Genomic DNA, 56,117 nt, shown 5'->3' on the forward strand with positions numbered 1-56,117 from the left:
GGAATTTCGCGTTTTCAAAAGCCGATTGCGCGGATTTGTTGCGGACTGGCGTTGTCGGAATATTGCAGCCCGACGTTGCATGGGCAGGTGGGATTACCGAGACACTTGAGATCCTTGATCTGGCCAATGAGGCAAAGGTTCCGGTGATCTTGCACAACACATGCGAACAGCCTTGGGCGCTTGCGCTTGCTGCCACACGTCAGGGCGGCGCGCTTGTTGAATGTGTGGATCGTGGCGAAGAGTCCCTTCTTTACGAACTTATAGGCCTGCGCCCGAAAATTACGGATGGGCATGTGCCTGTCCCCCGCAATCCGGCTGGCAATCGCCCGCCAAACTATGCACTGGAAGCCTTTGACGGCGCCGCAATTGACACCAAGAGAGGGTAAACCAATGGGATCTGTCACACTCAGAAATATTCGGAAATCGTATGGCGCGGTCGAAGTGCTGCACGGTATTGATCTCGACATTAAGGATGGTGAGTTCACCGTTCTGGTTGGCCCGTCGGGGTGCGGGAAGTCTACGCTTCTTCGCTCCATCGCAGGATTGGAAACCATCAGCGACGGTGAGATTTCGGTTGATGATACGGTTATTAACACCCTCGTGCCCAAAGAGCGCGACATCGCCATGGTGTTCCAGAACTACGCGCTTTACCCGCATATGACGGTTGCCAAGAACATGGGCTTTTCGTTGCGTCTGGCCAAGGAATCTCAGGAAGAGATCGACAAAAAGGTTAAGGCCGCAGCAGAAATTCTTGATTTGAACGCTCTGCTGGATCGTTACCCGCGCCAGCTTTCTGGTGGTCAGCGACAGCGTGTTGCGATGGGCCGAGCGATCGTACGTGACCCGAAAGTGTTTCTCTTTGATGAACCGCTTTCAAACCTTGATGCAAAGCTGCGTGTGCAAATGCGCTCGGAAATCAAAGAGCTGCACCAGCGCCTCAAGACCACCACGATTTATGTGACGCACGACCAGATCGAAGCCATGACAATGGCCGACAAAATCGTTGTGATGCGGGGCGGACATGTAGAGCAAATCGGCTCGCCAATCGAGCTTTATGACAATCCTGCCAGCGTCTTTGTGGCGGGGTTCATTGGTTCACCTGCTATGAACTTCATTGATGCTGTTGGTGATGGGAAAGCACTTAAGACAACGACACAAGAATTGCTCGGAACACCGAATGCCACGGTTGCTGCTGGTCAAAAGGTCATCGCCGGCTTCCGTCCGGAGGACATTCGTCTTGCCGAGAAGGGTATCGCCGCGAAGGTCGCCTTGATCGAGCCGACAGGCGCAGAGACCCAACTCACGCTTCGGACAGAAAATGAAGCCATCATCATGACCACACGCGACCGCATTACCCATTCGGTCGGGGATCAGGTGTTCTTCGAAGTGATCGAAGGCAAGCTGCACTGTTTTGACGCTGAAACGGAGCGGTCACTCGCTGAAGGTGGTCAGGCCCAATGAAAATCAGCGACGTAAGGGTGATCCGATTCCGCACCCATGCGGATCGGTGGGATATCGGCCATGGACGCCTCAAACCCAACGCCGAGGTGAGCCAGACTGTAACGTGTATTGATACTGATGAAGGGCTGACGGGCTATTTCTTTGGTGGCGGCAAACACGGCGACCAAGATGGAATGACGCCGGATGAGCAGCGCCTCATCGAAGGACGCGTGCGTGATCTCTTGCTTGGCGAAGACCCGTTTGATCGTGAAGCAATTTGGAAATGGATGTGGGTCGCAAACCTACCGGAAGTCGCCCAAAGCGTGATCGACTGTGCTCTGTGGGATTTAGCGGGGCGCGCAACGGGGCTTCCTGTTTACAAGTTGATGGGGGGCGCACGCGACAAGGTGCCCGCTTATGCCTCAACCTATCCAAATATTGGCAAGCCAGAGGTATATGCCGAACACGCGCTCGCGTGCAAAGCCGAAGGGTACAAAGCCTACAAAATTCATCCCCACTATTTTTGGAACCCAGACACAGGTAAGCCGACGAAGGGGCGCCCGTCCAACATCAAGGCCGATATCGAAACTCTGAACCTCGTCCGAGAAGCTGTCGGGCCGGATATGGTTTTGATGTACGACGTTTGGGGCACGTATCACACGCTCGAAGAAACGATCAAGGTCGGGCGCGAACTGGAAAAGAACGACTATTACTGGTTCGAGCATCCGATGCCGGAATATCGAGTTGAAAGCTACGTACGGCTTTGCCGCGAACTTTCAATTCCAATTCTCGCGCCGGAAATTGCGGCGGGCGGCGTGTTTACGCGCGCAGAATGGATTTTGCGCGGCGCCTCAGACATGAGCCGTATGGATATTCGTCGTGGTGGCGTAACCGGATGCCGGAAAACCGCGATTGTTTGCGAAGCCTACGGGCAGCGCTGCGAAATTCACATGGCAGGTTGGGGCAATCTACAGGTCATGGGAGCGACATCCGAAGACACCAGCGAGTGGTATGAGAAGGGGCTTCTCGCACCCGGGGTTAACTATGATGCGCCGCACCTCTATTTGGAGCGGAATTGCGACCCGATGGATGACGAAGGCTTTGTGGCACTGCCAAGCGCACCCGGCCTTGGTTATGAAATCATCTGGGATCACATCAACGATAATACGGTGGCGACATGACACTCTATCGCCGTAGCTGGAGCATGCAAATCAAAGAAGGGGCAGAGGAAGCCTACGATTCCGCTCATGCCGAAATCTGGCCCGAGATGCGGCGCCAGATGGAGGAAAGTGGCATCATCCGCTACTATCTTTTTCGCACCGGAACCACAATTTTTGCATTTCAAGAGCGGGCCGAACCGTTTCCGACCGCTGAGCAGCCGCCGTCTGAGTTGATGAACCGCTGGTGGAGCAAAATGGCGCCGCTGATGGAAACCGAATCCGGCAATCGCCCCAAACACACACCTTTGAGCGAAGTCTTCGCTTTTGAAACCACATCGGAGAGAGCTAAATGTCCGGACTGACTGGCATTGTTCCTATTTTATTAACACCGTTTGACAGCAATTTTGACGTTGATTTTGGTAGCCTACGAATTGAGGTCGATGCGACCCTCAAAACTGGGGTTTCCGGCATTGGAATCGCCATCGGTAGCGAGATTTTCAAGCTCACTCCCAAAGAGCGGCGCGAAGTCTTGCGTGCGGTCGTGGATCAAGTTGATGGTCGCGTTCCCGTTGTTATGAACACGTCCGCCCCTGGCACAGCGCCAGCGGTCCAACTCGCAGCCGAAGCAGCGGAAGCAGGGGCCTCGCGCCTTATGATCTGGCCGCCAGATTTTTTTGCTACGGGGCCAGACTCGGTCATTGAGCATCTTTCGGCGGTGGCAGAAGCAGCGCAGCTACCGATCATACTTCAGGATGTGCCACAGTCACCGATCTCGCCAGCATTGGCGTTGAAAATCGCAGAAGAAGTGCCGCTCGTGGATACCATCAAAGTCGAAACAAATCCGACGGTTGCGCAAGTTTCGGCGATGGTGAAAGCCGTCGGGGATAAGCTCACTGTGCTTGGTGGCGCAGGAGGCGGAACGCTCATCGAAGAGCACAGACGCGGCGCGCGCGGTACCATGCCGTTTGCTAGCCAGGCTGGAGTCTTTATGGCTGTCTGGCGCGCTTTGGAAGCGGGAGATGAGGGCGAAGCTGCAGCTATTTTGGAGGAGTGTATCTTACCTGTAAGCCGGTTGGGCTTTCAGGGGGCGGATATGTTCTATCACGTACACAAGACGCTTTTGTGTCAGGCTAATGTCTTCCGTAGTCCGCGTGTACGTCCGCCAACCGCAAAGATTGACGACGTCAGCCAAGCCGAGCTTGAACAGTTGCTACAACGCCTAAGCACACAGAGGGTTAGCCAAATTTAGCCTTCTGCGCCAATGGCTTCGCGCCTCATAACAATAGATAAGAAAATGAAGTGGCGGCAGAAACATGTCGCCATTTTTGGTATGCGCAAACCAGCATGCCGACTTTGGAAATTGCATTGATCAATCGGCTCATGCGCATGGTTGCGTTGAGCGATATCTTGTCTAATCAACAATTTAGAGGGAGGAAATGGCAGCCCGTAGGGGAATCGAACCCCTCTTTCCAGGTTGAAAACCTGGCGTCCTAACCGATAGACGAACGGGCCACTTACTCTGTGAGGCGGTTTCTAGGCAAAGCTTTTGCCCTGCGCAAGAGGCTTTTTAACAGAAATGCAAAAAAAATCGCAGTTCATGTATTTATTGTTTTTTTTCAATAAATTAGGCGCTTGATGCGGGGGCGGCGTCTTCGAGGCGCAGCTGGATTTTTTGCCGACCACCCCAAGTGTTGATTTCCAAGCGCCCAGCGAGGTGAAAACGCGCGCCATTGTGATTCTCGAGCGCGGGACCAAGCGGTTTGTCGAATGCCCCGAAACATATTGCTTCGATGCGTTGGCCGATGCCGTCACCAAATGTCAGCTTCAGATGGCTCTCACCAACGCGTTTGGTGAAAAAGATCTGCTGGTCTGGAAAGGCAAACCGCGGGGCAGGGGCTCCAGCACCAAAGGGACCTGCCTTTTCGATGTCTTGAACCAGTTCAACGGTAGCACCTGCGCCCATCAAGAGCCCATCTAGCCGTAGGTCAGCTGGTCCGGCGTCACCCGCGCCTTGTTTTGCGAGAAGCTCGGACAAACGCTCCATCGCTGGTTCGAGTTTGTCTTCAGCAACGGTAAGGCCCGCGGCCATTTTGTGTCCGCCGCCTTTGAGGAGGAGCCCCTCAGTCACGAGCCGATGGATAGATGCACCAAGATCAACGCCAGCAATCGACCGACCAGAGCCTTTGCCTTCACCGTCGTTCAGGCCAATCACGATTGCTGGACGGTTTGTTGCCTCTTTCAGGCGCGACGCCACGATTCCAACGACCCCTGCGTGCCACCCTTGGCCAGCCGCCCAGACGAGCGGTGCGTCTATGCCTCGGCTTTCGGCCTGTTCAAGCGCCGCTGCGCGAACGGACTCTTCGATTTCGCGGCGTTCGGTGTTTAACTCGTCCAGTTTCTGAGCAAGGGCCTCGGCCTCAGAGGGATCATTCGTTGCAAGAAGCCGTGCACCAAGGTCCGCTTTGCCGATACGGCCCCCTGCGTTTACGCGCGGCCCATAGAGAAAGCCAAGGTGATAGGAATTAGGTGCGGAATCCGCTCTGGCGGTATCTGCGAGTGCAACAAGTCCGGGCCTGCTGCGTTGGGCCATAACTTTAAGGCCTTGCTGCACCAAAGCTCGGTTCACTCCGATCAAGGGCGCAACATCCGCCACAGTTGCAAGCGCGACAAGATCGAGCATCGCGATCAAGTCAGGTCCTTTCGCCCCGGCGCTACGCAACTGCCGGTTTGCTTCAACGAGCATGAGAAACACAACCGCAGCCGCGCAAAGATGCGCAAGTTCGCCGCTCTCGTCTTGCCGGTTCGGGTTAACAACAGCTACGGCGTCTGGAAGCGTCTCCTCGCCAAGGTGGTGGTCGAGGATGACCACGTCAGCGCCAACGGCGGCCTTAACTGGACCATGAGACAAGGTTCCGCAGTCAACACAGACGATCAGGTCGTGAGAGGCCGCAAGTTTGGCCATGGCCTCGTCGTTTGGGCCATATCCTTCGTCGATCCTGTCGGGAACATATAGCGTGGCTTCTCGCCCCATCTGTCTGAGCCAGTCGATAAGAAGGGCAGCGGATGTTCCACCATCAACGTCGTAGTCCGCAAAGATTGCGATTTTCTCGTTCGACTGAACCGCTTTGAGGAAGCGGCGCGCCGCTTTTTCCATATCTAGCAATTGATGTGGGTCGGGCAGGAGGTCGCGCAGTGTGGGCTCAAGAAACTGTTTCGCTGTTTCTGGGGTAACGCTGCGCTGCGCTAATATTCGGCACAATGGTGCGGCTAAATCGGTTTGCTGTTCTAGGTGGAGTGCTGCGCGCTCTGTTTCAGCATTTGGTCCGACCCAGCGTCGTCCACTCAGGGAGTTGGAAACATTTAGAAAATCACCCATACCCCGAAACCTATGTGTAAATGCGCCTTGCTGGCAATCTGTTTGACATGAGCAAGGCGCGATTTTGCTATTTATTTAGTTGGGTTGCGGTAAATCATCCGGCGAACAGAACCGGTTTTTGACCGCATGAGGATCGTTTCTGTGGTCAGGTAGCCAACTTCGCGTTTGATGCCAGACACAACAGAGCCATCGGTAACACCGGTCGCCGCGAAAATAACATCCTCTGTCACGAGATCGTCGCGGGTATAGATGCGGTCAAAATCCTCAATGCCGATGCGCGTTGCGCGTGCGCGTTCGTCAGCGTTGCGGAATACAAGACGGCCATAAATCTGTCCGCCCATGCACTTCAGCGCGGCAGCAGCCAAAACGCCTTCGGGCGCACCACCGGATCCCATATACATGTCGATGCCGGTAATGTCGGCCTCCGCACAGTGGATCACGCCAGCAACGTCGCCATCGGTGATCAGGCGAATAGCGGCACCAGTTTCACGGAGTTCGTTCAGCATCTCAACGTGGCGCGGACGCTCTAGTACACAAACAGTGATGTCCTTGGATTTGCATCCTTTGGCTTTGGCGAGTGCATAGACGCGTTCGCTTGGGCTCATTTCGAGCGTAACTGTGTCAGGTGCAAAACCTGGACCGATCGCAAGCTTGTCCATGTAGACATCCGGCGCATGCAGCATAGAGCCACGCGGCCCCATGGCGATAACGGTGAGCGCGTTGGGCATATCCTTCGCGGTAAGCGTTGTGCCTTCGAGCGGATCGAGTGCGATATCAACCGCTGGGCCATCGCCACTGCCGACTTCCTCGCCGATATACAGCATTGGAGCCTCGTCGCGTTCACCTTCACCGATGACAACAACGCCGTTGATGTCGAGCATATTGAGTTGCTCGCGCATGGCATTGACGGCGGCTTGGTCTGCGGCTTTCTCGTCTCCGCGACCGATCAGGTCAGCAGAGGCCAATGCGGCGGCTTCGGATACGCGGGCGAGGCCCAGCGACAACATTCGGTCGTTAAAGTCGGCTTTTGCCATATATTACAGTGCTCTCTATTACTGGGGTCAAAACAGGTTATGGGCCAATATAACCTAGTTTAGACGGCTTCGATGCGAATAGCGACAGGTTCTGCCGCCAATACATTTGTTTCAGCAAACGCCGCAAGCGCCGTTTCGAGCGCATCACGTGTTGTCTTGTGGGTCACAATCAGGACGGGCGCCGCATCTGCCTCATGGCTATACTGGCGCATTCTGTCGATCGAAATGCCAGCCTGTCCGAGCGAAGCGGCAATCTTTGCCAGTGCGCCAGGCTTGTCCAAAAGCTGGAAGCGCAGATAATAGGGCGCAGAAGCGCTCGCTTTCGCCGATGTGGCCTGTTCGAGGCCTTTTGCCGGTTTCCCGAAAGTGGGTACGCGAATGCCGCGTGCAATATCAATGATATCCGACATAACAGCACTTGCAGTTGGGCCTTCGCCCGCACCTGCTCCGCGCAGAACGATTTGGCCGACCTGATCACCTTCGAGAACGACCATATTTGTGCCCCCTTCAAGCTGCCCGAGCGGCGAGCTGTCGGGAACAAGGCAAGGGGACATGCGCTGTTCGAGGCCGCGACCAGTCATTTGCGCGACACCGAGAAGCTTGATCCGATAGCCCATGTCAGCGGCTTGGTTGATGTCGTCAATGGTGATGCGCTGAATGCCTTCAAGCTCGACACCTTTGAAATCCACCTTGGTTCCAAATGCGATAGCAGAGAGCAATGCAAGCTTGTGTCCGGCGTCAATGCCGCCCACATCAAGATTTGGATCGGCTTCGAGATAGCCAAGCTGGTTTGCTTCCTCGAATACCTCGTCATAAGCAAGACCGGCGCTTTGCATGCGGGTTAGGATATAGTTGCAGGTGCCGTTCATTACGCCCATCACGCGCGTGATATCATTGCCTGCAAGCCCTTCGGTAAGGGCTTTGACCACAGGAATACCGCCTGCAACGGCGGCTTCAAAGCGGATCACTTGATCGGCGCTTTCTGCTGCCTCTGCGAGCGCTTGCCCGTGCAGCGCAAGCAGTGCTTTGTTTGCTGTTACAACGTCTTTGCCATTTGCGAGTGCCGCTTCTGTGGCTGCTTTGGCAGGGCCGTCGCTTCCGCCCATTAGCTCTACGAACACATCGATGTCGTCGCGTTTTGCGAGCGCAACGGGATCGTCTTCCCATGCATAATCAGTAAGGGGGACGCCGCGATCCTTGTCACGCGTTCTCGCGGAAATCGCGGTAATAACAATCGGTCGCCCCGTGCGATCTGCGAGCAGATTTGCTTTCTGGCGAATGATTTTGACCACACCCACGCCGACGGTGCCCAAGCCAGCGATACCAAGACGAAGAGGAGGGAGCATAGAAAGCGTTCCTTAGGGCAAGAATGTTGATTTTCTTTGCGTCTGTTATCGGGGAATCGCCAGACTTGCAACGCGTGTTGCCGTTTTCGGATGTGGCTTTGAGGCTATAGCGAGGAATGTCGCTCAACTGCCGCAGCAAGCTCTGATTTCGTTTTTGGATCAATCACAGGCCCGCTGATCTGTTTTGCTCTGTTCCTGAGGCTATCTGTTCCGCCAATTTCAGCAGGCTCCGCTGTCACATCCCCAGCGTCTTTCAACAGCGTGCCGAGCGGCTTTAGACTGGGGTACTCCGTGGCTTCCACAGCTTCAGAGAATTGCGTCTTCGGCACAGGAGGCGGGGAACATGCGCTTAGCATAGCGCAAACAATAACCCCAAGACTGATTGAATGGCGCAAAGCGGCCCCCTGACATAGCAATGAGACCGAATATAGGGCTGTATCGTGATTGGGCAAGTAGGAGAAAATGATACAAGTTGCTGTCGTGATCTCGTGGGTGCTTTTCAATGAACAGTCGTTCATTTAATGTGCCGGTATGGCACGAAAAACAGGCTCACACTCAAAGATAACCGGCCCACGCATCCGCAAGGCGGCTTTAACGCTGTTTGCTCGGCATGGGTATGCTGCGGTTTCCATGCGACAGATCGCAAAAGAGGTCGGCGTACAGGCGGGGGCGCTCTATCTTTATACGCAAGATAAGCAGTCACTGCTGTTTGACCTGATGAAATCCCACATGGATGAGCTTTTTGAGGCGCTTGAGCAGCTTCCTACTGTTGACGACCCAAGATCAGAGCTCGCCGCGTTCGCCCGATTTCACATCGCATTTCATATCGAACGCCCCGAAGCTGTTTTCGTGGCCTATATGGAGTTGCGAAATCTAGAGCCAGAGAATTTCACGAAGATCGAAGAAATGCGGCGGCGGTATGAGGCGCGTTTGGAAGATATCGTTAAGCGTGGAGTGGAAGCGGGCGCATTTACGGTTGCCGATAGTAAGCTGGCGACTATGGCGTTGATAGCAATGCTGACGGGAGTGAATACCTGGTACCGCTCGGATGGCCGCATGAGCCAGCAAGAGGTGGCTGATATCTATGCCCAGATGGCGATGAATGCAGTTGGGGCAAGCGTTTAGCCATCACCTGAAATGAAAGAGGGCGCGCGGTGCGCGCCCTCAAGTGTTATTTGATCAATGCGCCGGTCGGATGAATGTCCCGTTGCGCAACTCAGAAAAAGCCTGCTGCAATTCTTCGCGCGTGTTCATCACGATTGGGCCATGCCAAGCGACGGGCTCTTGGATCGGCGCGCCAGATACGAGCAAAAACCGCAATCCTTTCTCGCCAGCTTGAACACTGATTTCGTCGCCTGTGCCAAATCGAACAAGCGTGCGGTTTCCGGACATATCGCGGATATTTACCTCTTGACCCCGCACCTCTTTTTCAAGGAGGACGCCTGTCGGGCTAGAAGCATCGCTAAACTTTCCCTCTCCTTCGAATACATAGGCAAAGGCGCGTCTGTAGGTGTCGATTTTGAAGGTTTTACGAACGCCCGCTGGCACGAAAATATCCAGATACTGTGGGTCGGCGGCAATACCATCGACAGGCCCGCGTTTGCCCCAAAAATCGCCAATGATGATTTTGACGCGCGTGCCATCGTCATCAACGATCTCGGGTATATCGCTGCCTTTGACATCCTGATACCGCGGTGCGGTCATCTTGAGATCGCCAGGCAAGTTTGCCCACAGTTGGAACCCATGCATCTGCCCTGCGTCGTTTTCGGATGGCATTTCCTGATGCATGATGCCCGATCCGGCAGTCATCCATTGAACGTCTCCCGCGCCGAGTACGCCGGTGTTGCCAAGACTGTCACCATGCTCAACCGCGCCTGAGAGTACATAGGTTATAGTTTCGATCCCACGGTGCGGATGCCACGGGAAACCTGCTTTGAATTTTTCCGGGTCGTCGTTTCGGAAATCATCAAACAACAGGAATGGGTCAAGCATATCGGGGTTCTGAAAGCCGAAAGCCCTGTGAAGGTGAACGCCAGCGCCCTCAATTGTCGGGACGGCTTGGGTTGTATCAAGAATAGGTCGAAGAGACATAACAGTACTCCTTTGTCATCTGAGCATAACATAGTGTTCACCGCTCTGTGGAAAACTGCACTTTCTGCACAGGGTTTGTGGTTTTTCGCGCAGAACTCCTCGGCGCGACATGCTTCTCTCTGTTCTTCTTCGCGGAACCAAGCTAGAGCATGCGTCGTGAGATAAACGAATTCAGACGAGAAGAAGGATTTCGGCATGAACGATCCGCTTAACCTTGAGCAGGTTGACGCAAATGAAACGCTTGCGGTTATCCAAGCATCTGTTGCGCGGCGGTATTTCGGCCTTGGTGTTCTTTATTCCTTTGGAGCAATACTTCTCTATATCGCGGCAGCGACACCGCCCTCTGATATCAAATGGCTGGCATTTCTAATACTCGTTGCAGTTGGCGATCTTGTTGTTGCCGAGATGTTTCGCCGTGCAACACTTTGTTCCATCCGGCTTACCAAAGAGGGGATGTATTGTTCCGACGGGAAGTTGATGGTCGCGATTGATAACATCAAATCGGTAGAGCGAGGCGTATTCGCGTTCAAACCTTCGAACGGCTTTATGGTTACCACCAAAGAACGCCAATCGCGTGTGTGGGCTCCGGGGCTGTGGTGGCGTGTTGGAAAACGCGTAGGGGTTGGCGGTGTGCTTCATGCGAGCCAGACAAAAAACATGGCCGAAATGCTCGTCGCTTTATCGACGCGGCACCAAACTGAAAATTAATTTTGGTTGAAGCCCTGCAACTTAAGAGTTGCAGCTTTCCCAGCATAGACGCGGCACAAATCGCGACCGAGTGACCGCGATCTCGTTCATCTCCAGAACGGGCAGACCAACGTTAAAAGTTGGCTGATAGGACATATTCGTCTCGATCATCAATACGTAGTCGTCTTCTGGCATAACAGGAATAGCGCCGTCGAATGACATCAACGTTTCCTGAGTGAGGGCAGGGGTTGAGCCTGTTGCATATGACCACTCATTGCTCAGGACGCGCGGGTTTTCGTCGCCGATGTCGCAATCGGACACGCACCGAATTGACGTGACGCGTAGCCAAGTTTCTTCGTCAGCGGAGTCAGCGAGAGAATTGAAGAGTTTTAGCAGTCCGTCAATGTAATCAGCGTCCACGGTGTTAAGTTCGCGACTGATCATGTCGGCAACAGTAAAGGTTGCCTTCAGATTTACGCTGCGGGCCTGAAAGGCATCAAAAAACGCAAAAGTTGCGACATAGGCCCACGTCAGAAGCGGAAACATAAGGATCGCTTCAACAGACATTGATCCTTCGTCTCGTTTGGCGAAGCGTCGGAGCGACTTGGGTGTGAATTTTTTGAGGGTACTCATGCCATTCATCCCGTTCTAGTTCGGTTCGTTCACAAAAGCAGAGGTGGATACAATCGCATAGCCACCGTCTTGATCGTGCTTTGGTAGGTCCAGACCATAGGCCGACGATTGAAAGAACGGATCGACGATTACACAGACCCGAACCAACATCATTTCGTTTTGGTCGCCACCTTCAAACTGCGTGACCGGTTGCACCTCTTCGGCGCGGTCAACACAGGTTGTTGCTTCTCCGAGTGGCTCCCAAGTCAATGTGCTGACCGGACGAAGCTCGATCAGCATCACGTCTTCACAATCTGGAATAACGCGGGTCTCAGAACAAATGCGCTCTTTTAGTTCGTTATGTGTTGGCGGATTCCACGTTCCAAGGCGCAGGTCACGAACCGCAAGGTCCACAGCGCGCTCTAGCATCACTTGCCGTGTCTTAATCACGCCCACCTCAATGGACCCAAGCAAAAGCGACATGAACATCGGGAACAGGATCACGAATTCAATCGTAACGTTCCCTGTTTCGCTTTTGCGGAACCGGCGGAATGCCTTGGTAATGTAGTGCCCTAAACGTATCATTGTGTCAGTCGCAACCTGTTGATCTGGCTAGCAATTGTCGCAAAGGTCGAGGAGATCTCGGTGCCGTCAATATCGAAGAAGTGGTTTGGTGTACTTGCACACGTGCGCATCACGTCAAGGTAATCTGAGTGTACCTCAAAACCGATGGTAAAGATGAGCATGCCTTCGGCCTTGGCAGCGTTACAGGAATTATAAAGGTTTGTATCCTGTGTAGAAGGCTGCACAGTAAAGTGTGCATTCTGCCGACCAAGTGCACCGTAGTTCTTAGCCCACTTTGTACCTTTTATCATCCAAACTTCGGGCCAGCTGAGCTGCTTGGTGTTGTTAAGGTCGCCATTTTCGTCTTGAAGCTTTGGCTTGTCTGTCCGATAGCCGCAATCCTTGTATTTTCTGCCACCAGACCAGTAGCTCCAGCAATCCCATTCGTAAGTACCGGGTGCAAAATCCAGCCATACGTTTTTGTCGTTGCCATAGCCGTCTTCCACGAAGGAATACCATTCGTCATATTGAGAATTATAAATTCCAAGGAAGCCTTCGGTTTTGTCCTGCCATACAACTGAGGGGCCGCTTTTCTTGCTGCTGCGCAGTTGTCCGCGGCCCTCATGTTTACCGTCTGTCATCAGCACGATAACCTTCGACGCGTTACGCTCTCCATATGCAAATGGGCGCTGGGCGTACTCTGAATCAATCGGGGCACCGTCGCCGGAGGTGAGGGCGGAAATTGCGGGTTGTGCTGCTGGATCTAGTAGCGCAACGCCCCATTTCATCCCCATGTCAATCGAGGTCGAGCCGGTTGCGTAAAGATCGTCAATAAAGTCATCTACATCGTTGTAGTCGGACAGCAATGGCTGAATCGCTCGCTGCCCGTTGTCCCAGACATCGTCGCAAACGCGTGAGCTACTACTGCTTAGATTTGTACTGTATCGATTGATGTGACCCGCTCGGTCAAGCTCCGCTGAGGGGCTTACAGCGGTCTGGCTGAATTCGTCAGAGGTGAAGTCGACACAGTTATTATAATCGTGATCTGCGCGAAGATTGAACTGCGAGGCAAGATCCGAACCGATATCAACTTGTTCTTCGTAAGGGATAATAGAAAGCGAAACGCGACCATTCTCTACGGTACAAGACTGCTCTCTGTTAGGGTCTGTTGGGTTACACAGCATCGCGTAACCGAATTCTTTCGCCGCCTGCTGAAGTTCGTAAAGCTTTGTGTTGCCGGTTGCGGAATTGTACCCCATAGAGCCGGATACGTCGACGACCAGCGAAATTTCAACGTCTGTGATGCCCTCTTCCGCAGTTGAGGCCGATGGAGCGGAAAGGGTTTCGATGCCAACAAGGCCCATAAAGCTGGTGTCAATGGAAACGCCAGTTTCGAGCGACACGCGGCGATAGTTGCGCTGGCCGCCAGAGCTGATTGTTTCGTGGTCGATCACAAGATCGATATTTCCAAGACCGCTGGTCTCAAAATAGTTGCGAACAACGAGTTCTGGATCAAGGTCTTGCTCAAGGCTGGCCGCTGCTAGGATCGCGCGGTCGGCAGCGTATTGAACACGGGTCCGCTGGGTCTCGAGATGCATGACATCCACAGCCATGCCCGACACGAGCAACATGATAACGAACATGAACATTGAGAAGAGAGTCAGAGATCCGTCGTTGTTTCTCCGGAATTGAGTCGCCGATCGAAGCGCTCTCGCGAAAGGCGCTTTGATAACATTGGTGGTCACATTGCTAGCGGCTTTCCCGCGTGTCGTGTGATTTTCCATATTTCTAACCCCGCAGATGGTCCCAGCGAACTCTAAAACTCATTCAAATGTCACAATTTAATATCAGCGCCACGAAGGGCATGCGGCAGCCGATTTTGGGAATGCCACCGTTCGTTAATAATCAATTGATGTGGCAAGAATGGGGCAAAGTTGGGGGATTAGGGCGTGAGCGCTGCCGGATTCATGACCAAACGTCAAATAATTGGTTAACCGTTTCTGAATGCGGAACAATTTCGAGGTTTTCTGTTGAATTGAGACAAGTTTTGAAACTGAGTAAAAAATGTGCAAAGCTTGGTTTTTGTTTGCGTTAACAGGGTTTCATCCGGTCCAAATAAGCCTAGTCTGATCCCCTTATTACAGTCTTAATTCGAATCCTATTTCAGGAGCTCTGCATGTCAGTCCCAAACGAACCAACCTTCCGCCAGTCTGTCGATTTGATGTTCAATCGCGCTGTTGCGCTGATGGATCTCCCTCCGGGACTGGAGCAGAAGATCAGGGTCTGTAACGCGACCTATACTGTCCGATTCGGTGTGCGTTTGCGTGGCCAAATTCAGACATTTACTGGCTACCGTTCGGTTCATTCCGAGCACATGGAGCCCGTGAAAGGCGGCATTCGTTATGCCATCAGTGTTAACCAAGATGAGGTCGAGGCGCTTGCAGCATTGATGACCTATAAATGCGCCCTCGTTGAAGCCCCTTTCGGCGGTTCAAAAGGGGGACTTTGCATCAACCCCCGAGAGTACGAACCGCATGAATTGGAATTGATCACACGTCGATTTGCCTATGAACTTGCCAAACGGGACTTGATCAACCCGAGCCAAAACGTTCCCGCACCGGATATGGGCACCGGTGAGCGCGAGATGGCATGGATAGCTGACCAATACGCGCGCATGAACACCACGGATATCAATGCTCGTGCTTGCGTGACGGGTAAGCCATTGAACGCCGGTGGTATTTCAGGCCGCGTAGAGGCGACGGGACGAGGCGTACAATATGCGCTTCAGGAGTTCTTCCGCTATGAAGAAGACAAAACGAAAGCTGGCCTCGAAGGTAAACTCGACGGTAAGCGCATTATCGTTCAGGGGCTTGGGAACGTTGGATACCATGCGGCCAAATTCCTGAGTGAAGAGGATGGTGCGATCATCACTGGCGTTATCGAGCATGACGGCGGTCTCTTTAACGAAAGTGGACTTGATGTTGATGCTGTCCGGACATGGATCGTCAACCATGGCGGTGTCAAAGGCTATCCGAATGCCACTTTCGTAACCGAAGGCGCGAAACTGCTTGAGCAGGAGTGCGATGTGCTTATTCCTGCGGCGCTAGAAGGGGTAATTAATCTGACAAACGCGGACAGGGTGAAGGCGCCATTGATAATCGAGGCTGCGAATGGTCCGATTACCGCGGGTGCGGATGAGATTTTGCGCAAGAAAGGGTGCGTTATCATTCCTGATATGTATGCCAACGCGGGTGGTGTGACGGTGTCGTATTTCGAATGGGTCAAGAACCTGAGCCATATCCGTTTTGGCCGTATGCAACGCCGCCAAGAAGAGGCGCGGCACCAGTTGGTCATAGACGAGTTGGAGCGACTTGATCGCTATCTCGGCGATGCTTGGTCTATGACACCGGAGTTTAAAACCAAGTACTTGCGTGGCGCGGATGAACTGGAGCTCGTTCGCTCTGGTTTGGACGACACGATGCGTATTGCCTATCAGTCTATGCGAGAAGTTTGGCATGCGCGGGATGATATCGAGGATTTGCGAACCGCTGCCTATCTGGTTTCAATCAACAAAGTTGCCGCCAGTTATCAGGCCAAAGGGCTCTAAAGCGCGAGTAACGCTTAGACTTTTCATAGAAGTGCATCGGCCTATTCGGGCCGGTGCGCCGTATGTTCAATTCGCCTAGACTCTGTCAGCTTGGTTATGGATACTGCTCGCATGAGTCTGCCCCCTGGATTTCTTGATGAACTTCGGACCCGAACATCGCTTGTGCAGGTGGTCGGTCGCAAAGTCATGTGGGATCCTCGAAAGTCCAATCAGGGCAAGGGCGACATGTGGGCGCCTTGCCCCTTTCATCAGGAAAAAACGGCGTCTTTTCATGTGGATGACCGCAAAGGGTTTTATCACTGCTTTGGGTGTCACGCGAGCGGGGACGCCATCAGTTTTGTGCGCGAAACCGAAAACGTAGACTTCATAGAGGCCGTTGAAATTCTCGCTCAGGAAGCGGGGATGCAAATGCCTGCGCGTGATCCGAAAGCACAGGAAAAGCAGGACCATAGAACCGAAATCGCCAAGGTGATGGAGCAGGCGGTGCAGTTTTTCCGCCTTCAACTCAAGACCGGTGCCGCTGAAGGCGCGCGTGGCTACCTTGAGCGGCGCGGGCTTTCTCTTCAGGCACAGGAGCGTTGGGATATCGGGTATTCGCCGGATAATCGGCAAGCTCTGTTCCAACATCTCACGGGAAAGGGTGTTGCGCCAGAGTTGATTGTCGATGCTGGCCTTTGTGCCAAACCAGATGACGGCGGCGCACCATATGACAGATTCCGTGGCCGTATCATCTTCCCGATCAGAGATCCGCGCGGCCGCGCGATTGCCCTTGGCGGGCGAGCGCTCGACCCGAATGCGCGCGCTAAATACTTGAATTCGCCTGAAACACTTCTCTTTGATAAGGGGCGAAGCCTCTACAATCACGGGCCTGCGCGTGAGGCCGCTGGCAAGGGTAAACCGCTTATCGTTGCCGAAGGGTATATGGACGTGATCGCGCTCTCCGAGGCAGGGTTTGGCGCAACGGTTGCTCCGCTTGGCACTGCGGTTACCGAGGACCAGCTTCGCCTTTTGTGGCGTGTCGCACCAGAACCGATTATCGCGCTTGATGGAGATACCGCGGGGCTTCGCGCTGCTATGCGTGTTATTGATTTGGCGTTGCCGATGCTCGAAGCAGGGCAAAGCCTTAGGTTTGCGATTATGCCCGAGGGAAAAGATCCTGACGACGTGCTGAAGAGCGACGGGCCAGATGCTATGCAGCGGCTGCTTGATGGCGCAATGCCGATGGTCAATCTACTGTGGCAACGTGAAACTGAGGGCAAGAATTTCGACAGCCCCGAACGAAAAGCCGCGCTCGACAAGTCTTTGCGCGAGACAGTTAAAAAGATCCGCGACCCGTCTATTCGTCGTCACTACGCTGATGATCTAAACCGTATGCGCCACGCGTTGTTCGGACCGGTTCCCGCTGGTGCGCCTGCACCTTCCGAAAGCTTTGATCGGAAGCCGCCCTTTGGTGGTGGTAAGTGGCAAGGGGGGCGCAAGAACTGGCGCAATACGGGCCCGTCGGTACAGCCAACAACAAAAACGTCGCTTCTTGCTACGGGAAGCGATGAGGCAACGATCTACCTCCGGGAATGTGTGGTTCTGGCAACTTTGCTACGTAATCCTGGTTTGATCGAGAGGTTTGAAACACCTCTTGAGCGGTATGATTTCTCGACCGAAACTCACAACCTTATCCGTGATGTTTTATTGCGCGTTGATCCAGCTTCGGACGTAGAAAGCGCACTGCTTGACGCAATCGGACCTGAAGCACTTGAAAACCTCACTGCGCCGCGCCATGTGCAACTTGCCCCTGGGGTGAGGAGCCCCTCGCAAAGTGAGCTGGCAGAGCTCTGTGTCGAGGAGGAAATGCGCAAACTCATGGCGTCATACGGAGCCGAGCGCGAAATTTCGGAGGCCATGAGGGATATGGAAGGCGCGGTTGATGAGGGCATGACTTGGCGTCTCAGTCAGGCCGCAGAGGCCCGCAACAAAGCGAGCCGCAGTGAGGGTGAGGACAAAGCCGCATACGACATCGCCGAAAACGGCACGAAAATGAACCGCGAGGAACGGTCTGCGTTCGACGGACTTCTCGCAAAAATCCAAGGTTCCCGCCAAAAAGCGAAGCGTTAGACGCGTTTGGTGAGGAATCGGTAAAGAAAACCAGCTAAACGGGTTGCGAATCATCGGGTCGCATTGTTGATTCGAACAACTGATTCGCTTACAGCCCGCTTTTGTAGGAGCACTGAATGGCCGCCAAAGATACAGACGACCGCAAGCAAGACGATCAAGACGCAGAAGCAGGCATGGACATGAGCCAAGCTGCGGTCAAGAAAATGATCGCTGAAGCGCGCGAGCGTGGCTACATCACTTACGATCAGCTTAATCAAGTCCTTCCCCCAGATCAGGTCTCGACCGATCAGATCGAAGATGTGATGTCGATGTTGTCCGAAATGGGCATCAACATCATCGAAGATGAGGAAGAAGAAGAGAAAGCCTCCACAGAAGTCGCAACAACTTCCGAGAACCGTGAAGTCACCGTTGCCACAACGACGACCGAAGTTCTTGACCGTACCGATGATCCGGTGCGGATGTACCTGCGCGAGATGGGCTCGGTTGAGCTGTTGTCCCGCGAGGGCGAGATCGCGATTGCCAAGCGGATCGAAGCGGGCCGTAATACGATGATTGCCGGGCTTTGCGAAAGCCCACTGACATTTCAAGCGATCACCATCTGGCGTGACGAGCTTCTTTCTGAAGACATTTTGTTGCGCGATGTGATCGACCTTGAGACGACATTCGGCAACACGATGGAAGACGACGAGGACGAGCAAGAGCCGGTAACGGCTAATCTTGACGTGTCTTCTACTTCCAGCGCTGAAAAGAAAGAAGAGAAGCAAGAGCTTGACGCAGACGGCAACCCGATTGCCAACGACGACGATGACGATGAGGACGAGCAGGCCAACATGTCGCTCGCCGCAATGGAAGCCGCCCTCAAGCCTCGCGTTCTTGAAACTCTGGACCAAATTGCGCGTGACTACGAAAAGCTTTCGGAGATGCAGGACTTGCGGATTTCCGCGACCCTGAACGAAGACGAAAGCTTCTCCAAATCCGCTGAAGGCACCTATCAGGAGTTGCGGTCGGAGATCGTGGTTTTGGTGAACGAGCTTCACCTCCATAACAACCGGATCGACGCGCTGATTGACCAGCTTTACGGTATCAACCGCCGCATCATGTCGATCGACAGCAACGTCGTGAAACTCGCTGACCAAGCCCGCATCAACCGACGCGAGTTTGTCGAGGCTTACCGTGGTCGCGAACTTGATCCGACATGGCTTGAAGATATGGCAGAAAAGCCTGGCCGTGGTTGGCAGAGCTTTATTGAGCGTTCGAGCGACAAAGTTACCGAGTTGCGCTCCGAAATGGCGCAGGTTGGCCAGTATGTTGGGCTGGATATTTCCGAATTCCGCCGCATCGTGCAGCAGGTACAAAAAGGTGAAAAAGAGGCCCGCCAAGCCAAGAAGGAAATGGTTGAGGCCAACCTTCGCTTGGTAATCTCGATTGCCAAGAAATACACCAACCGTGGCTTGCAATTCCTTGATCTTATTCAGGAAGGCAACATCGGCCTGATGAAAGCGGTTGATAAGTTCGAATACCGTCGCGGCTATAAATTCTCGACTTATGCGACGTGGTGGATCCGTCAGGCGATCACACGCTCTATCGCAGATCAGGCCCGCACAATCCGTATTCCGGTTCATATGATCGAAACGATCAACAAACTTGTGCGTACTGGCCGCCAGATGCTGCACGAAATTGGTCGCGAGCCAACGCCGGAAGAGTTGGCCGCTAAACTCCAGATGCCACTTGAGAAGGTGCGCAAGGTGATGAAGATCGCCAAGGAGCCGATCTCGCTCGAAACCCCGATCGGGGACGAAGAGGATAGCCAACTCGGTGATTTCATCGAGGATAAGAACGCCGTTCTTCCTCTGGATAGCGCGATTCAGGAGAACCTCAAAGAGACCACAACGCGGGTTCTTGCCAGCCTCACACCACGCGAAGAGCGCGTGTTGCGGATGCGGTTCGGCATCGGGATGAACACCGACCATACCCTCGAAGAGGTGGGCCAACAGTTCAGCGTGACCCGCGAGCGTATCCGGCAAATCGAAGCCAAGGCGCTCCGCAAGCTCAAGCATCCAAGTCGGAGCCGAAAGCTGCGCAGCTTCCTTGACCAATAAAGAGCAAGGCGCCCAACGCGGCGCCTTTTTCTATGTTTCATCATGATACTGCCCGTCCTGAATATTGGATCTGCCTTTACTTTGGGGCGGTTTCTCTTTTGGCGTTTCTGTGGATGGGTTTGGATAAGCTCTATGCCGCGCTAGGTTGGCGCCGCATCCCCGAGCGTCGGCTTCTGTTTTTTGGGCTGATCGGCGGTGGCGCTGGAACCAAACTCGGGCAAGTGTTCTTTCGCCATAAAACGCGCAAAGAGCCAAAGCGAAGCCAAATCCAACGCCGTCTGGTCTGGAGCGTTGTTTTGTTTCTCGTGTTTGTGATCCCGCAAAGCCGCGAGGCGCTCATCGAGATGATGACCTCTGCCACCAATGGGCTCGCACAGTTAGGCTAACCGGCTCTCATGAAAAGAGCCGGTTGCCGTTTTTTGCATCTTAGGTCAGGTGCTCATTGAAGAACGCAATCGTGCGTTCCCACGCCAACTCTGCGGCCGCTTCGTCGTAGCGCGGCGTTGAGTCATTGTGAAAACCGTGGTTAACGCCTTCATAGATGTGAGCCGTGTAGGTTTTGCCATGTTCCTTGAGCGCGGCTTCATATGCTGGCCAGCCCTCGTTTACGCGTTCATCAAGTTCCGCATATTGCAGCAAAAGCGGCGCTTGAATTTTTGGAACATCCTCGGCGCTGGCTTGTCGGCCATAAAATGGTACCGATGCTGACAACTCTGGATAGGCCACAGCAAGCGCGTTGCACACGCCGCCGCCATAACAGAACCCAACGCAGCCGGTTTTTCCTGTGGAAAGTTCGTGCCCCATAAGGAATTCCGCACCGGCAAAGAAGTCGTTCATGAGTTTGGTGGAATCTACGGTGCGTTGCAGGTCTCGGCCATCTGCGTCATTTCCGGGATAGCCGCCCACCGATGTTAGCCCATCGGGTGCCAGCGCCATAAAGCCAGCCTTTGCAACACGTCTGGCGACATCTTCGATATATGGATTTAGGCCACGGTTTTCGTGAATAACAAGAACCGTCGGGAAGGGGCCTTCGGAAGTTGTTGGCTTAACAAGATAGCCGCGGACATCGCCGTGGCCATTAGGGGACGGATACGTGATGTATTCAGGATCAATATCCGGATCCGTAAATTTCACTTGTTCCGCCAAGGCGTAATTAGGGCTTAGCATTGAAAGGATTGCGGAGGCTGTCAAAGTCCCGACAGCAAATTTTCCTGCTTTATCAAGAAATTCTCGCTTGGTAATTAATCCGTGGGCGTAAAAATCGTAAAGGTCGAGCAGTTCTTGATCAAAGTCTTTTGCGGTCATTCGAGTCATAATATGCTCCTGTAGGTGCAGAATGAAACACTAGTATACCACGCTCTAGAGGCTCTGTGTTTGACGATAATTTGAAGAGGCCACATACAAATGAACTTTGAACTGAACATCGATACGCACGGCGCTGGCCTTTATGAGTTCACACATTCTGTGCAATCCAAGCTCCGCGAAGCTGATGTGCAAGGCGGGTTGCTCACGCTGTTTGTTCGGCACACATCTTGTTCGCTGCTTATTCAGGAGAATGCGGACCCTGAGGTGCAGACCGATCTGCAAAACTTCTTTCACAGATTGGTTCCGCCTACCACGGATCCTTCGATGTCTTACCTAACACATATATACGAAGGGCCAGATGATATGCCCGCGCATATCAAGGCAGCGATGATGCCGGTTAGTATTTCCATTCCTATTGTTAGCGGAGCTTTGGCGCTTGGAACTTGGCAGGGCATCTATCTTTTTGAGCATCGCAACGCATCGCACAGGCGTAGAGTTGCCGCACACGTTGGGGGATAACGAGATGCTCAAGCAGTTTTCTCGATAGTATCAGGAGTTGTGAGTTCTACGACATGGACCTGCTTCGTATTCCATTATACGTTAACCTCAATTTCAATCGTCTGTAGAAGGATGTAAATTATGCCTTTTGTTAAGAATTTCCTAATGGCTGCCACAGCCTGCGGTGCGCTTGCCGCTTGTAATGCAGGGACTGTTTCCGTTGGTGCTGGTGGTAGTGGTGGCGGGGTTGCTGTTTCTGGCAACGTCGGATCACCGGCAGCGAGTGTCAGTCGCTATGTTGCCAGTAACTCAATGGTTGTACTCGGAGCTGGCTACGGCCATTTCGAGGTTCAGCAACGCGCTGGCAAAGGCGGCTCGGATTACTGGTGTGCAGCGGGCGAATATGTCATCGAAGCACTTGGCCAGCGCCCCGGAACGCGGATCTATCTTGAAAAGCCTTTTGGCCCAAGCAATCTGACGAGCGCCAAATCTATCGGCTTCACGTTTGCGCCGGATGCCTCGTTCAAAGCTATGGCTGATGGTGTGAACAGCGGCCTGACAATGTCGATGAAGACCGTCGGCTCGAACTGGTCTGCGGAGCATAGCCGCTCGCAATGTAGCAATCTTATCTACAACGGCTTCTTCTAGAAGGTCGTTGCTAGATTGCACAGAATGGAAGAGGGGAGCATTTTTGCTCCCCTTTTTCGTGCGGGGCTGATTCATCAGGGCAACAGTTGTGAGAATGGATGTAGTAGCAAATTTTCCCCACTACCCAAGACTTCGCGTCTGCCCTATAGTTTCTGTAGATAGATCGAAACAAAACCCAAGGGAGTGGGAATGCGCTGCCCATTTTGCGGAAACGTCGACACCCAAGTTAAAGATTCACGTCCAGCTGAGGATCATGTCGCCATTCGAAGACGACGGTTCTGTCCAGCTTGTGGAGGACGTTTCACGACATATGAGCGCGTTCAGCTGCGCGACCTTGTCGTGATTAAGACAAACGGTAAGCGCGAAGAGTTCGATCGCGATAAGCTTGAGCGTTCGGTGCGCATTTCGCTGCAAAAGCGCCCTATCGAGCGGGAGCGGACGGAGCAGATGATCTCCGGTATAGTACGCCGATTGGAAAGTATGGGTGAAACCGATATTCCATCGGGTACCATTGGCGAGATAGTAATGGAAGCCTTGGCGCGGATTGATACGGTTGCCTATGTGCGCTTTGCCAGCGTGTACAAAAACTTTCAGGCGGCCGATGATTTTGACAAGTTTGTCAGCGAATTACGCCCACCAACACAGACGGACGAGTGACCAGCCTAGAAATCGATCAGCGGTTTATGCGCGTTGCTCTTGGCCTCGCGAGGTCTGGGCTTGGGCAGGTTTGGCCCAACCCTTCGGTGGGCTGTGTTCTCGTTAAGGACGGCCAAATTATCGCCGAAGGCCGAACGCAAGTGGGGGGGCGCCCCCACGCCGAGGTTGTCGCTTTGCAAGGCGCGGGTGACGCAGCAAAGGGTGCAACGGCCTACGTTACGCTAGAACCCTGTACGCACCACGGTAAATCACCGCCTTGTTGCGACGCTCTGATCGCGGCCGGTGTTTCGCGCGTTGTCTATGCGGTTGATGACGTTGATCCTCGGGTGGCTGGCAAAGCCGCAACCATTCTCGAACGTGCTGGGATTAAGGTTACTTCTGGTGTCCTCAATGCCGAAGCGCGCGCACAGAACGCGGGTTTTTTCAAAATGGTACAAGAAGGCCTTCCGCTCGTTACTCTAAAGCTCGCTATGAGCTTGGATGGACGGATCGCGACCGCGACAGGCGAAAGCAAATGGATAACTGGCCCAGACGCGCGGCGCCATGTCCACCGTAATCGCGCTGAACATGATGCTGTCATGGTCGGAGGCGGAACGGCTAGACACGATGACCCATCCCTGACGGCGCGTGATGTCGGGGCCGTATCGCAACCTGCACGCGTTGTCGTCTCTGCGCAGCTTGATTTGCCGCTGTCTGGCAAGCTTGCCGCCACAGCAAAAGACATACCTCTATTTATAGTTCATGCCGTTTCGGCTCCAAAGGAGATCACGCGAGCGTGGGAGGGAGTTGGCGCAAGGCTCTTGCCAGTTTCATGTGGACGCGATCTACGCCTTTCTCCGCGGGAGGTCCTCAGCGCTTTGGCTGAGCAGGGGCTGACGCGTGTGTATTGCGAAGGCGGAGGGCAGCTCGCGGCGTCATTGTTGGAGGCGGGGCTCGTTGATGAGCTTCACGTTTATACTGCTGGCATAACAATAGGTACGGACGGATTAGCCGGCGTTGGGCTTATGAACCTTGCTAAGCTTGCGGATACGCCTTCGTTTGAACTCGTCACAGCCCGACCGCTTGGTAAAGATCTGTTCCAGCATTGGCGTAAATCCTAGCGCCGCCACAAAGCAGCAAAGTCAGAAAAAGCATCTTGAAGGCGAGACAGGATGCGCAAGGGCGCTGGAGTCGGAAGATCGATGTTTGGATCAGACAAACGCTCGATCCAGACTTCGGGTGGGCAGATACGATTTGTGATCGGATCATAATAGCGCGGTGCGTCGATGAGAGCGGCGTGTGCCAATGAGATACGGTCAGGCCTTGCCACGCGCCGCGCCGGAACTTCGCCGAGATCCGTGGTTAATCCCCAACCAGCGTAAAACGGGGTGCCAAGGCAGGTAACAGGAATTCCACGAATAAGCGCCTCAAACCCGAGGAGTGACGTCATGGTCCAAACTTCATTAACATCGCTCAACAGTGAAACAGGATCCGTTTCCGTCGCGATGTGGTCAGCATAATCAAGAACCGCTTCATCCGCTAAATCGCCGACCCTTAAGCCGCGCTCAACATCGGGGTGCGGTTTGTAGATCAGAATGGCACTTGGATTGCGTGCGCGGGTTTCTTGCAGCAGAGCAAGATTGGTTCGGACCTGCTGGCATCCCTTTTGGATGGATGCATCATCCTCAACCTGTCCAACAACAAGAATCCGGTGACCTTTCTTGAAGTCCAACTGAGTGGAAGCTGAAACGTTGTATTTGCTTAGTCCGGCATTAGTAATGGCGCGGATGAGGCGCTCGGCGCGATGTCGGCTTGCTTCATCAAGCCCGTCCGACGCGTTGATGAGCTTCTCAAGCCGACTTTCCCTTCGCGGGTCATAGTATACACCGAGGTCATCTACGATGAGCGATGAGGCGGGCGCGAGCGCAGCGCCCAGCCCTCTGGACCGGATAAAGCCGTCTTCAACCTGAAGTACTCGAACGCCTGCCGCATTTGCATCGGTTAGGAACGCGTCAGTTGCCTTGCTGGCCCAAGCAAGAATAGGATGATTGCTCGATTTGGCTTTTTCGATTGCTGCCTTCGATGTGCTGACAAAACTTAGTTTTGCGTAGGCCCCAAAGATCTTGCGAAAGCTGTTTCGTTTCCAAGCGCGCGTTCCAAACACAACGTAACCGGCATGGTCGTTTCGCCAAGCAGCAGCCTCGGCTCCGAGCGTTTCGATAACATCTTCAAGCTCGCATAACCGATCCGAGAATGGATCATACCATTTTGGGTAAAGGATCATTGCGGCGGCAAAGAGCTGCGCGCGCGAGAGTTGTCTGGTTCTGCGCGCAACGGGGTATTCGTCTTGGGTTAGGCCCCAGCCTGCATAAAAAGGCTGTCCAAAAACGCGGGGTTTATGCCCAGCAAATATCGCTTCAAAGCCAAGTTGCGATGATACTGTGTAAACAGCAATTGCCCCTTCCAAAAGCTCCTGCGGCGATACCGCCGAGCTCAAGATTTGAACACGGTCGCTCTCGTCGTCTTCGTTATAATAGCCTCCGCGCGCGCCGCCGATCGTTTCGGGGTGGGACTTTATGATAATCCGCGCGCCTGGATGTTCAGTTTGGGCGAACACCAACATTTCCTTGAACCGTACTTCATCGGCATCGCTCGCCAAGACCGCAGCGTCGTTGCGGGTTTGGTCGATTACCAACACATATCCGGGTTCTGGCAAGGGAGTATCGGGCAAGAAATTGTTGTACTTGGAAAGGCGAAGCGCATTGATCCGCGAAATGGCATCGCGTGCGCGATCTAGTAGTGCGGTATCATCCAGTGGTTCGGTCGCGAGTAGTGTTTCCAGATCAGAGGGGTGGGCAGGATCGAAATGGACGCCCTGTTTGTCGATCAGGAGACCGAGAGCTGGCGCCCCGCCCAAGCGCGCAGGCAAAACAGACCGCAGGAACGGGTCTTCAACGCGGAGGATTGGCGTGTCTGTTGCGTTGGAAACTGCTTCACCGCGGTTGCTTGTCGGGCTTTGGCCCCAGACACCAACCCAATCCCCTTTTTCGGGCTTGCCTAGATTTACAGAATAGCCGGCAAGCGCAAGGATGCGTCTGACACGCTGTTGAGTAAGAAAACCGCCGTTGTAGACAAACAGTTTTGTAGCCGGATCATTCTCGCGTTGTGGCGCGTCGCCCGATTGCGGAATGTGGTTGGCCATTTGCCTTACTGCAATCCGTTGGCCAGTGTTGTTACGTTTGCCGCAGGTGCGATGATTGAGGATAGCGTTTTTTGGAAACGAGTGTAGGGCGCCTCGGTGACGTAAATGGTGTCTTGCTCGCGGATTGCGAAATCACGCGCTTCGAAAATACCATTCGGCTTTGTCAGGTCGAGAACATAGATCACACGCTGGTCGCCCTTAAGGTCGGTGCGCCCCATGACTTTGTTTGCAATATCAGCAGGCTCATCACGGAACACGAAAATACCGGTTGGGTCGGCAAGGTTTGAATTCAATCCTCCAACGAGTGCGAGTGCCTCGATAGCTGAAATTGTTTGCGTTTCAAAGTTCACGCGCTGCTGGCCGCCCGTGGCTCCCATTGCGGTAAAGGCGCGCTTGTCTCTTTCCACGAGAATCTGGTCGCCGCCCCGAAGAGGGATGTCCATTTCAGGGTTTGCATAAAGATCATCAAGCCAAATGGTGCCCTTGCGGTTGCCTCGGGTAACAGTGATTTGTGCTTGTTCTGGTTCGATTGAAACACCGCCAGCGCGCGCAAGCATTGCGCCGAGCGTACGGGTCGGGCGCTCGATTGCGTAAACGCCTTGGCCGGTTACAGCGCCCATAAGCGCAACGGTCGATCCATCACCCGCCAGACGACGCACGGTCACTTGGGGGTCTGGCGTTTGCTGGTCGAGCTTTCGAGTGATCATGTTGCGCAAGGCTTCCGGAGTGTTGCCGGATGCGCGAATGCGGCCCGCATAGGGGACGAAAATGAAGCCTTCGCCGTCGACTTGTATCTCTTCGAGAACGGTTGCCGTTTGCGGGACGCCGAGGATTGGAACATCCGTATTTTCCCAAACGGACACGCCAAGCCGATCACCGGGGCGGATGACGTCGGAGCCCAAAACGCCAGCATTCCTGAATTCTGCCGAGAACCCCAGCGCGGGCGGAACAGATGTCGCGCGCGTAACATGATCGTTGACCTCGACAACAAATGAATTGCCGTCTTCTAGAATAGAGCTTGTGAAAATCTCGTTCCGGCTTGGGCCTGAACGGGGCAGGGTGCATGCGGAAACTGCTGCCACAAACACAAGAAGGGCGACCGCACGGACGCCTTTGGAAGCCTGTAATGTCACTGTCGAAGCTCCTCGATTATTCTGCTGCCTCGTTTTTTCGATTAGATTACTGGAACTGCTATGTTTTGCATAGGTTCGGGCGGCGTGATCGAGCGGAACCCCCACGGACTGTTGCTCTCTGGCCGCGATGAACATTCATAGTGCGGAATAGGGGTCTGACTCGGCGAGCATTTTCTCAACCACCTGTCTTAGAAGCTGGCTGCGCCCACGACGTGAATAAAACCCACCGGCAACTTGCGATGTTTCAAGCAGAAAGTGCCTATAATCAAGATACGAGCTATGGTCGGGGTAAACGGGATCAGCAAAGAAATCCGGAAGGTCTTGAGCGGAAACAAATTCCGGTTTGTTGTATACGGCTTCGCCAAAAATTTTAAGCGGAAGGCCGCGCCAAAGGGCTTGCTGTGCCGCTGTAGAGTTGATGGTGGTTACGGTTTTAGCGCCATCCATCAACGTTGCCAGCTTTCCGCCTTTTACAAAATGCACGCGGTCCAAAACCCCGTTTTTGCGCGCACATTCGCGAATGTGGCGGCGGAGGGGAAGCTGGCCATTTTCAAGCGGGTGAGCCTTAAAAACAAGAATGTGGTGAGGCGCGGCACCTTCGGCAAAGCCCTTGATTACAATCTCGATAAAGCTCGCCATTGTTGGAAGCGGGCTGTGCGCCTGAAAGCTGCTGTCATGCTCCAGCTGCAACAGGGCGAGATGGAAAGGTGCTCCAGATGATTTAATGCGTCGGGTCGCGAGGATACGGTCGAGCCAGTGGAATGGCATGAGGATTAGTCGCTTGAAATACAACCAAAACTCCTGACTGACGGGCAGCGCCCTATGCCTTTTGAAGTTTTGGTAGCGCCAATTCGTAAACATCACAAACCAATGGTACAGAGCGCCATAAAACACGTGTTGTTTCAGGTCGCCCCAATGCGCGGGCGCTTCGGCATGGTCTGCTTTTGTCTTGCCGATTTTGCACTGGATCTTGGATAGCGGCGTGTCGATGAGCGCGGAATAACCGTTAGAGCCATCACGTTCATATGTAACCCAGTATGGGCGCAAATATCCCTCTTCAAAAATGTGTATCGTAAGGCCGGACTGCCGAGCGATTTCTATCGCTTTTGCGTGTATCGGCCGAGTGTCGCCGTAGAGTACTATGTCGGTGATGCCCTTGTCGGCGACGATCTTTTTGTATGCTTCGGGCCATGTTTCTTGGGGAGCATTGAAGCGGATATAGGTTGAACCCTGAGGCCAGAAAAATCCATCGCCTTGGTTGAATCCAACCCGCCAACACGTCGCTCCAGTCTTTTGCAAGAGCTTGCCCAACTGATAGAAAAACGGTCCGTGCGGTCCTTGAAGGAATAGGAAGCGTCGCTGGGGCGCGGGTGGTTTTGGCATTACCAAGATATCTCGTTGGTCTTGTAGAATTCCGTGAGCATAGCAGCTATTTTCCTAATTGCAGGTCAACAAATTACGATGGCTGATATTTGTAGGTCATTCGGCAAAGAAGTGGGCGAAATCGATTACTATTCTTTCGCGACACAGCGTCGGTCTTGCGTGTCTTGGCCGTAAGGGCTACGTGAGAAGTGAAATTGCAATTTGGATGTTGCGGAGAGCCATATGTTTACCGGAATTATCACTGATATCGGCACGGTCCTTGAAGCGGAACAACGCGGCGATCTGCGCGCGCGGATCGGCACGAATTATGATGTAAAAGGCATCGATATCGGCGCATCGATTGCGTGCAACGGGGTATGTCTGACCGTGATCGATCTGGGTGTTGAGCCACAGAATTGGTTCGATGTGGAAATCTCTGCTGAAAGCATCGCAAAAACCAACATCGGCACGCAGGGTCACGCATGGCGCGAGGGCAGCAAAATCAATTTAGAGCGTGCTTTGAAAATCGGTGACGAACTTGGTGGACATATCGTGTCCGGCCACGTTGACGGTGTTGCTGAAATCATTGCGCTTGAAGACGAGGGCGACAGCACGCGTTTTACCTTCCGCGCACCAGAGGCGCTTGCCAAGTTTATCGCGCCCAAGGGCTCCGTTACATTGAATGGGACTTCGCTTACCGTGAATGACGTTGTTGGCTGTAATTTCGGGGTAAACATCATCCCGCATACGAAAGAGGTCACAACGTGGGGCGCGGCCAAGCAAGGCGATATCGTCAACATCGAGATTGATACAATGGCACGTTATGTTGCGCGGCTTCAGGAATTCTCTTCGTGAGCATGATCGGACATAATGGCGGGCCAGTCACAGGGACTGGCTGGAACAAGCATTGCTGGTCCAAAGCGCGAAAAGACTTGCTTCCGCTATTGCCGATTGAGGTGATCCGCACGCGGTTGCGACGCGCAAAAGAATTGGGCCTAGATTACAAGTCCTATGCGTCCGTGCGATCAAAAACCGGCCACGACATTGTTGCGCTTCTGTTTTCCTCGAATGCTCTGCGGGTGTTTAAGGATGGCCAGCCGGTTGCTGAAACAAAACTCCAGAAGCTTGCGGCGCTGAAGCACTGCGACCGTTTGATCGCGGCGGCCAAACCCGTTGTGCCGAAAACCTTGGCCAATCAGCTTGAGGATGGCGGCGTTCAGGTTTTGACAGCCTTCGAGGCACCGACCCTCGCACACGGAATTCGCGAAACAAGAGAAGCATTTAAAGCTGCGCTTTCACCTTCAAAGCTGCCTGGCGATAAGGTTTTAATTGTGGGGGACACGATGCTCGAAGCTGAATGGGCCGACATTGCCCGATTGGGCGCATATTTACCCGCCGAAACGTATTTTGCCGGCCAGAATTGCCAGAGTTAGGACAACGCATGACAGATTCCGCACAACACTACACAGATGCGATTTCCTCCGTTGAAGAGATTATCGAAGATGCCCGCAATGGCCGTATGTTCATTCTGGTGGACCACGAAGACCGCGAGAACGAAGGCGATCTTGTTATTCCGGCCCAGATGGCAACGCCAGATGCGATCAACTTCATGGCGACCCATGGCCGTGGACTGATATGTCTTTCTTTGACTGGTGAGCGCCTTGACCAGCTTGGGCTTCCGCTCATGAGCACCAAGAACAGCTCGCGCCATGAAACCGCCTTCACCACCTCTATTGAGGCACGCGAAGGTGTTACAACCGGCATCTCTGCGCATGACCGCGCGCTAACAGTTGCCGTTGCGATTGACGCAAGCAAAGGTGCGGCTGACATCGCGACCCCTGGTCACGTTTTCCCCCTCCGTGCGCGTGAGGGCGGGGTGCTTGTTCGCGCAGGGCATACAGAAGCCGCCGTCGACATTAGCCGTCTTGCAGGTCTGAACCCCGCTGGCGTGATCTGTGAGATTATGAACGAAGACGGCACCATGAGCCGCCTGCCTGACCTCGTCGCGTTTGCACAGAAGCATAACTTGAAAATTGGCACCATTAGCGATCTGATCGCTTATCGCCGTCGTCACGACAATCTTGTTCGGGTGCGTACGCAAGAATCTATCGAATCCGAATTCGGCGGCAATTGGGATATGCGCATCTATACTGACGAAACGCAGGGTGCGGAGCATATCGCGCTTGTTAAGGGCGATATCTCGACGGATGAGCCGGTTTTGGTGCGGATGCATGCACTTGACCCAATGCACGATGTGATCGGCGCAGGCGGGAAGGGCCGTGCGAACGAGTTTGGTGACGCAATGAACATCATCGCAAAAGAGGGGCGTGGTGTTCTTGTTTTGCTAAGAGATTTGCACATGAAACTTGCTGCCAGTGCCGAAACCTCGCCGCAAACCCTTCGCCAATACGGCTTGGGCGCACAAATCCTTTCATCGCTGGGCTTGTCCCAACTTGAGTTGCTTACAAATTCTCCGTCGCCCAAGGTCGTGGGCCTTGAAGCCTATGGCCTCGAAATTGTCGGAACCCGCAAGATATCAGGAGCAGAATAATGGCCGGACACGAGCAACACTACATCCTGCCACGCGCTGAGTTTTCGAAACCCGTCAAGCTGCTTATCGTTGTGTCGCCTTACTACAAAGACATTGCTGACAATATGGTCAAAGGTGCAGTTGCCGAAATCGAAGCTGTTGGCGGCACTTATGAAATCGCCGAAGTGCCGGGCGCGCTCGAAATCCCGACCTGTATCGGCATAGCTGATCGGCAATCGAATTTTGACGGATATGTCGCGCTGGGCTGTGTTATTCGTGGTGAGACTACGCATTATGATACGGTATGCAATGACAGTTCACGCGCCATCCAGTTGCTCGGTCTGCAAGGGCTATGCATCGGAAACGGCATCTTGACCGTCGAAAATCGCAAGCAGGCCGAAGTGCGCGCCGATCCAGAAGATCAAAACAAAGGTGGCGGAGCAGCAGCTGCGGCCTTGCATCTCATCGCGCTTTCGCGCAAATGGGGCCGCCAAGGCAAAGAGGTCGGTTTCCGACCTGCCACAGACGAGATTCAGATCGCCAGCGCTGGCGGCAAGGATGATGGAACAAACGCATGACCAACGACGCCGCCAAACCACCGAAACGCAAGACGGACAATCGCCAAAGAAAATCCGCCTCTCGGCTCTATGCCGTTCAGGCGCTGTTTCAGATGGAAGCCTCAGGCCAGACAATCGACTCTGTCATTGCTGAATTTGCTGAGCATCGCTTTGGTGAAACCTATGAGGGCGATGAAATGGCGGATGGTCATCCGACATTGTTCCGCACATTGGTTGACGGCGCGGTGAACCATCAGGCAAAAATTGACCAGATGACAGATCGGGCTCTTGTGGCAAAGTGGCCCATTGCTCGGATTGACCCAACTCTACGTGCGCTGTTCCGTGCCGCTGGTGCAGAACTTGTTGAAACAGAGACGCCACCGCGCGTTGTCATCTCTGAATTCGTCGACATCGCCAGCGCGTTCCATCCAGAGGGGCGCGAACCGCAGTTTGTGAACGCGGTTCTTGATCATATGGCACGCGAAGCCCGCCCCGAGGCGTTCTCGGGCTAACAACCTGACAATTGGTGGAGAAGGCGGCGAAACCGCTGCGACCGTACAGGCACTGATTCCCGGGGACCTGTATATACAGGTGGGCACCAGATAATCGAACCAGGGTCCGAACAGAGCCAGCTCCCGTGGAATTGCTTAAGGCCACTGGAATGCTTGCCTATGCGTACGTGAAGAGCAGAAACGCCAGAACCTCACATAGGCTTCTGCTGGATGTTCGACAAGGGGTAATCGGGAATATTGAGTTTTGCTGCGAATAATCCAGTACGATTGAAGGCCACGCGGCTGCGCAAATTTCGGCACCACTTGACTTTTTGTTTACGTTTTGTTCATGTTTTGGGATGCAGCCCACTGTTCCAGCCCCGCAAGACACCGCATTGCAACCCGGCCAGCTTCTGGCGCGGGGCGTTGCGCGGCATTTACGGCATCATGATTTTGTTGTCATCGAGGAATTCGTGCCAGAGCGAGGATTGCGCGTTGACGTGATCGCCCTTGGTCCGAAAGGCGAGATATGGGTGATCGAATGTAAATCGAGTCGTGCGGACTATTTGTCGGACAGCAAATGGCAGGGGTACTTGGAGTGGTGCGATCGATATTTCTGGGCGGTGGATAGCGAGTTCCCGTCAGAAATCCTACCTGACGAAACCGGCCTCATAATCGCAGATTCCTATGACGCCGAAATTATTCGGATGGGGCCAGAAGCCAAGCTGGCCCCCGCGCGTCGCAAAAAAATGACTCAAAAATTCGCGCGTGACGCCGCAAGGCGGTTGCAAGGATACCGAGATCCGGGTGTCACGGCAATTTTTGGGCCTTAATCCTATTTGTCGTTTGTAACAGTCAGTGCAGCGGCCTTGATCTCTTCGGCAATTTCCAGTGCCTCTTCAGGCGTGAAGTCCATTGGAATTTCTGCACCGTCGGCTTCGACATAAATTCGAATCATGCCAAGCGATGTTGGTCCGATTTGCAGGTTCGCAGATACGTCGCTCTCTTTGTTGATACTCATGATCAATCTCCTTATTCGATCAAACGAACTATCCTCTGGCGATGTAATTCGCAAGTAGACTTGGAAAATTGCTCGCTCGCGCGGCGCAAAACATAGGCTTTACGCCATGGAGGGGCCAAATTTGCGCGTGGAATAGAAGGGGGCGAAATTTTTCAAGAATCCTGAAGACAACAGCCCGCGCCCCCTTGCATTCACCGCTTTCCGGCGCTAAATCACCCCATAGTGCCGCCATAGCTCAGCTGGTTAGAGCGCTTGATTGTGGATCAAGAGGTCCCCCGTTCGAACCGGGGTGGTGGTACCATCTTCCTTCTTTAGGAAATTGGCTTTTTCGCTTCGAGTCATGTTCGATTGTTTCGAGCATAGATTTGGTGAGCGTACGCCCGTTTAGTATCCTCATTTTGATATTTTTCAATTGTTTGCGGTATATTTATTGCTAGTAACAATTATTGCTGTATTGTGAATGTGATAATGCGTGGGGGTGCGTATGAATAAACGCGATATCGCTGCGGCGGTGCTTCTGGAAAATATACTGCGGTCAACTTACCCAAGTCGTGAGCCAGGGGCGATTCAGCCTCTTCAATGGTCCATTTTGCGATTCATCGCTCGCGTACCCGAAGAACAGCGCACAGCCAATATGATATCGAATTATCTTGGTGTTACCGCTGCGCCGCTCAGTCGTGCGATCCAAACCTTGGTGAAGCGGGGCTACATCGTTCAAAAGAAAAACGCCAAGGATGCGCGTAGTTTTCTTCTTTTTTTGACGGATGAAGCGGTAGAGGCCTTGAAAAGTGATCCGCTTTTGCGATTAGCTGGCTCCGTGTCTCAGCTACCTGAAGATCAAAGGGATGCATTTAATAAAGCGTTGGAACAAATCGTAAAAGATATGCAGTAGCGATCGGGGTTAGCCTTGGCCAAAATTCTTATCGTAGATGACGAGCCAAACATGAGAGAAATGATGGAGGTCATGCTGAAACAAGCAGGGCACCATCCAATCTCATGTGCGAATGCTACGGAAGCGCTCACATGTCAGAGCGAGGAGGGCGTGATTGATGCGGCTATTCTCGATATATGGCTTGGTTCAGAGAGCGGGCTAGATCTTTGCGATGCCCTGCGAGGAAATGCGCCAGATCTGCCGGTCATATTTGTTTCTGGTGGGGGGGGAGCGATGTCGATGGAGATAACGACAGCGCTCGCCGATCTAAAAGGGCGCAATCATTTCCTTTATAAGCCCTTCAAAAAAGAAGATCTTCTCGAAGCGCTTGACGCCAGTTTCTAAATAATACCCCTCATTTTAACGAGACAGAAGCACCTCACGCTTCAAAGTCGCGACGTAGCGTCACTTCTATTTGACGCATTTATTTGCTATTAGCATCTTTACAGGAATGGGGGTCTTGATTACCTAAGACTTACTGAAGACCAAGACGAGACCGTGATGACAGGCCGCGCTAGTAGCAAGTCAACATTCTAATTGGCTGATGCGGCAGCAAAGTTTGGATTTCGCGGTTGATAACCGAGTTGAAGCAATGGGCAATAGAGCGATGAGCATGACTGTTGATGCGCACTACAGCGCCGCTGATGCCATTGTTGCGTTGTTTCAATACGGCTGTTTAACACCGTCGGCGTCGGTTCTGCTTTTTGCAGAGCCTATGGCGGCCGTTAACAGCAACGATGAGGGCTTCAGTCAAAACAACACTTGGAACGACCCGGAGACGGGCGCGGCCAGCCAAAATAAGGCACGTCTCAAAGGCACGTTTCATACAGGCAAATTCGGGTTTTCATCTGAGGGAAATTGCAACGAACGCGACATTCAGGCTTGGATGCTCGAAGTTCTTTGTGACCTCGAGGGTGGCCCAGATAAAGAACTCACTCGCGGAAACTGCTGAAGTTTCTGTTTTGCGCCTCGGAAATTTTTGCCAACGCGCAAAGCAAACAGGAACTTCAGCAGACGCAAATTTAATCACCTTAAGCTCGGCGCTGGTTAAAGGTAGCAATACACCTTTTCTGCGCGAAATCGCTTTATTTCGTTGCTTTCCCAAGCTCGACTGCTTATGTCCCCCCTTTCTGCCGATAAATGTCGGCATCCTTTCCGAAAGAAGAATCCGTGTCTCACTTCGATGGTATACTGCCGCCCCTTGCCCGCGCCCTCACCAATAAGGGCTACTCTGATCTGACTCCGGTTCAGAAAGACGTTTCCAACCCTGAATTGGTGTCGTCAGATTTGCTGGTCTCTGCTCAGACTGGTTCGGGCAAGACAGTTGCTTTTGGTATCGCGATTGCTCCTACGCTGCTTGATGATCAAGAAGCCTTTGGACGTGCCGAAGCTCCTGTTGCGTTGGTTGTTGCGCCAACCCGCGAACTTGCGTTGCAGGTACGGCGCGAGTTTGAATGGCTTTATGCCGAAACTGGTGCACGAATTGCGTCCTGTGTTGGTGGCATGGATATGCGTACGGAACGACGCGCGCTTGAGAAGGGTGCTCACATCGTTGTTGGAACACCCGGCCGCCTGCGCGACCACATCGAGCGCGGCTCGCTTGATATGGACCAGATGAAAGCCATTGTTCTTGACGAGGCTGACGAGATGCTCGACCTCGGCTTCCGTGAGGACCTCGAATTTATTCTTGGCTCTGCTCCGGAAGACCGCCGGTCGCTGATGTTCTCTGCGACTGTACCGCGCCAGATTGCTGAGCTTGCCAAGAACTTTCAAAAAGACGCTGTGCGTGTTGCCACTGTTTCCGAAGCCAAGCAACACGTCGACATTGATTACCAAGCACTCGTCTGTGCAGGGCCTGATCGTGAAAACGCGATCATCAATCTTCTGCGTTATCACGAGCCGGAAACCTCGATCGTGTTTTGCGCGACCCGTGCCACTGTGAACCACATGACCGCACGTTTTACCAATCGCGGGTTCCGTGTTGTGGCGCTTTCAGGTGAGCTGTCGCAATCTGAACGGACGCACGCGCTTCAAGCCATGCGTGATGGGCGCGCGCAGGTCTGTATTGCAACTGACGTTGCCGCACGCGGGATCGACCTTCCGGGTCTTGAGCTTGTTGTGCACGCCGATCTGCCACAGAACCAAGAGGCTCTCTTGCACCGCTCAGGGCGAACAGGCCGTGCCGGACAAAAGGGTATCTCTGCGCTCATCGTGCCAAAAAACCAACGCGGCAAGGCTGAACGCCTCCTGAAATGGGCGAAAGTAACGGCCAATTGGGGGCTTCCTCCCAATGCTGATGATGTTCGCGACAAAGACAATGAACGCCTGATCGAAGGTTTTGCCAATGTTTCGACCGAGGGCGAAGAGGCTGTGATCGCCAAACTCCTCGATGGTCGGACGCCAGAGGAAATTGCCGCGGCCTATATCGCTCAATATCGCGCGTTGCGCTCCGCGCCAGAAGAACTTCGCGAAGTCGGTGCGGGCGAAGATCGCCGTCGCTCGGATTTCGAGAATTCGGTTTGGGTTACGCTGTCAGTAGGGCGCGAACAAAAGGCTGAGCCGCGCTGGCTCATTCCTCTTTTGTGCCGTAGCGGTGGGATTACCAAACGCGAGATCGGTGCAATTCGTATGGTTCCGCAAGAAACCTTTGTTGAACTGAATGCCGAAGCTGCAGACGGTTTCTTCTCTGTTGTTGGCAAGGGTGGCGAGTTGGAAGACGGCGTTGTCGTCAAGAAACTCGACAAGGCGCCAGACCTTGGACCCGCGAAATTCGGCAAGGGCCCCGCACGGAAACCGGGAAAACCCGGTGGCCATCGTGGACAAGCAGGTCAGAAACCGCGCGGTAAGAAACGTGACTTTGGCGATAAGCCAGAGCCGCGCGAATTTAAAAAGCCCCATGGCGATGTAAACTCATATAAGAAACGTTCGGAAAAGCCCGCGCGTTCGGAAAAGCCGGCAAAGTTTGAAAAGCCTGCAAAATCGGATGGAGCTGCTGCAAAGCGCGAAAAGCCGAAGAAGGCGCGTTTTGACAAGGCGCCAAGTTCTGATTTCAAACCAAAGCTCGGTGGCAATGCTGATGCGGTGCCAAAGCGGAACAAGTCTAAAACGGCGCCTAAATCCAAACCACCTGCAGGATTCGATGCCCGCGACCCATCCAAGAAGCTGCGTCACAAAGTGAGCGGCAAAGGGAAATTTGCGAAGGGCGGCAAAGGCGCGAAGAAAAAATAGCGCCTTTTACTTGGCCGTGATTTGAATCGTCTGCCGCAAGTCGCCGCTTTCCGTATCGAATATCAGAATCTGATCTTGCTCCGTGACAACGGCATACCAATCGCTGCCTTTGGTGAAGGCGGTCGCTTTGGTGCCTGCGGGTAACTCAATTTCGGAGATACTGGAAAGGCTTGGCCCCGTGCTCTTGGGGAAACGGGTGACAAGCAGCGCAATCACAATTACAAGCCCTGCAATCATTGTTGCGGTTAAAATCGTAACCAAAATTCGCAGGAACTTCAGGTTGGGCGGCAGCTCCGGTTCCGTTTCAGGAGAATGATCCATGACTATGTCCTCTGTTGTTCGCGTGGAGATCCAGCCTGATCCGCCCAAGCGCCTTGATAAAGCGCTTTCGCGTGACGTTCCAGTGGAAGCGTCGCTTAGCCGCTCACGGATCGCGAAATTGCTGGAACAGGGCATGGTCCAGCAAAATGGATCAGTGCAAACAGATCCTCGCGCAGCTGTTGCCGAAGGGGATGTCTTTGAGATTACTGTCCCTGTTTCTGCTGAAAGCCATATGCTCCCAGAAGACATCCCGCTTGATGTTGTCTTTGAAGACGACGACTTGATTGTGATCAACAAGCCTGCTGGCATGGTTGTGCATCCGGCGCCCGGTTCGCCATCTGGAACGCTGGTCAATGCTTTGCTTCATCACTGTGGCGAGAGCCTGTCTGGTGTTGGCGGCGAGAAGCGCCCAGGTATTGTTCATCGGATCGACAAAGAAACGAGCGGCCTTCTTGTCGTGGCGAAATCCGACGCGGCGCATCATGGCCTTGCCAAACAGTTCGAGAAACACACAGTCGAGCGGCATTATCATGCGGTTGTATATGGTGTTCCTGATGCGAATGACCCGCGATTGCGTGGCGTAAAAGGCGTGAATTTCGAGCCGGGCAACATCATGAAGATTACAACACATCTGGCGCGACACAAAACAGACCGTCAAAAACAAGCAGTGCTGTTCCACGGCGGACGTCACGCTGTAACGCGTAGCCGAATTGTCATGCCGCTCGGAACTCCTGCTGTTGCCAGCCTGATCGAATGTTGGCTTGAAACAGGGCGAACGCATCAAATTCGCGTTCATATGGCACACGCAGGTCACGGCCTGATAGGAGACCCAACCTACGGCGGACGTCGTAAGTTGAACGTTAAAGCGATTGGCGAGGATGGCGTTGAAGCAGCGCGCGTCTTCCCACGTCAGGCGCTTCATGCTGCAACTCTGGGTTTCGTTCATCCGGTTACGGAAGAAACGCTTCGGTTTGCTGCACCGTTGCCTGATGATATGTCCGAGCTTATCCGTGCTCTCGGCGGTGATCCGCAGCAGATATCAAATACCTAGCTTACAATCCAACACAGTGCTGTGAGGCGCTGACACAGTTGGGGAATAAGGTTTATTTTCGCGTTTTGGTAAGCTAAACACACAATCCGAATTCAGAATTTGAGATTAGCCTCTTGAAAACGGCAAGCGAGAACTTAACTCAATGTTAATCGCTTAAACATAAGGCGGGTCGCATGGACTATAGGGGGTACAGATTATGAGCAATTTTAAGAATTTACCGGCCGCAACACCAGAACAGGGGTTGAGCCAATACCTGCGCGAAATCCGCAAATTTCCTATGCTTGAGCCGGAAGAAGAGTACATGCTCGCCAAGCGTTGGGCAGAGGATCAGGACAGCGAAGCTGCGCATAAGCTCGTAACGAGCCACCTCCGGCTCGCTGCCAAAATCGCCATGGGCTATCGGGGCTACGGTCTGCCGCAGGCCGAAGTCGTTTCGGAAGCGAACGTCGGCTTGATGCAGGCAGTTAAGCGGTTTGACCCAGAGAAAGGGTTCCGCCTCGCGACCTATGCGATGTGGTGGATTCGCGCCAGCATCCAGGAATATGTGCTGCGGAGTTGGTCTCTTGTTAAGCTAGGCACGACAAGCGCTCAGAAGAAGCTTTTCTTCAACTTGCGTAAAGCAAAGGCCCGTATCGGCGCTCTAGAAGATGGTGATTTGCATCCGGATCAGGTCGCGAAAATCGCGCACGACCTAAGTGTAAGCGAGGACGAAGTCGTTTCAATGAACCGACGTATGTCCGGTGGTGATGCATCGCTGAATGCTATGGTTGGCAGTGACGGCGATACAGCAACGCAATGGCAGGATTGGCTCGAAGATACCGACGCCGACCAAGCGGGAGATTACGAACGTAAAGACGAGCTTGATATGCGTCGTGGGCTTTTGATCGAGGCGATGGACGTATTGAACGACCGCGAAAAAGACATCCTCACTCAGCGTCGTCTTCAGGACAAACCAGTGACTCTCGAAGAGTTGTCTTCGCAATATAACGTCAGCCGCGAGCGTATTCGTCAGATCGAAGTGCGTGCGTTTGAGAAGTTACAAAAGCGCATGCGAGAGCTTGCAAAAGAAAACGGTATGCTCGCAAACGCTTAGGCGTTGCACCTGTTTGAAATCTTGATAGCCTCTCGCAAACCATTTCGGGAGGCTATCTTATGACAAAACCTATTCGTTTCGGCGTTCTTGGCGCCGCGAATTTCGCACTCAACCACATGGCTCCGGCGATCCACCGCGCAAAAGGCGCAGAGTTTGCCGCGCTCGCCACGTCTTCAGAAGCTAAAGCGGTTCCGTTTCAGGAGTTCTGCCCGAATCTGGCGGTTTATACCGATTATCAGGAGCTTCTTGACGCGCCTGATATCGACGCGGTTTATATTCCTTTGCCAAACAATCTCCACGTGGAGTGGTCAAAGAAGGCCCTCAAAGCAGGAAAACACGTGTTGTGCGAAAAGCCTCTTGCGCTTGAGGCCGGCGAGTTTGACGATCTTATTGCCCTGCGCGATGAGAGAGGGCTGCTTGCCGCTGAAGCCTTTATGATCACCCATCATCCACAGTGGATTGAGGCGCGCAAACAGATTGCAAATGGCGCGATCGGGGAGCTTCGCCACGTCAGCGCAAACTTCTGCTATAACAACGAAACCGACGTTAAAAACATCCGCAACCTGCCTGAATATGGCGGCGGCGCCTTGCGAGATATCGGAGTTTACATTCTTGGATCAACTCTCTTTGCGACAGAAGCAAAGACGGCAGAAGTTCTGGATGTAAGAATGCGTAAAGAGAACGACGTCGATGTCTTTACGAATATTTTTGCCCGTATGGACGGGTTCACATACTCTGGAATGGTTTCAATGCGTTTGACGTCTCATCAGGAGGTCGTTTTCTTTGGCGACCGAGGAAAGCTCATTGTGAAAACACCTTTCAACGCAAATGTTTACGCCGAAGCACAGCTTCACATTACAAATGACTCTGGTGAGCAAGTGATCCGCTATCCGGGTGTTGAGCAATATGCATTGCAGGTTGAAAACTTCTGTAAATCGGTAATGACCGGCGCGGATTATCCGTGGTCGCTAGAAGACGCAAAGAAAACACAGCTGCTCATGGATGACGTGTTTCAAAAAAGCACTGACGTCTAGGCCGCTACTATAGGGTATTCGCGGGCGGTGTTCCTTGCCGCCCGCGTTTCGTTTTGGATTAGTCTTCCATCGCTTCAAGCTCGTCGATCATACCTGATATCATCGACAGCCCCTTATCCCAGAATTTAGGATCCGAGGCATCAAGACCGAAGGGCGCAAGAAGCTCTGAGTGATGTTTCGATCCGCCCGCGCGCAGCATGTCGAAATACTTTTCTTGGAAGCCCTCGCCACCTTCGGCATAAACAGCATAGAGCGCATTCACGAGGCCATCGCCAAAAGCATAGGCGTAGACGTAGAAGGGCGAGTGCACGAAATGCGGGACATAGGCCCAAAACGTTTCGTAGCCCTTCTCAAAGTTGAAGACGGGGCCAAGGCTTTCGGCCTGCACTGACATCCATAGAGTGTTAATGTCCTCTGGCGTGAGTTCGCCATTGCGACGCGCTTCGTGGAGTTTGCACTCAAAGTCATAGAACGCGATCTGGCGGACCACCGTGTTGATCATGTCTTCGACCTTGCCAGCGAGCAGGATCTTGCGCTCTTCCTTGGTTTTGGCCTCGGATAGCATCTGCTGGAAAGTCAGCATTTCACCGAAAACAGAGGCTGTCTCTGCCAGCGTCAGCGGGGTTGAGGCGAGCAACTCGCCTTGTTCCGCGGCCAATACTTGATGTACGCCGTGGCCAAGCTCATGCGCAAGGGTCATCACATCACGCGGTTTGCCGAGATAGTTGAGCATCACATAGGGGTGCACATTTGTGACCGTCGGGTGCGCAAAAGCGCCCGGTGCTTTACCCGGTTTTACAGCAGCGTCGATCCAGCCTTTGTTAAAGAACGGTTCGGCCAATTCGCCCATACGCGGGTCAAACCCGTTGTATGCCTGCATAACGATGTCTTTGGCATCATCCCATGCAACGGTTTTTTCGTCTTTCTTGGGAAGCGGGGCGTTGCGATCCCATGTTTCCATTTGTTCGAGGCCAAGCCATTTGGCTTTGAGCGCGTAATAACGGTGCGACAGCTTAGGATAAGCGGCTACAACCGCGTTGCGCAGCGCTTCGACCACTTCGGGCTCAACATGGTTAGAAAGGTGGCGGCCCGTTTGAGCCGTTGGCATTTTGCGCCAGCGATCTTCAATTTCTTTTTCCTTCGCAAGCGTGTTGTGAACGCGGGAAAAGATCTTGATGTTCTCTTCAAAGACTTTTGCGAGTGCATGGCTCGCTGTTTCGCGCTTGGCGCGGTCCTGATCTGTGAGCATGTTCAGAACAGCTTCAAGTGGCAGTTCCTCGCCGTCGATATCGAAGGTAAGTCCGGCAATCGTCTCATCAAACAGGCGATTCCATGCGGCAGCGCCGACGGTTGATTGGTCGTGTAGGAAACGCTCAAGCTCATCAGAAAGCTGATAGGGTTTCATCGCGCGTTGGCGGTCAAATATCGGCTTGTAGCGCGCAAGATCAGCATTCTCAGCGAACATTTCCGCGAGCTTGTCGTCATCGATCCGGTTGATCTCGAGGCTGTAGAAAACAAGCGGCGTGGTGAATACGGTTACTTTTTCCTGACAGTCCGACATGAATTTAGCGCGGCCAGCGTCGGTGGTAATCTGGTAATACCGCAGACCCGCAAACGACATGATGCGCCCCGCGATCAGATCAATCGCCTCGTAATCTTGTACACATTTCAACATGCCTTCGGCGTCGAGATCGGCGAGTTTACTTTCGTAGGTGCTGGCAAAGTCGGCGCAGGCCTTTTCCAGCCATTCCATATCGCGGATAAGTTCTGGCGCGTCCTCTGCTGTATAGAGATCGTTCAAATCCCATTCGGGCAGATTGCCAAGCCCTTCGCCCTCCGGAGACGCGCCGGAATTGGCGTTGGCATCAAAAATGGGGCGGGGGAGTTCAAACTGCATGGAAACCTCTCGAAAATTGTTCGCTTAGACATAGGCAGAGCGCGTGGCCATATTCAAGAGATGTGCCGGAATTTGTTCCTAATCTTCGCTGAAACTGTCAAAGAACTCGATGACACGCTCAAAGGCCTGATCGGCGATTTCTGGCACTTCCATCAAGACTTCATGCTCGGCGGCGTCAAATTGATGGGTCTTACTGTTTGGCCACCGCGCAACCCTTTTTAAAACAGGGGCCATATCCACGATCCGTTCTCGTCCGCCCAGAAGGATAAGTGCAGGTATGTTTGGAGTGGGAATCTTGGTGAGTATTGTGCTTTCGTGCTGGCTTGCACGCAGCCACCCAAGCGAGGGGCCACCGACCTCAAGCTCGGGATGTTTTCTGAGCGTTCTGGCGATGGAGGCAAAGACCTCTGCGTTCGTCGTGAGCTTGTTGTCTTCAAAAGGCGCGCTTAGCGTGTAATGCCGCGTTGATGTCCCAGGAAGCCGAAACATGGTTTTGCCAATCAGTTCGGCAATCGTTCCCACCAGCCAAACGAGTGGGCGCAGCAAGGTCGCGACCTTGACCTTCCACATCGGCGCGGAAAAGCAGATGGCACGAGGCTTGAAGCCGTTATGAAGCGACCGAAGCGCGATCATACCGCCCATTGAATGCGCCAGAACAAAAAATGGTTTCGGGAGCTCCTGAGCCTCAGTGTACTGAAGCAGCGCGTTCACATCATTTTGATAGGACGCATAGCTATCGATATGGCCGAGCACCGACCCTTTTGGCGTGCTCCTGTCCGATAGGCCCTGGCCGCGCCAATCAAGCGACGCAACGGCATAGCCTGCTTTGGCTAAACGATGCGCAACGGGGACATATTTTTCGATGAATTCTGCCCGTCCGGGCAACACCAATATCGTGCCTTTGGGTGCGTCGCTGTTCCAGTGACACACCCGCAGGCGGATATTGTCTTCAGTTGTTACCCAACTGGCCGTTCCGGCTTCGCTCTCGTCGATTACTTCGTCAAAAAGCGGAGCATTATTCATGGGTTAGCCGAGAGCAGCGCCGAGCTTGATCGCTTGGCCCATGTCGCCGTCAACTTTGAGTTTGCCCATCATAAACGCCGTCGTGGGGTTCTGGCTTCCGTCAAGGATACCTTTGAATACTTCGGCACTTGCAGAGAGTGTTACATCAGCGTCTTCATCGCCCGCGCGCACGCCGCCGCCGTCGATCATGATCGAACCTTCGTCTTCAACAATGAATTTTGCCGATCCGTCAAAGCTCGGGATTTTTTCGTTCAGGGCCTCAACGGCTTTTGTGATGATATCGCTCATTATCTTATCTCCAAGAAACGTGAAGGTGACGGGGGTCGCATTTCCCCACCTTTGGGTTACACTTGCATGTGTTATGAGAGTGTTAAACCCCTTTCTCAATCGTTTCGTTACGGTAACTTTTTCTGCGATATTTTTCGCGGCCGTCTCTGGTGTGCCTTTAACTGCGCAAGAGGGCACAAGAGAAGAGCAACTTGACCGTTTGTTCGAGGAGTTAGCAGACCCCCAAAACCTCGAGTGGCGCGAAACCGAAGAAGAAATCCAGAAGTTGTTTTTTGATTCCGGCTCGGACGCAATGAACATGCTGTTGATGCGGGGTATGACGGCATTAAGAGAAGGCGACCTGAACTCGGCGATTGGCCATTTCACAGCCGTGATCGACCATGCGCCATCGTTTGCCGAAGGTTGGAACGGCCGGGCGACGGCTTATTTCCATGCAGGGCTCTACGGTCCTTCGATGTTTGATATCGGCCAGACCCTAACGCTACAGCCGCGCCATTACGGGGCCATGCTTGGCCTTGGCCGTATCCTTGAAGAAACCGGAAAGCCGGAACAAGCTCTTGAGGTCTTTCGCCAAGTGTCCATATTGCATCCGAACCTGTTTGGCGTTAGCGATGCGATCGCGCGTCTGGAAAAGGCAGTCAGTGGCAGTTCTCTATAAAGCGGCTGTCCGGCTGTGATGAGTTGAAGGCGGATTGATATGGCGAATTCGCCTCGGATCAAAGCGATCTTGGGCCCGACCAATACGGGCAAAACCCACTATGCAATCGAGCGTATGTTGGCGCATCGCACAGGTATTATTGGCCTGCCGTTGCGGCTTTTGGCGCGCGAGGTCTATGACAAGATCGTTGCTCTTCGCGGGCCTTCGGTGGTGGCGTTGGTTACGGGCGAAGAGCGCATCGTTCCGCCGCGCGCGCAATATTGGGTGTGTACGGTCGAGGCCATGCCGCCAGGAATGGGGTGTGATTTTCTGGCTGTTGACGAAATACAGCTATGTGCAGACCCAGAGCGCGGGCATGTCTTTACCGATAGATTGCTGAACGCACGTGGCCTGCACGAAACACTCTTCATGGGTGCGGATACAATGCGGGGTGTGATTGCTGATTTGCTCAATCCGGTTGAGTTTATTCGCCGCGAACGGCTTTCAGAGCTTACATATGCAGGCAGCAAGAAGATAAGCCGGATGCCCGCGCGCTCTGCGATCGTTGGCTTTTCGGTGGATAATCTCTATGCGATTGCCGAGCTTTTGCGCCGACAGAAGGGCGGTGCAGCGGTTGTGATGGGCGCACTTAGCCCGCGTACCCGCAACGCGCAGGTCGAGATGTATCAGAACGGGGATGTGGATTTCCTTGTGGCGACTGACGCGATCGGCATGGGGCTAAACCTTGATGTGAACCATGTGGCCTTTTCTGCCACCGAGAAATTCGATGGCCGTCGGATGCGTCCGCTCATGCCGAACGAGTTGGCCCAAATTGCGGGCAGGGCAGGGCGCCACATGAGCCATGGCAGCTTTGGCGTGACGGGTGAGGCCGCGCCGCTGGATGAAGGGCTGGCCAATGCGATCATGAATCACCAGTTCGCCCCGATCAAAAAGCTCAACTGGCGCAATGACCGCCTTGAGTTCGGTACCGCTGAAGCCTTGATCCGAAGCCTTGAAGCCGCACCAACGGATGAGCGATTGATAAAGGCAAGAGAGGCCGATGACCTCGGTGTGCTGAAAACGCTTACCGCGTTACCGCATGTACGCGACCAAATTCGCAATGCAAATGACGTGCGTAGGCTTTGGGATGTGTGCCGAATACCGGATTTCCGTGGTATCAGCCATGGCGAGCATAGCGGGCTGCTGGAAAAGATCTTCGGTTTCCTTCAGGACGTGAACCGCGTGCCAGATGATTGGCTTGCACGGCAGGTTAAGAGAATTGACCGAACGGATGGCGACATTGACACTTTGTCAAAAAGATTGGCCTATATCCGCACTTGGACTTATGTTGCTCAGCGAAAAGGCTGGCTGGATGACGAAAGCCATTGGCGCGGGGTGACGCGCGCTGTAGAAGACCGACTATCAGATGCGCTTCACGGAGCGCTTACGCAAAGATTTGTTGACCGGCGTACAAGTGTATTGTTGCGGCGGTTGAAGCAGAAGGAGGGCCTTGTGGCCGAAGTGAACGACAAGGGTGAAGTGCTCGTTGAGGGGCAATTTGTAGGAAAGCTCGAGGGCTTTCGATTCAGTCAGGACAAGAGCTCTACACCGGACGAGGCGAAAACGCTGCGTGCCGCAAGCTTGCAAGCCCTTGCGCCGGAATTCCATCTGCGCGCTGACCGCTTTTATAACGCACCCGACACAGAGATCGACTTCACCGAGCAAGGCGGCTTGATGTGGGGTGAGCATGCGCTTGGCAAGCTAGTTGCCGGTTCTGACCCGCTCAAACCACAGGTCGAGGCTTTTGTTGACGAAGAGGCTGGCCCGGACGTAGCTCAAAAAGTAACGCGCCGTCTTCAGCATTTCATCGACCGTAAAGTTGCAACGCTGTATGAACCGCTGCTCGCTATGAGCAAGGATGAAACGCTCACGGGGCTTGCGCGCGGATTTGCGTTCCGCCTTGTAGAGAACCTTGGCATCATTCCACGCGAGCAGATCGCTGGCGAAGTTAAAGACCTCGATCAAGATGCCCGCGGCGCATTGCGTAAACATGGGGTACGTTTTGGTCAGTTTACTATCTTTATGCCTTTGCTCCTTAAGCCCGCGCCAACGCGGCTGCGTCTGGTGCTTTGGTCCCTTTCTAAAGGTCTGGGCGAGTTCCCAGAAAGCCCGCCCCCCGGTTTGGTGACAATTCCGGTCGACACATCTGCCCCTGAAGGGACGGATTCGATGTCTGGTTACCGCAACGCCGGAGAGCGCGCGATCCGTATTGATATGCTCGAACGCCTTGCCGATCTGCTTCGCACAGAAGATAGCCGCGGCGGGTTTGAGGCAACGCCTGATATGCTCTCTATTACGGGTATGACGCTGGAACAATTCGCGGCTCTTTTGACTGGTCTTGGATATAAGGCTGAAAAAGGAGAGCGGGAAAAGGTTAAGGCCGCGCCGCAAGTTGCTGAGCCGAAAGCCGAAGATGCGCCAGCCGCTGAAGAGGCAAAAGCGGAAGAAGCTGCGCCGGAAGGCGACGCTGCTGCAGATGTACCAGCGAATGCCGAAGCTCAAAAAGATACGGCTTCTGAAGAGGCGGAGCTTGAGGTTTTCTATACATTTACCTGGGCCCCTAAGGCACGCAACAACCGTCGTCCTCAGCGCGATGGTGATAAGCCGCGCGGCAAGCCAAGTGGAAAACGTGGCAAACCCGGTGGTAAGAAAGGTGGCAAACCACAAGGAGCCAAGAGCTTCCAGGCTCGCCCCCCCAAGAAAGAAAAAGCCATTGATCCGGATAACCCCTTTGCTGCGGCTCTCATGGGGCTAAAGGATCAGAAGTAACCATATGAATGATGCGCCGCCCAAACTTCGCATCGACAAGTGGCTTTGGCACGCGCGGTTTTTCAAAACCCGCAGCCTCGCTACCAAAGTTGTGACGGGCGGCCATCTTCGCGTGGATGGCCAGAAAATTTCGAAAGCTTCCCATGCCGTTAGCGTGGGAGACACATTAACCTTCCCTCAGGCTAAACGTATTCGGGTTGTTCGCATCGCCGCACTTTCGGAGCGGCGCGGCCCTGCGCCAGAAGCACAGGCTCTGTACGAAGATTTAACACCTGTTCAGGAAAAATCCCCTGCCCATAGCGAGAAAACTGTTCCAGCCGCGCCAAAATTTGAAGGAAAAGGGCGACCAACCAAAAAGGAACGTCGCAAAAGCATCCTTTCCCGCCGCCAAATGCTTGAAAGATCACGCGCACTGGAATAGCAAAGGGCCGAAACAAGAAAACGAGTGTTCGCATGACCTATATCGTCAATGACGCCTGCATCGCCTGCAAATATACTGACTGTGTCGAAGTCTGCCCTGTAGATTGCTTCTATGAGGGAGAGAATATGCTCGTCATCCATCCGGATGAGTGTATTGATTGTGGTGTGTGCGAGCCGGAATGCCCTGCGGACGCCATTCGCCCTGATACCGAGCCTGACACCGAGCAATGGGTTGAGTTCAACCGTAAATACGCGGAACTCTGGCCAGTTATCATTGCCAAGAAAGATCAGCTTCCTGAAGCCGAAGAGCGTGACGGCGAAGAGGGTAAGCTTGAGAAATACTTCTCCGAGAAGCCGGGCGAAGGCAGTTAAGCCTGATTCGACTTTGGGCGTGACATTCGGAGAAGGCGACTTGCGTTGCTGCGGGTAGCGCGTTGTTATTCAATGGTTTTCATTGAATGCTCCGGTATGAATCGGGCCACTTTTCTGCACCTGCATTTTCTGGTATAATAGTAGGGTATATATTGATGGTGTCCCGAAGTCGCCCGCCCAGCACGCAAGTGTTCGGGCCTTTTTCTTCTTAGAGATACGAGGTTCAGCGGAGTGCTTGCTCCGGTGGAATTTTTTGTCGCTGAGATATCGGGTTGGATGCCCAAACGCCAAGTAAGGAAGTTCGCTGCATGAGCAAATCGAAGAAACTTGACTTTCGCCCTAACGAATATGTTGTCTACCCTGCCCACGGTGTCGGGCAGATTGTCAACATCGAAGAACAAGAAATTGCCGGAATCCAGCTTGAGCTTTTTGTGATCTCATTTGAGAAAGACAAAATGACATTGCGCGTTCCAACGCATAAGGCAACCGAAGTCGGTATGCGGGCGCTTAGTTCGCCGGATATCGTTTCTCGCGCCATGACGACCCTAAAGGGCAAGGCCAAAGTTAAACGCGCCATGTGGTCTCGTCGTGCGCAGGAGTATGAGCAAAAAATCAACTCCGGTGACCTGATTGCGATTGCAGAGGTTGTTCGTGACCTTCACCGCACAGACGATCAGCGCGAGCAGAGCTATTCCGAGCGTCAGCTTTATGAAGCCGCTCTTGAGCGTTTGACACGCGAAGTTGCTGCTGTTGCTGGTGATGGAGAAGAGAGCGCGCAAAAAGAGATCGGCGATTATCTGATGTCGCGCGCGGCCTAAGACAGCTTTCTACTGAACTGGAACGCGCCCCTTATATCGTGGGCGCGTTTTTTTGTGCCTAAACGGCAAATGCGGTGACGCAGGTTGCAAGTAGGATGACCTCGGATATCTGCTGAGAAGCGCCTAGGATATCTCCGGTTTGCCCGCCAATCTTCTGCTGTGCGACATAGGCCAGAACTGCGGAAGCGCAGGTTATGAGCACAACACCATGAAGCATAGCGAGCGGTCCGGAAAATAGGAATGAAATCGAAATGCCTGCGATTATTGCAAGCAGAGCAGTTTCGGTTTGCGGCCGACCAACGTTTCTTGAAATGCCATCGCGGCGTGCATTTGGAATGGCAGACATGATCATGACCATCGGTGCGCGGCTAAGTGCAGCGGCGCCAACAATCGCGAGTGCGGCGCCGCTTGAAACAAGCGCATGGATCAAGGCAAACTTGGTAATTAGCGACAGCCCGAGCGCCAGAACCCCATACGTGCCAACGCGGCTGTCTTTCATTATCAAAAGGCGGTTCTCTGCGTCATAAGCCCCCCACAGCCCGTCGAACGTATCGGCAAGCCCATCTTCGTGAAGTGCGCCAGATAACATCATCAGCGTTGCGAGGATCACAGCAGAAACCGCATATTCCGGAAGTGCGAGCAATCCAGCCAGAGCGCCAGCAAGGACAGCAATAAACCCGATCACGGCACCAGCAACGGGATAGGCCCAAGCTGCCGCAGCGCCGCGTTCTTGTGCGGCTTCTGTGTTTACCTGAACGGGGAGGCGGCTTAAGAACCCTAGAGCAAACAGGATATCGTTGCCTTGTATGATGTGCTTGTCGCCGAGAGACATTGATCTGTCCTTTCTGTCGCATTCCATCTTTTGGGCAAAGCGTAAACACTGTGAAGACCGCCTGCAATAATAGGATAAAAAATGACCGCTGCTTTCTCTTCGATCTCCGAGTTTAAATCACTACTCCAAAATGCGGCAGGACCGGATGAGGCGGCAATTGCAGGTGCGGAAGAGCGTAACGCGCAGTTGACGAAGCCGCAGGGCGCATTGGGTCGGCTTGAAGATTTGGCGATTTGGTACGCGGGTTGGCGCGGAACGCCAAAGCCCGAAATTACCAACCCGCAAGTTATCATTTTTGCGGGAAATCACGGCGTTGCCGCGCGTGGTGTTTCTGCCTTTCCACCGGAAGTAACTGTGCAAATGGTTGCGAACTTTGAACATGGTGGCGCGGCAATCAATCAGCTTTCAAAGGCGTTCGGAGCTTCTATGGATGTTTGCGCGCTGGAGCTTGATCGCCCAACCGAAGACTTCACCAAAGCGCCCGCAATGAGCGAGGCAGAATTGATCGAGGCATTGGTTGCAGGCTGGGATGCGGTAAACTCGGAAGCGGACTTGCTTGTGACTGGCGAGATGGGAATTGGTAACACGACATCTGCTTCGGCGATCGCCGCTGCGCTGTTTGGCGGAGAGGCTGCTGATTGGACAGGTCGCGGCACTGGTGTTGATGATGCGGCTCTAACTGCAAAAACAGAGGTCGTTGCAGAGGGGCTGCAACGACATCCAAAGGCAGCTCAGGACTCGCTTGAGGCTCTTCGGTGTCTAGGCGGGAGAGAGCTTGCGGGAATGGCAGGCGCGATCGCACGGGCGCGTGTGGAGGGGATTCCTGTTATTCTAGACGGGTTCATCTGTTGTGCAGCGGCAGCGACGCTTGAGCATGCAGTATCAGGCGCATTGGATCATGCCGTCGCGGGGCATTTGTCTGCGGAGGGTGCTCATGGTCAGGTTCTTAAGAATCTCGGTAAGCAGCCCCTGATCTCGGTTGGAATGCGCCTCGGCGAAGGATCAGGTGCCGCTCTGGCAATAGGCGTTCTTAAAGGCGCTGTGGCGTGTCACAGCGGGATGATGACCTTTGCGGAAGCTGGCGTGGCTGCGGGTTAGGACCCGCCCTTTTCACGGGATGCTAGAAGTTCTGCCTCGAAGTCTTTGGCGAGCTCTTTGGAGCGCTCGATATAGGGCTTGTTCTCAGAGGATGGAATATTGGGATCAAATAGGGCGGCAAGCTCGCGGATGCTTGTGCGGTCGTATTTGTAGAAGGCTTGCTCTGCCTCGGCCGCTTCGTATTCGGTAAATCCGATATTCTCCAATACATATCGGCCAGCGCGCAGGCTGCTGTCAAAGACTTCCCGAACAATGTCATTCGCGCCAGCCGCATAAAGCCGATAGACTTCGCCGCGGTCATAAGCGCGGGCGATGATATGAAGGTCAGGCCGCTGCTTGCGCGCAAATTTCACCAGCTGAAGTGCCGCGTCTCGATCATCAAGTGCCACAACAAGAACCCGAGCCGTATCGAGCCCTGCCGCATGCAGGATTTCCGGACGCGTTGGATCGCCGAAAAAACCTTTGAAGCCGAACTTCCGCATCACTTCTACGGTCGAAAGATTGTGGTCAAGGACTGTGGTTTTGTACCCGGCGGATTGAACGAGGCGCGTGACCACCTGCCCGAAGCGGCCAATACCAGCGATAATAATCGGGTGTTGCTCGTCGATTTCGTCCGCTTCCTGCTGTGCGGCGGGTGAATCTTTGTGTCGTTTGGAGATCGCCTCATAGAGGAGGAACAAAAGCGGTGTCGCGAGCATCGACAGAGCAATCACGAGCAAAAGTTGCTCTGTTAGGTCCGTCGGCAAAACATTACGCTGGATTGCAAAGCTCGCTATTACAAACCCGAATTCACCGGCTTGGGCCAAGCCGAGCGTGAAGAGCCAAAGATCACGCCCACGCAGGCGGAAGATGTATCCGATTACAAAGAGAATGCTGCCTTTGATCAGAATAATTGCGAGGGTGAATGAGAGGATTTGCAGCGGCGCACCGAACAATACGCCAAAGTTGATCCCAGCCCCAACCGTGATGAAAAACAGGCCTAGCAAAAGCCCTTTAAACGGTTCGATATCGCTCTCGAGTTGGTGGCGGAATTCTGAGTTGGCCAGAACCACGCCTGCAAGGAAAGCGCCAAGCGCTGGCGAAAGACCAACTACAAGCATAATGCAGGCAATGGCGATCACAATCAGCAGTGAAAGTGCCGTGTACATCTCTGGTAGATGCGAGCCATGAATATAGCGGAATAGTGGTCGTGTTAAGTAAATCCCACCAAGGATAATCAAGACAACTGCGAGTATTGTAAGCGAGGTTGTCGCGAGCGGGGGAAGAGCTTGAAACCAGTTCAGTACTTGCGCGAACGGGCCAGCGTCTTGGGCCTCTGCGCCGTGGCCACCTGCAGTTTCGTTGTGAATGCCGCTGAGCGCCAGTAGGGGCAGGAATGCCAGAATAGGGATGACGGCGATATCTTGCGTGAGTAGAACCGAAAAGCTACTTCGTCCACCGCTAGATGACATGAGCCTCTTTTCATTCAGTGTTTGCAACACAATGGCCGTTGAGGAAAGCGACATCGTTAAACCAACCGCGAGCGCAATCGGCCAGTCAAACCCAAGCGCATAAGTCGCGCCGGTAACGGCGGCGGCGGTCAGTGTGATTTGTAATCCACCGAGGCCAATCAACCTGTGCCGCATCTCCCAGAGCTTGCGGGGCTCAAGTTCAAGGCCAATCAGGAACAGCATCATCACAACGCCGAATTCAGCGAAGTGCTGAAGGCTTTGCGTTTCCGATCCGACCAGTCCGAGCAGTGGCCCGATCACAATCCCTGCAAACAAATACCCAAGAACAGACCCAAGCCCGAGTCGCATGGCAACGGGTACGGCTATGACGGCCGCACCAAGATAGATCGTGGCTTGAAATAGAAAGCTGCTCATAAGTATTCGCTGTTCTTTAAAAACTATATTGTTTCAGGTTGTTCGCTGACAGGGAAGGGGGATTTTCGTTGCTGCCGAATTTGTGAAACGTGAGTTTGGCTTCTCGGGGCGTTAAAGAGGAAGCGGCGCGTCCGTCTTGAACTGATCCATTACAATCTGGCTTTGAACTCGCGCGATTGATGGGTGTGGAAGCAGTACGTCCTGAATGAGCCTGTTTAGAGCAGCGAGATCTTCACAATAACAACGTAGCATATAGTCGGCGGCACCAGTCATCGTCCACGCAGATGTTACCTCTGGTCGTGTTCCAATAAGCCGCATAAATTCCGATGCGTTTTGGGCCCCGTGATTGGCCATTGTGACCTCAACAAAGGCCTGCACGGTCAAACCAAGCGCATTCGGGTTAAGCCGCGCGCTGTAGTGGTCGATGATCCCTTCGTTTTCAAGCCGCTGGCGACGTCGGCCGACCTGACTGCTGCTAAGCCCGAGTTTTTCACCCAGTTCCTGTGCAGTCAGTCGCGCGTCGTGCTGAAGTGCGGCGAGGAGATCACGGTCAATTCTGTCGAGTTCGGGGCGCGATTTTTGCATAAGAATAATCTTATGTGCAAGTATTGTGCATTTCAACGGTGTTTAGCCTCAAATACGCGTACAGCACGCATCTTTGGCGCGATATAAATAGTCAACGCGAACAGGAGATACCAAACATGGGACCATTCCCCCACAATTCCCCACGCCAAGGCATTACCGAAGAAAACCCAGCAGGTACGGACGGATTCGAATTCGTTGAGTTCGCTCACGAGAACCCGCAAGAGCTTCGAGATCTTTTTAAGCGCATGGGCTACGAACACACCGCGACCCACAAAGAAAAAGCAATCGAACTTTGGCAACAGGGCGATATCACCTACATCATCAACGCCGAGCCCGGAAGCATGGCGATGGAGTTTGTCAAAGAGCATGGCCCCTGTGCGGCCTCAATGGGATGGCGCGTTGTCGATGCGGACAAAGCGTTCGCGCATGCCGTTTCAAAGGGTGCGACGCCGTTTGATGGTCCAACAAAGGCGCTGGATGTGCCTGCGATTGTCGGAATCGGCGGTTCCCTGATCTATTTCATTGATGCATATGGCCCATATGGCTCGGCTTATGAGGAGTTTGATTTCCACAAGACCGAACCTGTTGAAGGCGTCGGTTTCTATTATCTCGATCACCTGACTCACAATGTCCACAAGGGCAATATGGATGTCTGGTTTGACTTCTACGGTAACATTTTCGGGTTCAAGCAGATCCGGTTCTTTGACATTGAAGGGAAATATACAGGTCTCTTGAGCCGTGCGCTGACCTCGCCATGTGGCCGCATCCGTATTCCAATCAACGAAGATCGCGGAGAGACCGGCCAGATTGTCGCTTACCTCAAGCGCTACAACGGCGAAGGCATTCAGCATATCGCGGTAGGGAGCGAGGATATCTATGCCGCGACTGATCAGATTGCTGAAAACGGCCTAAAATTCATGCCGGGCCCGCCAGATACCTATTATAAGCTCTCCAAAGAGCGTGTAGTTGGCCACGATGAACCGATCGAACGGATGAAAAAACACGGCATCCTGATTGATGGCGAGGGCGTCGTGGACGGCGGAGAAACCAAGATCTTGCTGCAGATTTTCTCGAAAACCGTTATCGGCCCGATCTTCTTTGAATTTATTCAGCGTAAAGGGGATGATGGTTTCGGCGAAGGAAACTTCAAAGCGCTGTTTGAATCCATCGAACAAGAGCAGATTGATAACGGCGAGTTGGGAGGGGATGTGGCCGCCGAATAGGCCACATCAATAAGCCGGCAACGGCAGCCGTCGCGCGAGAGGCATCGTGTTTATCCGCGCGGCGGCATTCTAAGAATAATATTACGTCCGCCTTTAACATAACGTAGTTCGTCCGCGCCGATTGCGGCAACCTTGCCGCCATCCACGCGATCCCCGATCTCTACATTCACGTATTTTCCTGTCGGAAGGCGCACTAGAGCAGTGCGTTTGCTCGTGGTTCCAAAGACCCCGATAAGCGCAACTTTACGCGTATTGATCGCCTTTTTCTGGGTTGCTGCTTTGGCTACGTTCGCGCGTGTCGGAATGACAGGAGCGCTCTGCGTTTGAACGGCAACCCGCTGTTGTTGTGCGATATTTTCAGGGTCCGCTTTGGCTTTCTCGACCAATGCCGCAAAATCTTTCGGACGACTAAGTGGAGCGGGTGAGGTTGCCACAGCGAGTGGTGAAGTAGATACCGCTGTGGATGCGCTGGCTATTGCTGCTGCGATTTGCTCTGACTCAGGGCGTGCAACAGGCTTTAGCGCCGCCAGTTGGCTCAATGTTCGGCCACCGTATTGTGATTTTTCAAACAGTTCCGCCAAATCGCTTGGACGCGAGGGAGGGCGGCGTCTTGGCAAATCAGGTTGCGCAGTTTCCGCGACAACCGATTGAGGCGCATCCGCAGGGCGTAACGCGGCGCGTTTGCTTGGAGGGCCCGAGATGACCAAAATTCCGTCTGGGTTGATTGTGCCTTCGCTGCTTGGTGTGACTAATCCGTTTTCGTCCAGCACAAAAGTCGTCCCTGCTGGGGCCGGACTTGGCAGTGGCGGTAGCGGAAGATCGTCTGTCTCTAGCGGGGAAGGAAGGGCCACGGCATCCAGAGCGGTAAACTCTGGATCCAGAGAGGGCTCGTAAAAACTGTCAAAGGAGTTATTCGCCGGAAGCTGAATATCGTTTACGGCGCGTTGCCAAATCCCGCTCGACGCATAGGCTTCTTGCGCTTCGCTTAGTGAGAGAGGTTGGGCGAGTGTCGGCTCTTCGGTCGCAACTTCAATATCGGCAACAGAGGTGCTCTCTGTTTGAGG

At 53.6% G+C, this 56,117-nt stretch carries 56 protein-coding genes, 2 tRNA genes and 1 other RNA gene (2 of these 59 cut by a window edge); 36 read left to right on the forward strand and 23 right to left on the reverse strand.

Going from position 1 to position 56,117, the window contains the following annotated elements; all coding sequences use genetic code 11:
- The 5 genes in view from OU789_RS03620 to OU789_RS03640 are tightly spaced (at most 4 nt apart) and all read left to right on the forward strand, a layout consistent with a single transcriptional unit that may run on beyond the window.
- A protein-coding gene (locus OU789_RS03620) for a mandelate racemase/muconate lactonizing enzyme family protein (RefSeq protein WP_274653400.1) crosses the window boundary here: on the forward strand, positions 1–386 show its final stretch. 769 nt of this gene lie to the left of the window's left edge; the window shows 386 of its 1,155 coding nt (coding positions 770–1,155); its start codon lies off the left edge, out of view; it ends in the stop codon at positions 384–386.
- A 4-nt stretch (positions 387–390) separates the two neighbouring features.
- The gene (locus OU789_RS03625) at positions 391–1,461 is read left to right on the forward strand and encodes an ABC transporter ATP-binding protein (RefSeq protein WP_274653402.1); all 1,071 of its coding nucleotides are present in this window, start codon (positions 391–393) and stop codon (positions 1,459–1,461) included.
- Positions 1,458–2,621 carry an enolase C-terminal domain-like protein gene (locus OU789_RS03630; protein ID WP_274653404.1) on the forward strand — a complete coding sequence of 388 codons (1,164 nt, stop codon included), beginning with the start codon at positions 1,458–1,460 and terminating at the stop codon, positions 2,619–2,621. The genes OU789_RS03625 and OU789_RS03630 overlap by 4 nt, the downstream gene beginning before the upstream one ends.
- Complete coding sequence (locus OU789_RS03635; RefSeq protein ID WP_274653406.1) at positions 2,618–2,962, forward strand: L-rhamnose mutarotase; 345 nt, start codon at positions 2,618–2,620, stop codon at positions 2,960–2,962. Before OU789_RS03630 ends, OU789_RS03635 begins: the two co-directional genes overlap by 4 nt.
- Positions 2,950–3,849, forward strand: coding sequence for a dihydrodipicolinate synthase family protein (locus OU789_RS03640; RefSeq protein ID WP_274653408.1), 900 nt, complete (start codon positions 2,950–2,952; stop codon positions 3,847–3,849). The genes OU789_RS03635 and OU789_RS03640 overlap by 13 nt, the downstream gene beginning before the upstream one ends.
- Positions 3,850–4,037: 188 nt before the next feature.
- Here OU789_RS03640 and OU789_RS03645 read toward each other — a convergent pair.
- The 5 genes from OU789_RS03645 to OU789_RS03665 form a co-directional block, all read right to left on the reverse strand.
- Positions 4,038–4,112: transfer RNA gene (locus OU789_RS03645), tRNA-Glu, on the reverse strand.
- A gap of 112 nt (positions 4,113–4,224) precedes the next feature.
- Positions 4,225–5,976 carry a single-stranded-DNA-specific exonuclease RecJ gene (gene recJ, locus OU789_RS03650; RefSeq protein WP_274653410.1) on the reverse strand — a complete coding sequence of 584 codons (1,752 nt, stop codon included), beginning with the start codon at positions 5,974–5,976 and terminating at the stop codon, positions 4,225–4,227.
- 71 nt (positions 5,977–6,047) lie between these two features.
- Positions 6,048–7,010 carry a class II fructose-bisphosphatase gene (glpX, locus tag OU789_RS03655; RefSeq protein WP_263953801.1) on the reverse strand — a complete coding sequence of 321 codons (963 nt, stop codon included), beginning with the start codon at positions 7,008–7,010 and terminating at the stop codon, positions 6,048–6,050.
- 59 nt (positions 7,011–7,069) lie between these two features.
- Positions 7,070–8,356, reverse strand: coding sequence for a homoserine dehydrogenase (locus OU789_RS03660; protein WP_274653412.1), 1,287 nt, complete (start codon positions 8,354–8,356; stop codon positions 7,070–7,072).
- A 104-nt stretch (positions 8,357–8,460) separates the two neighbouring features.
- Entirely contained in the window at positions 8,461–8,751 is a 291-nt protein-coding gene (locus tag OU789_RS03665) for a hypothetical protein (RefSeq protein ID WP_263953799.1), read from the reverse strand.
- 136 nt (positions 8,752–8,887) lie between these two features.
- On the opposite strand from OU789_RS03665, the gene OU789_RS03670 reads away from it, so the two are divergent.
- Positions 8,888–9,481: a TetR/AcrR family transcriptional regulator gene (locus OU789_RS03670; protein WP_274653414.1), complete on the forward strand. Its 594-nt coding sequence runs from the start codon at positions 8,888–8,890 to the stop codon at positions 9,479–9,481.
- Between the two features lie 54 nt (positions 9,482–9,535).
- Here OU789_RS03670 and OU789_RS03675 read toward each other — a convergent pair whose 3' ends face one another.
- Positions 9,536–10,447 carry a pirin family protein gene (locus OU789_RS03675; RefSeq protein ID WP_274653417.1) on the reverse strand — a complete coding sequence of 304 codons (912 nt, stop codon included), beginning with the start codon at positions 10,445–10,447 and terminating at the stop codon, positions 9,536–9,538.
- Between the two features lie 195 nt (positions 10,448–10,642).
- On the opposite strand from OU789_RS03675, the gene OU789_RS03680 reads away from it, so the two are divergent.
- Positions 10,643–11,155, forward strand: coding sequence for a hypothetical protein (locus tag OU789_RS03680; RefSeq protein ID WP_274653419.1), 513 nt, complete (start codon positions 10,643–10,645; stop codon positions 11,153–11,155).
- 21 nt (positions 11,156–11,176) lie between these two features.
- Here the strand turns inward: OU789_RS03680 and OU789_RS03685 are convergent, their stop codons facing one another.
- Genes OU789_RS03685 through OU789_RS03695 form a run of 3 tightly spaced genes read right to left on the reverse strand, consistent with a single transcriptional unit; the run spans position 11,177 to position 14,094 of the window.
- A complete protein-coding gene (locus OU789_RS03685) occupies positions 11,177–11,767 on the reverse strand; it encodes a TadE/TadG family type IV pilus assembly protein (protein ID WP_274653421.1) in 591 nt (196 codons plus the stop codon).
- A gap of 15 nt (positions 11,768–11,782) precedes the next feature.
- On the reverse strand, positions 11,783–12,331 hold the full coding sequence (locus OU789_RS03690; protein WP_274653423.1) for a TadE/TadG family type IV pilus assembly protein: 549 nt from the start codon (positions 12,329–12,331) through the stop codon (positions 11,783–11,785).
- Positions 12,328–14,094, reverse strand: coding sequence for a TadE/TadG family type IV pilus assembly protein (locus OU789_RS03695; protein ID WP_274653424.1), 1,767 nt, complete (start codon positions 14,092–14,094; stop codon positions 12,328–12,330). The genes OU789_RS03690 and OU789_RS03695 overlap by 4 nt, the downstream gene beginning before the upstream one ends.
- 392 nt (positions 14,095–14,486) lie before the next feature.
- On the opposite strand from OU789_RS03695, the gene OU789_RS03700 reads away from it, so the two are divergent.
- The 4 genes from OU789_RS03700 to OU789_RS03715 all read left to right on the forward strand — a co-directional run bounded on the left by OU789_RS03700 (position 14,487) and on the right by OU789_RS03715 (position 20,511).
- The gene (locus OU789_RS03700) at positions 14,487–15,917 is read left to right on the forward strand and encodes a Glu/Leu/Phe/Val family dehydrogenase (RefSeq protein WP_274653425.1); all 1,431 of its coding nucleotides are present in this window, start codon (positions 14,487–14,489) and stop codon (positions 15,915–15,917) included.
- 111 nt (positions 15,918–16,028) lie between these two features.
- Positions 16,029–18,026, forward strand: a complete 1,998-nt coding sequence (gene dnaG, locus OU789_RS03705) for a DNA primase (protein ID WP_274653427.1) — start codon at positions 16,029–16,031, stop codon at positions 18,024–18,026.
- Between the two features lie 116 nt (positions 18,027–18,142).
- A complete protein-coding gene (rpoD, locus tag OU789_RS03710; RefSeq protein WP_274653429.1) occupies positions 18,143–20,125 on the forward strand; it encodes an RNA polymerase sigma factor RpoD in 1,983 nt (660 codons plus the stop codon).
- Positions 20,126–20,157: 32 nt separating this feature from the next.
- On the forward strand, positions 20,158–20,511 hold the full coding sequence (locus tag OU789_RS03715) for a DUF1294 domain-containing protein (RefSeq protein ID WP_274653431.1): 354 nt from the start codon (positions 20,158–20,160) through the stop codon (positions 20,509–20,511).
- Positions 20,512–20,551: 40 nt separating this feature from the next.
- Here OU789_RS03715 and yghX read toward each other — a convergent pair whose 3' ends face one another.
- A complete protein-coding gene (gene yghX / locus OU789_RS03720) occupies positions 20,552–21,439 on the reverse strand; it encodes a YghX family hydrolase (RefSeq protein ID WP_263953786.1) in 888 nt (295 codons plus the stop codon).
- A gap of 90 nt (positions 21,440–21,529) precedes the next feature.
- Here yghX and OU789_RS03725 point away from each other — a divergent pair, with 90 nt between their 5' ends.
- The 4 genes from OU789_RS03725 to ribD all read left to right on the forward strand — a co-directional run bounded on the left by OU789_RS03725 (position 21,530) and on the right by ribD (position 24,333).
- Entirely contained in the window at positions 21,530–21,949 is a 420-nt protein-coding gene (locus OU789_RS03725; RefSeq protein ID WP_274653433.1) for a secondary thiamine-phosphate synthase enzyme YjbQ, read from the forward strand.
- Positions 21,950–22,093: 144 nt separating this feature from the next.
- Positions 22,094–22,576, forward strand: a complete 483-nt coding sequence (locus OU789_RS03730) for a hypothetical protein (RefSeq protein ID WP_274653435.1) — start codon at positions 22,094–22,096, stop codon at positions 22,574–22,576.
- A 189-nt stretch (positions 22,577–22,765) separates the two neighbouring features.
- A complete protein-coding gene (gene nrdR / locus OU789_RS03735; protein ID WP_263953783.1) occupies positions 22,766–23,233 on the forward strand; it encodes a transcriptional regulator NrdR in 468 nt (155 codons plus the stop codon).
- Complete coding sequence (gene ribD, locus OU789_RS03740; protein WP_274653438.1) at positions 23,230–24,333, forward strand: bifunctional diaminohydroxyphosphoribosylaminopyrimidine deaminase/5-amino-6-(5-phosphoribosylamino)uracil reductase RibD; 1,104 nt, start codon at positions 23,230–23,232, stop codon at positions 24,331–24,333. Before nrdR ends, ribD begins: the two co-directional genes overlap by 4 nt.
- Here ribD and OU789_RS03745 read toward each other — a convergent pair.
- The 3 genes from OU789_RS03745 to OU789_RS03755 all read right to left on the reverse strand — a co-directional run bounded on the left by OU789_RS03745 (position 24,330) and on the right by OU789_RS03755 (position 28,930).
- Positions 24,330–26,414, reverse strand: a complete 2,085-nt coding sequence (locus tag OU789_RS03745) for a capsular polysaccharide biosynthesis protein (protein WP_274653440.1) — start codon at positions 26,412–26,414, stop codon at positions 24,330–24,332. The genes ribD and OU789_RS03745 overlap by 4 nt on opposite strands.
- A 5-nt stretch (positions 26,415–26,419) precedes the next feature.
- On the reverse strand, positions 26,420–27,547 hold the full coding sequence (locus tag OU789_RS03750; protein ID WP_274653442.1) for a polysaccharide biosynthesis/export family protein: 1,128 nt from the start codon (positions 27,545–27,547) through the stop codon (positions 26,420–26,422).
- 135 nt (positions 27,548–27,682) lie between these two features.
- Positions 27,683–28,930: a capsule biosynthesis protein gene (locus tag OU789_RS03755; protein ID WP_274653444.1), complete on the reverse strand. Its 1,248-nt coding sequence runs from the start codon at positions 28,928–28,930 to the stop codon at positions 27,683–27,685.
- Between the two features lie 222 nt (positions 28,931–29,152).
- Here OU789_RS03755 and OU789_RS03760 point away from each other — a divergent pair, with 222 nt between their 5' ends.
- From OU789_RS03760 to nusB, 5 genes are read left to right on the forward strand one after another with little or no spacing between them, the layout of a single operon-like run.
- Positions 29,153–29,764, forward strand: coding sequence for a riboflavin synthase (locus OU789_RS03760; RefSeq protein ID WP_274653446.1), 612 nt, complete (start codon positions 29,153–29,155; stop codon positions 29,762–29,764).
- Between the two features lie 2 nt (positions 29,765–29,766).
- A complete protein-coding gene (locus tag OU789_RS03765) occupies positions 29,767–30,342 on the forward strand; it encodes a hypothetical protein (RefSeq protein WP_274654504.1) in 576 nt (191 codons plus the stop codon).
- A gap of 8 nt (positions 30,343–30,350) precedes the next feature.
- Positions 30,351–31,460, forward strand: coding sequence for a 3,4-dihydroxy-2-butanone-4-phosphate synthase (ribB, locus tag OU789_RS03770; protein ID WP_274653448.1), 1,110 nt, complete (start codon positions 30,351–30,353; stop codon positions 31,458–31,460).
- Positions 31,460–32,017 (forward strand): 6,7-dimethyl-8-ribityllumazine synthase, encoded by a 558-nt coding sequence (locus tag OU789_RS03775; protein WP_263953776.1) that lies wholly within the window; start codon positions 31,460–31,462, stop codon positions 32,015–32,017. The genes ribB and OU789_RS03775 overlap by 1 nt, the downstream gene beginning before the upstream one ends.
- Entirely contained in the window at positions 32,014–32,508 is a 495-nt protein-coding gene (nusB, locus tag OU789_RS03780; RefSeq protein WP_263953775.1) for a transcription antitermination factor NusB, read from the forward strand. The genes OU789_RS03775 and nusB overlap by 4 nt, the downstream gene beginning before the upstream one ends.
- Before the next feature lie 25 nt (positions 32,509–32,533).
- On the opposite strand, the gene ssrS is transcribed toward nusB, so the two are convergent.
- Positions 32,534–32,692: non-coding RNA, 6S RNA (ssrS, locus tag OU789_RS16960), on the reverse strand.
- A gap of 154 nt (positions 32,693–32,846) precedes the next feature.
- Between ssrS and OU789_RS03785 the strand changes: the two genes are divergently transcribed.
- Complete coding sequence (locus tag OU789_RS03785) at positions 32,847–33,320, forward strand: MmcB family DNA repair protein (protein ID WP_274653450.1); 474 nt, start codon at positions 32,847–32,849, stop codon at positions 33,318–33,320.
- Between the two features lie 2 nt (positions 33,321–33,322).
- On the opposite strand, the gene OU789_RS03790 is transcribed toward OU789_RS03785, so the two are convergent.
- The gene (locus OU789_RS03790; protein WP_263953773.1) at positions 33,323–33,508 is read right to left on the reverse strand and encodes a DUF6324 family protein; all 186 of its coding nucleotides are present in this window, start codon (positions 33,506–33,508) and stop codon (positions 33,323–33,325) included.
- A gap of 224 nt (positions 33,509–33,732) precedes the next feature.
- Here OU789_RS03790 and OU789_RS03795 point away from each other — a divergent pair.
- The 5 genes from OU789_RS03795 to OU789_RS03815 all read left to right on the forward strand — a co-directional run bounded on the left by OU789_RS03795 (position 33,733) and on the right by OU789_RS03815 (position 37,667).
- Positions 33,733–33,809: transfer RNA gene (locus OU789_RS03795), tRNA-His, on the forward strand.
- Between the two features lie 183 nt (positions 33,810–33,992).
- Positions 33,993–34,400: a MarR family winged helix-turn-helix transcriptional regulator gene (locus OU789_RS03800; protein ID WP_274653452.1), complete on the forward strand. Its 408-nt coding sequence runs from the start codon at positions 33,993–33,995 to the stop codon at positions 34,398–34,400.
- 15 nt (positions 34,401–34,415) lie between these two features.
- Complete coding sequence (locus OU789_RS03805) at positions 34,416–34,784, forward strand: response regulator (RefSeq protein ID WP_274653454.1); 369 nt, start codon at positions 34,416–34,418, stop codon at positions 34,782–34,784.
- Between the two features lie 262 nt (positions 34,785–35,046).
- Complete coding sequence (locus OU789_RS03810) at positions 35,047–35,391, forward strand: hypothetical protein (protein ID WP_274653456.1); 345 nt, start codon at positions 35,047–35,049, stop codon at positions 35,389–35,391.
- A 218-nt stretch (positions 35,392–35,609) separates the two neighbouring features.
- Entirely contained in the window at positions 35,610–37,667 is a 2,058-nt protein-coding gene (locus OU789_RS03815) for a DEAD/DEAH box helicase (protein ID WP_274653458.1), read from the forward strand.
- Between the two features lie 6 nt (positions 37,668–37,673).
- Here OU789_RS03815 and OU789_RS03820 read toward each other — a convergent pair whose 3' ends face one another.
- Positions 37,674–37,988: a DUF6476 family protein gene (locus OU789_RS03820; RefSeq protein ID WP_274653460.1), complete on the reverse strand. Its 315-nt coding sequence runs from the start codon at positions 37,986–37,988 to the stop codon at positions 37,674–37,676.
- Between the two features lie 4 nt (positions 37,989–37,992).
- On the opposite strand from OU789_RS03820, the gene OU789_RS03825 reads away from it, so the two are divergent.
- From OU789_RS03825 to OU789_RS03835, 3 genes are all read left to right on the forward strand, one after another.
- Positions 37,993–39,039, forward strand: a complete 1,047-nt coding sequence (locus OU789_RS03825; RefSeq protein ID WP_274654506.1) for an RluA family pseudouridine synthase — start codon at positions 37,993–37,995, stop codon at positions 39,037–39,039.
- Positions 39,040–39,235: 196 nt separating this feature from the next.
- Entirely contained in the window at positions 39,236–40,132 is an 897-nt protein-coding gene (gene rpoH / locus OU789_RS03830) for an RNA polymerase sigma factor RpoH (protein WP_263953767.1), read from the forward strand.
- Between the two features lie 59 nt (positions 40,133–40,191).
- A complete protein-coding gene (locus OU789_RS03835) occupies positions 40,192–41,166 on the forward strand; it encodes a Gfo/Idh/MocA family protein (protein WP_274653462.1) in 975 nt (324 codons plus the stop codon).
- Between the two features lie 58 nt (positions 41,167–41,224).
- On the opposite strand, the gene OU789_RS03840 is transcribed toward OU789_RS03835, so the two are convergent.
- From OU789_RS03840 to OU789_RS03850, 3 genes are all read right to left on the reverse strand, one after another.
- Positions 41,225–43,063: a M3 family oligoendopeptidase gene (locus tag OU789_RS03840; RefSeq protein WP_274653464.1), complete on the reverse strand. Its 1,839-nt coding sequence runs from the start codon at positions 43,061–43,063 to the stop codon at positions 41,225–41,227.
- A 78-nt stretch (positions 43,064–43,141) separates the two neighbouring features.
- Positions 43,142–44,086: an alpha/beta hydrolase gene (locus OU789_RS03845; RefSeq protein WP_274653466.1), complete on the reverse strand. Its 945-nt coding sequence runs from the start codon at positions 44,084–44,086 to the stop codon at positions 43,142–43,144.
- Between the two features lie 3 nt (positions 44,087–44,089).
- Positions 44,090–44,374, reverse strand: coding sequence for an SCP2 sterol-binding domain-containing protein (locus tag OU789_RS03850; RefSeq protein ID WP_274653468.1), 285 nt, complete (start codon positions 44,372–44,374; stop codon positions 44,090–44,092).
- 151 nt (positions 44,375–44,525) lie between these two features.
- Here OU789_RS03850 and OU789_RS03855 point away from each other — a divergent pair, with 151 nt between their 5' ends.
- From OU789_RS03855 to OU789_RS03875, 5 genes are all read left to right on the forward strand, one after another.
- A complete protein-coding gene (locus tag OU789_RS03855) occupies positions 44,526–45,032 on the forward strand; it encodes a tetratricopeptide repeat protein (RefSeq protein WP_274653470.1) in 507 nt (168 codons plus the stop codon).
- Between the two features lie 39 nt (positions 45,033–45,071).
- The gene (locus tag OU789_RS03860) at positions 45,072–47,840 is read left to right on the forward strand and encodes a helicase-related protein (protein ID WP_274653472.1); all 2,769 of its coding nucleotides are present in this window, start codon (positions 45,072–45,074) and stop codon (positions 47,838–47,840) included.
- A gap of 4 nt (positions 47,841–47,844) precedes the next feature.
- Positions 47,845–48,261: an RNA-binding S4 domain-containing protein gene (locus OU789_RS03865; RefSeq protein WP_274653474.1), complete on the forward strand. Its 417-nt coding sequence runs from the start codon at positions 47,845–47,847 to the stop codon at positions 48,259–48,261.
- Positions 48,262–48,293: 32 nt separating this feature from the next.
- Positions 48,294–48,632, forward strand: coding sequence for a ferredoxin FdxA (gene fdxA, locus OU789_RS03870; RefSeq protein WP_263953759.1), 339 nt, complete (start codon positions 48,294–48,296; stop codon positions 48,630–48,632).
- 308 nt (positions 48,633–48,940) lie between these two features.
- Entirely contained in the window at positions 48,941–49,450 is a 510-nt protein-coding gene (locus tag OU789_RS03875; RefSeq protein WP_263953758.1) for a CarD family transcriptional regulator, read from the forward strand.
- 58 nt (positions 49,451–49,508) lie between these two features.
- Here OU789_RS03875 and cobS read toward each other — a convergent pair whose 3' ends face one another.
- On the reverse strand, positions 49,509–50,282 hold the full coding sequence (cobS, locus tag OU789_RS03880) for an adenosylcobinamide-GDP ribazoletransferase (RefSeq protein WP_274653477.1): 774 nt from the start codon (positions 50,280–50,282) through the stop codon (positions 49,509–49,511).
- A gap of 81 nt (positions 50,283–50,363) precedes the next feature.
- Between cobS and cobT the strand changes: the two genes are divergently transcribed.
- On the forward strand, positions 50,364–51,380 hold the full coding sequence (gene cobT, locus OU789_RS03885; protein ID WP_274653479.1) for a nicotinate-nucleotide--dimethylbenzimidazole phosphoribosyltransferase: 1,017 nt from the start codon (positions 50,364–50,366) through the stop codon (positions 51,378–51,380).
- Here the strand turns inward: cobT and OU789_RS03890 are convergent.
- Together OU789_RS03890 and OU789_RS03895 are read right to left on the reverse strand one after the other, a co-directional pair.
- Positions 51,377–53,245 carry a monovalent cation:proton antiporter-2 (CPA2) family protein gene (locus tag OU789_RS03890; RefSeq protein ID WP_274653481.1) on the reverse strand — a complete coding sequence of 623 codons (1,869 nt, stop codon included), beginning with the start codon at positions 53,243–53,245 and terminating at the stop codon, positions 51,377–51,379. The two genes, cobT and OU789_RS03890, sit on opposite strands and share 4 nt — an antisense overlap.
- 111 nt (positions 53,246–53,356) lie before the next feature.
- The gene (locus tag OU789_RS03895; protein WP_274653483.1) at positions 53,357–53,830 is read right to left on the reverse strand and encodes an Lrp/AsnC family transcriptional regulator; all 474 of its coding nucleotides are present in this window, start codon (positions 53,828–53,830) and stop codon (positions 53,357–53,359) included.
- Between the two features lie 116 nt (positions 53,831–53,946).
- Here OU789_RS03895 and hppD point away from each other — a divergent pair, with 116 nt between their 5' ends.
- Positions 53,947–55,053 (forward strand): 4-hydroxyphenylpyruvate dioxygenase, encoded by a 1,107-nt coding sequence (gene hppD / locus OU789_RS03900; RefSeq protein WP_274653485.1) that lies wholly within the window; start codon positions 53,947–53,949, stop codon positions 55,051–55,053.
- A 50-nt stretch (positions 55,054–55,103) separates the two neighbouring features.
- Here hppD and OU789_RS03905 read toward each other — a convergent pair whose 3' ends face one another.
- Positions 55,104–56,117 carry the end of a hypothetical protein gene (locus tag OU789_RS03905; RefSeq protein ID WP_274653487.1) on the reverse strand. It continues 1,803 nt past the right edge of the window, so only the last 1,014 of its 2,817 coding nucleotides appear in the window; the start codon falls outside the window, past its right edge; its stop codon occupies positions 55,104–55,106.

The organism is Halocynthiibacter sp. C4 (assembly GCF_028823805.1).
Lineage (GTDB): Bacteria > Pseudomonadota > Alphaproteobacteria > Rhodobacterales > Rhodobacteraceae > Falsihalocynthiibacter > Falsihalocynthiibacter halioticoli.

Bases quoted from the DNA above. Each gene is read 5' to 3' on its own strand.
- OU789_RS03685 (WP_274653421.1), bottom strand. From the start codon at position 11,767: ATGAGTACCCTCAAAAAATTCACACCCAAGTCGCTCCGACGCTTCGCC.
- OU789_RS03865 (WP_274653474.1), top strand. From the start codon at position 47,845: ATGAATGATGCGCCGCCCAAACTTCGCATCGACAAGTGGCTTTGGCAC.
- cobT (WP_274653479.1), top strand. From the start codon at position 50,364: ATGACCGCTGCTTTCTCTTCGATCTCCGAGTTTAAATCACTACTCCAA.
- OU789_RS03675 (WP_274653417.1), bottom strand. From the start codon at position 10,447: ATGTCTCTTCGACCTATTCTTGATACAACCCAAGCCGTCCCGACAATT.
- OU789_RS03810 (WP_274653456.1), top strand. From the start codon at position 35,047: ATGAGCATGACTGTTGATGCGCACTACAGCGCCGCTGATGCCATTGTT.
- OU789_RS03630 (WP_274653404.1), top strand. From the start codon at position 1,458: ATGAAAATCAGCGACGTAAGGGTGATCCGATTCCGCACCCATGCGGAT.
- recJ (WP_274653410.1), bottom strand. From the start codon at position 5,976: ATGGGTGATTTTCTAAATGTTTCCAACTCCCTGAGTGGACGACGCTGG.
- OU789_RS03890 (WP_274653481.1), bottom strand. From the start codon at position 53,245: ATGAGCAGCTTTCTATTTCAAGCCACGATCTATCTTGGTGCGGCCGTC.
- OU789_RS03670 (WP_274653414.1), top strand. From the start codon at position 8,888: ATGGCACGAAAAACAGGCTCACACTCAAAGATAACCGGCCCACGCATC.
- OU789_RS03840 (WP_274653464.1), bottom strand. From the start codon at position 43,063: ATGCAGTTTGAACTCCCCCGCCCCATTTTTGATGCCAACGCCAATTCC.
- ribB (WP_274653448.1), top strand. From the start codon at position 30,351: ATGACAGATTCCGCACAACACTACACAGATGCGATTTCCTCCGTTGAA.
- OU789_RS03860 (WP_274653472.1), top strand. From the start codon at position 45,072: ATGGCGAATTCGCCTCGGATCAAAGCGATCTTGGGCCCGACCAATACG.
- OU789_RS03725 (WP_274653433.1), top strand. From the start codon at position 21,530: ATGAACTTTGAACTGAACATCGATACGCACGGCGCTGGCCTTTATGAG.
- fdxA (WP_263953759.1), top strand. From the start codon at position 48,294: ATGACCTATATCGTCAATGACGCCTGCATCGCCTGCAAATATACTGAC.
- OU789_RS03760 (WP_274653446.1), top strand. From the start codon at position 29,153: ATGTTTACCGGAATTATCACTGATATCGGCACGGTCCTTGAAGCGGAA.
- OU789_RS03845 (WP_274653466.1), bottom strand. From the start codon at position 44,086: ATGAATAATGCTCCGCTTTTTGACGAAGTAATCGACGAGAGCGAAGCC.
- OU789_RS03640 (WP_274653408.1), top strand. From the start codon at position 2,950: ATGTCCGGACTGACTGGCATTGTTCCTATTTTATTAACACCGTTTGAC.
- rpoH (WP_263953767.1), top strand. From the start codon at position 39,236: ATGAGCAATTTTAAGAATTTACCGGCCGCAACACCAGAACAGGGGTTG.
- OU789_RS03790 (WP_263953773.1), bottom strand. From the start codon at position 33,508: ATGAGTATCAACAAAGAGAGCGACGTATCTGCGAACCTGCAAATCGGA.
- OU789_RS03800 (WP_274653452.1), top strand. From the start codon at position 33,993: ATGAATAAACGCGATATCGCTGCGGCGGTGCTTCTGGAAAATATACTG.
- OU789_RS03660 (WP_274653412.1), bottom strand. From the start codon at position 8,356: ATGCTCCCTCCTCTTCGTCTTGGTATCGCTGGCTTGGGCACCGTCGGC.
- hppD (WP_274653485.1), top strand. From the start codon at position 53,947: ATGGGACCATTCCCCCACAATTCCCCACGCCAAGGCATTACCGAAGAA.
- OU789_RS03745 (WP_274653440.1), bottom strand. From the start codon at position 26,414: ATGGCCAACCACATTCCGCAATCGGGCGACGCGCCACAACGCGAGAAT.
- OU789_RS03755 (WP_274653444.1), bottom strand. From the start codon at position 28,930: ATGCCAAAACCACCCGCGCCCCAGCGACGCTTCCTATTCCTTCAAGGA.
- OU789_RS03850 (WP_274653468.1), bottom strand. From the start codon at position 44,374: ATGAGCGATATCATCACAAAAGCCGTTGAGGCCCTGAACGAAAAAATC.
- OU789_RS03875 (WP_263953758.1), top strand. From the start codon at position 48,941: ATGAGCAAATCGAAGAAACTTGACTTTCGCCCTAACGAATATGTTGTC.
- cobS (WP_274653477.1), bottom strand. From the start codon at position 50,282: ATGTCTCTCGGCGACAAGCACATCATACAAGGCAACGATATCCTGTTT.
- yghX (WP_263953786.1), bottom strand. From the start codon at position 21,439: ATGACTCGAATGACCGCAAAAGACTTTGATCAAGAACTGCTCGACCTT.
- OU789_RS03775 (WP_263953776.1), top strand. From the start codon at position 31,460: ATGGCCGGACACGAGCAACACTACATCCTGCCACGCGCTGAGTTTTCG.
- OU789_RS03700 (WP_274653425.1), top strand. From the start codon at position 14,487: ATGTCAGTCCCAAACGAACCAACCTTCCGCCAGTCTGTCGATTTGATG.
- glpX (WP_263953801.1), bottom strand. From the start codon at position 7,010: ATGGCAAAAGCCGACTTTAACGACCGAATGTTGTCGCTGGGCCTCGCC.
- OU789_RS03820 (WP_274653460.1), bottom strand. From the start codon at position 37,988: ATGGATCATTCTCCTGAAACGGAACCGGAGCTGCCGCCCAACCTGAAG.
- OU789_RS03835 (WP_274653462.1), top strand. From the start codon at position 40,192: ATGACAAAACCTATTCGTTTCGGCGTTCTTGGCGCCGCGAATTTCGCA.
- OU789_RS03895 (WP_274653483.1), bottom strand. From the start codon at position 53,830: ATGCAAAAATCGCGCCCCGAACTCGACAGAATTGACCGTGATCTCCTC.
- OU789_RS03765 (WP_274654504.1), top strand. From the start codon at position 29,767: ATGATCGGACATAATGGCGGGCCAGTCACAGGGACTGGCTGGAACAAG.
- nrdR (WP_263953783.1), top strand. From the start codon at position 22,766: ATGCGCTGCCCATTTTGCGGAAACGTCGACACCCAAGTTAAAGATTCA.
- nusB (WP_263953775.1), top strand. From the start codon at position 32,014: ATGACCAACGACGCCGCCAAACCACCGAAACGCAAGACGGACAATCGC.
- OU789_RS03680 (WP_274653419.1), top strand. From the start codon at position 10,643: ATGAACGATCCGCTTAACCTTGAGCAGGTTGACGCAAATGAAACGCTT.
- OU789_RS03715 (WP_274653431.1), top strand. From the start codon at position 20,158: ATGTTTCATCATGATACTGCCCGTCCTGAATATTGGATCTGCCTTTAC.
- rpoD (WP_274653429.1), top strand. From the start codon at position 18,143: ATGGCCGCCAAAGATACAGACGACCGCAAGCAAGACGATCAAGACGCA.
- OU789_RS03785 (WP_274653450.1), top strand. From the start codon at position 32,847: ATGCAGCCCACTGTTCCAGCCCCGCAAGACACCGCATTGCAACCCGGC.
- OU789_RS03695 (WP_274653424.1), bottom strand. From the start codon at position 14,094: ATGGAAAATCACACGACACGCGGGAAAGCCGCTAGCAATGTGACCACC.
- OU789_RS03625 (WP_274653402.1), top strand. From the start codon at position 391: ATGGGATCTGTCACACTCAGAAATATTCGGAAATCGTATGGCGCGGTC.
- OU789_RS03730 (WP_274653435.1), top strand. From the start codon at position 22,094: ATGGCTGCCACAGCCTGCGGTGCGCTTGCCGCTTGTAATGCAGGGACT.
- dnaG (WP_274653427.1), top strand. From the start codon at position 16,029: ATGAGTCTGCCCCCTGGATTTCTTGATGAACTTCGGACCCGAACATCG.
- OU789_RS03635 (WP_274653406.1), top strand. From the start codon at position 2,618: ATGACACTCTATCGCCGTAGCTGGAGCATGCAAATCAAAGAAGGGGCA.
- OU789_RS03825 (WP_274654506.1), top strand. From the start codon at position 37,993: ATGTCCTCTGTTGTTCGCGTGGAGATCCAGCCTGATCCGCCCAAGCGC.
- OU789_RS03690 (WP_274653423.1), bottom strand. From the start codon at position 12,331: ATGATACGTTTAGGGCACTACATTACCAAGGCATTCCGCCGGTTCCGC.